The sequence below is a fragment of the Bacteroides sp. MSK.20.82 genome (assembly GCF_019052485.1).
GTDB classification, from domain to species: Bacteria; Bacteroidota; Bacteroidia; order Bacteroidales; family Bacteroidaceae; genus Bacteroides; species Bacteroides thetaiotaomicron.
The window spans coordinates 1-57,671 of record NZ_JAHQUN010000011.1; the positions used below are offsets into that span (position 1 = coordinate 1).

Sequence of the window (57,671 nt, forward strand, 5' to 3'; positions counted from 1 at the left end):
TTCTATTTGCAGGACCATTTGGGCAATAATCGTGTGGTGGCTAAGTCGGACGGGACGGTAATTCAAACAAATCATTATTATCCTTTCGGCATGTCGTTTACAGAGAGTACTCACGGAGATAAACAACCTTATAAATATAATAATAAGGAGTTGGATATGAATAATGGTTTGAACTGGTATGATTATGGGGCAAGGATGTACGATCCGGCTTTGGGAAGATGGCATGTGATAGATCCATCAAGTGAGAAATACCATGGAGTAACTCCTTATGCTTATTGCAATAATAATCCTATCAAAAATATAGATTTGGATGGTCGTGATTGGTATTTGTATGAAGCTACTGGTCAATTATATTATAACAAAGGAATGAATCAGAAGCAGATAACTTTTAACGATAATCTATATACCCGAGTTGGAGCAAACAATATGCTGGGGGATATGAAAGATATAACAGAAAAATCATATGATTATGAAGAGTCAGTAAGCTTAGCTCAAGCCCATGGTTATGCCATTAATCCGATACAGTATATAACATCTGAAGATTCAAGGGAGCAACCTTACACTACCGGTAAAAAGAGCGTATCAATCACAACGGGGAAAATAGAAATTGTGAATGAAAGATATGGTGTTTTTACTTCTGACAAGGATAAAGTCGTGGGAGTTAAAACCGAACCTTTGTTTACAGAGTCGTTAAAAAAGACAGGCAAGCTCGATATTCTGTTAACAGGAGGAAAGAAAACGAATTATGTTGAAAGGAATTATGTTACATATAAAAAAACGAAAACGGAAGATAAAATTTATAATGCTATTGGAACGCTTTTTGGAATAATGAGCACTATTACAACAGGTAAACAAGACTATCGGGCAGTTAATGTTTATAGAAATAGGGATGACTATTCAAAAGCCACTAGAGGAATGGGAAGAGTATTGAATTATATGAAATAAATTATGAAGGTAATAATTTTAGTTTTAGGCTTTCTTTTGGGAGCTTGCTCATCTCAGGTACATCCTGATAAAAGGCAGATACGATATTATCAAGAAATAATAGGCTTGTATCCTCCCGACCTTGTTTTAGGATTTCCGAATAAGATAGATAAACGAGCAGATGTAATAACACATTTTCAATTCCCACGAGGAAAATATCTGAATTACATTCATTTAGGATTGTCTTTGGATGATAATGAAACGCAATCATTAAAAACAGAATTAGTAGCAAAAGCCAAAGCTGTTTATCATTTAACTGATTCTTGTTTAATGACTATACCGTATGATTATAATAATTTTACAGTTGTGTTTTCTGATTCACTACATAATTGTAATGCTGCTCACATACTACCTATCCCCCATTTTAAACGTTGGGGCATAGATTTTTCACCTGATTTTTATAAAGATGCAACTAGTTATGTTCTTGATGCTAAGCAAGGGCGCTTTTTAGAAGATGATAATCTTTCTAGATCCGGTGTAGGTCTTCCTAAAGAGTGGTTACATGGCTATACGAAAGGCGTTACTATTTTTAAAAATTATGTCATATATTGGCTAGAAGTTTGGTAGTTTGTCTATTTTATTATGCCTTGGGATAATTAACTCATGATAGTTGTTTTATCTCAGGGCATATTCTATTTGCAGGACCATTTGGGCAATAATCGTGTGGTGGCTAAGTCGGACGGGACGGTAATTCAAATAAATCATTATTATCCTTTCGGCATGTCGTTTACAGAGAGTACTCACGGAGATAAACAACCTTATAAATATAATAATAAGGAATTGGATATGAATAATGGTTTGAACTGGTATGATTATGATGCCCGACAGATGGAAGTTGTCTCCGGACGCTTTACAAGTATTGATCCGATGGCGGAGAAGTATTATAGCTGGTCGCCTTATAGTTATTGTTTGGGAAATCCGATAAAGTTTGTAGACCCGACAGGTACTTTTACTTCTCCTTACTATACAGAAGATGGTACTTTCCTGGGCGTAGACGAGAAAGGATTTACCGGTGCGATTTACATTACTAACAAAGCTACTTTTGATAAATACTCAAATAAGGGAGTTGCTGACTCAAAGAAGATACAGGGAGATAAGAATACTGTTCCGTTGAAAACAAGCGTTATAGAACTTGCTTCTCAGGCTCATATATATACAGATGTATTGAAGAAAAGTACAGATGCTAAGCTTGATATGTCTGGGCTTTATAAAGGTGAAGTGTCAATTGTGGATGATGTGGTCAGAGTAGGTCTTAATGAATATATGGGAAAAGGTTATAATGACCCATATGGACATAAAGAGAAGCCTAAATATTCTACGACATATGTAAAAGGGAAAATTCGGGTGACAGTAGAATCTGGCTATAATCAACATGATTTATATACAGTGGAGAGTATTCAGAATTATTTAGGTGTTCATGAGTATTATGGGCATGGAATAATGAACTGGAGTAAAACAAGTACTCACTGGAAATGCTATAATGCTCAATTGAATCATCCCACTTTTAAAAAATTACCTAAATATCAACAAGATGAAATTAAAGAAAGGTATAATCTTTATTACAGCAAACGTGGTAAATAAAAGAATATTATGTGTGTTTAGTATTATATTATTTATAATGAGTTCACATGCTCAAGTAAAAGAACTTTCAATGGAACTTGAATTGTTAAATGTATCGAGAAGTAATATCCATCCAAGTCCTCAAGGAGGAATTATAGGGGACACTGTTCCTGTGAGTCTGACTTTTGAGTTTTTGATGTATAACCATACCCATAAACCGGTTTTGTTTGGTTCTAATACCAAACATTATTATCGCCCTGCTTGGGATAGTTCAGACTATGGAGAAATAGGTCGTTTTTTAATGATAAACAAATCCGATACTATTGCATTATTTACCTATTATGGTTCTTTGATTCCTAATAATAGAAAAGATACTATTGCATATTGGGCAACAATTGAAGGTGTGGAAGATTCCGAGGATCATCCTGTATTTAGACCTTTCTTACATCATTGGAGTAGTGTAGGAAAAGACTGGGTCAGACAACTTTATAATTATTTAAAGGAATGCCGTTTTGTGTATGTCCCGATACAAGCGGATTATCAACGTAGACTTGATGAGTTTGAAGATAAGTCAATGATTGATAGTATTGTTTATCCTCGTGATATTATTGAGATAAAAAAGAAAGATCCTTTTGATATAATTATTAGTGATTCGGAAGAGGAGTATTATATTTATCCTCCGATATCCATAAAACAGGAAGAATAAATCCATCTGATACCGTATTTATTATTATGCCCTGAGATAATTAACTCATGATAGTTATTTTATCTCAGGGCATTTAGTGATATAGGCTATTCTGGCAGCAAATATCATATCCTGTAAAGGACCATCTTTTATTTCTTATAAATCAACTTGCTCGGCACCCCGTTTCCGAAGAGTTCATCGCCCAGCGTTGTAATCTTATCACCTGTAGCAAGCACATAGCGCAGATTATCGCATCCCATGAACGCTCCGAACTCGATAGCCGTCACGCTGGCAGGCAGCTCAAGTGTTCCGGCAAGCCGTCCGCAGTTGCTGAATACCCGTTGACCGATGGTCTTGAGGTTATGTGGCAGTTTGATCTTCAGGAGATACTTCTTTTGTGCGAAAGTGAAGTCGGGGATAGTCGTCGCATTTGTTTTAGAAATATCCAGAGATACGAGATTCGGCATATAGTCGCGGATTAGTTTGAAGTCGGCGTTATCCAGTTTCCCTTCGATGGTCAGGAAGTTGATGTCCCTGGGTTGCAGACCAGCTTTCATAATCTCGTCTTCCAGTTTGCCCATTGCGCCTACCTGTATGGTTGTTTCCAGCGGTTCACCTTCTATAAATGCAAAGTGCTCCCATCTGTTCTTAAAACGGTAGGCATCACTGCTGCCCAGCGGGATGAAGATGGCGGTCACACTGTCCGCCAGCGCTTCCGGCAGCAGATTAGGAGCTGTCTTCTTGCGTATCTGACAGATTTTCAGGTTGTCACATCCTTTGAAGGCTGCATCTTCGATATTCTTTATCTTTTCGGAAAGGATCACTTTCTCCAGCGTCTGTTTACCTTTGGTTACTCCGTTCACCACATTCGAGAAAGCGTAGGCAGGGATGAAATTGGCCATATAGATGTAGAACTTTCCGTTAGGATACGTGCCGGCTTTTCCGCTGTACATCTTAATTTCGGCGTTGGAGATATCGAGCACTTTCAGGCTGGGAAACTCGTCGCGGAGATGTCTGAAGTCTTCTGCGTTCAGTTTTCCTGTCAGTGTCAGGTGAGTGATGCTGTTAGCTTCTTCTTCCGTCATCATCGAGATCAGTGTGCCGGGCTTGCTGACATAATACGTTTTGCTTACTTGTGCGGTTGCTCCCAATGTGCTGGCAGCCAATAAAAAACTTATCAGTAGTTGTCTTATTTTCATAATTATACAGATTTGTTCAGACAAATATAGGAAAAATAGGTAAGACACGATGTTTTTTTATGTTTTATATCTAATTTTGTAGCGTGATTAACAAAAAGTAAAAATGGAGACAGAAGAAATCAGAGAAAAGAAAGAACCGAAGAGACTTCCCGTATGGGCGTGCATCCTGTTGTTTGCACTGGGGCTTTTCGTCACCTTTGGATTGTATAGTACGATAGGCTTCGGAGTTTTATCTCTGATTCTTGGTGATGAGGCAAGGCACCCCGGATTGTTGGGGCATATGGTGGCGGAAGCCGGCATGCTGCTGGCTGTGCTGACTTCGGCAGTGATTCTGCTCTATTTTGAGCGTCGCCCTTTCTCTGACCTGGGACTGACACTGAAAGGTCATGCACGGGGATTGTGGTACGGACTGCTGGCAGCCATCCTTCTCTACTTGATCGGCTTCGGACTGTCTTTGGCTTTGGGTGAGGTGGAAGTAACCGGTTTTCAGTTCGATCCTCTGAATCTGCTTGCTACCTTTGTGTTCTGCCTGCTGGTGGCTCTGGCCGAAGAAATCATGATGCGTGGCTATATACTCGGCCGTCTGCTGCATACCCGGATGAATAAATTCCTGTCTCTTTTTGTCTCCGCACTGCTGTTCGCATTGCTGCACCTCTTCAATCCGAACCTTGCCTTCCTGCCTATGCTGAATCTGTTACTTGCAGGTATGTTTATCGGCGCTTCCTATTTATATACGCGCAATCTTTGTTTCCCTATTTCCCTTCATCTTTTCTGGAACTGGATTCAGGGCCCGATACTGGGCTATCAGGTAAGTGGAAATGACTTTGGGACATCCCTGCTGACGCTGCATCTGCCCGAAGAGAACGTACTGAATGGCGGAGCCTTCGGGTTTGAAGGCTCGCTCATTTGTACAGTACTGATGATTATCTTTACGATTTTAATTGTTTGGTGGGGAGAAAAACGTGAGGCGATCAGTCTTGCTGTACCCCGATCATGCTAAGCTGAATCCGTTTCCGGTCGGTATCCACGTTCATCACTCTGACCATGACATGCTGGTGGATGGACACGATTTCTGTAGGATCGGAGATGTATCGTTCGGCCAGTTGGGAGAGGTGTACAAGCCCGTTCTCCTTGATGCCTATATCGACGAAAGCTCCGAAATTGGTAATATTGCCTACGATGCCCGGCAGAATCATGCCTTCGCGCAAGTCTGCGATGGTGCGCACGTTCTTGTCGAATTCAAATACCTTGATCGCTTTACGCGGGTCGCGACCCGGCTTGTCGAGTTCCTGCATGATGTCTTGCAGGGTAGGCAGGCCCACAGTCGGTGTGATGTAGTCCGATATCTTGATTTTTTGGCGGAGTTCCTTATTCGCGATCAGTTCGTCTACGCTACATTTCAAGTCCTTTGCCATTTGCTCTACGATGTGGTAGCTTTCCGGATGCACGGCTGTGTTGTCCAACGGGTTCTTTGCTCCGGGAATGCGGAGGAAGCCGGCACACTGTTCGAAGGCTTTGGCACCCATGCGGGGGACTTTCATCAGCTCCTTGCGTGAACAGAAAGCTCCGTTCTCGGCACGGAAGTTGACAATGTTTTGTGCCAGTTGCGGCCCCAGACCGGATATGTATGTCAGCAGATGACTGCTGGCGGTATTCAGATTCACGCCTACCAGGTTCACGCAGTTTTCCACTGTCTGGTCAAGGGCTTTCTTCAGTTTCGTCTGGTCTACATCGTGCTGGTATTGTCCCACACCGATAGATTTGGGGTCGATCTTTACCAGTTCCGCCAGAGGGTCCATCAGTCGGCGACCGATGGAGACTGCTCCACGTACCGTTACGTCATAATCGGGAAACTCGTCACGGGCGATCTTGGATGCCGAATAAATGGAAGCGCCCTGCTCGCTGACCACGAATACAGGAATCTGCCGGTCGAAGGTCTGATGATTGATAAAGTCTTCCGTTTCGCGGCTGGCTGTTCCGTTGCCGATGGAGATGGCTTCAATTTCATAGGCTTCTATCATCTTGCGGAGTTTGGAGGCCGCTTCACCGGTTTTATTGACCGGAGGATGCGGGTAGATATTCTCATTGTGCAGCAAGTTGCCTTGCGCATCGAGGCAGACGACTTTGCAGCCGGTACGGAATCCGGGGTCGATGGCGAGCACCCGTTTCTGTCCGAGAGGAGGAGAGAGAAGCAGCTGGCGGAGATTCTCCGTAAATACGCGGATGGCTTCGTCGTCGGCTTTTTCTTTGGACTGGGCGGCAAATTCTGTTTCGATGGAAGGTTTGAGCAGACGTTTGTAGGCGTCGGCAGTGGCTTCCTTTACCTGATGGCTGCATTCATTATTGCCATGTACGAACTGGCGGTCGAGGCGTTCCAGACAGGCTTCGTCATCCGGACTGATGGATACTTTCAGCAACCCTTCGGATTCTGCCCGGCGGATGGCGAGCAGGCGATGGGAAGTGCAGCGTTTCAGCGATTCGGAGAAGTCGAAATAATCCCGGTACTTGGCGGCCTCTTCCTCTTTTCCTTTCACTACCTTGGCGGTGATTTCCGCCTGACGGGTGAACTGGTTACGTATGGCGTTGCGGGCACGCTCGTCCTCATTCACTTGCTCCGCGATGATGTCACGGGCACCTTTCAGTGCGTCTTCCGTATCCTTTACGTCGCCTTTGACGAAGGTGGCGGCTTTGGCGGTGAGGTTAGGCTCCCTTTGCAGCATCATGATCATGGCCAGTGGTTCCAGTCCCTTCTGACGGGCCGCTTCGGCACGGGTCTTCCGTTTGGGTTTGTAGGGGAGGTAGATGTCCTCCAGTTCCGTAGGATTCCAGGTGGCGTTGATGCGCTTTTCGAGCTCCGGAGTGAGTTTGCCTTGCTCGTTGATGGTACTGAGGATGGTTTCCTTCCGTCTGGCTATGTCGCACAACTTGTCATGTTGCTCCTTGATGTTCTCTATCTGTACTTCGTTCAGTCCGCCGGTAGCTTCCTTACGGTAACGGCTGATGAAAGGGATGGTGGCACCTTCGCCCAACAAGTGGAGGGTACTGCTGATTTGTCTTTCCGGAATTCCCAGTAATCCGGAAATCATTTGATGAAATAGTTCCATAAACAATTTTTTTGTGAATGAATGAGCGACAAAAATACACATAAATCTGTTATAGCCGACAAGTTTTAGTATATTTGCAAGCTAAAATGAGATAGTAACACTTCAAAACTTACAAGTATGATGAGATATATAGGATGCCTGTTTATCTGTTTACTATGGCTTTTCCGGGCCACAGCGTTATTTGCTGTCTCTAACGATCAGAAACCCATCCTGATTATCTGCTCCTACAATCCCGCCGCTCATCAAACTTCGGTCACTATCTCCGACTATATGGAAGAATATAGCAAATTGGGAGGGAAACGCGATATTATCATTGAAAACATGAACTGCAAAAGTTTCTCCGAAGCCCCGCTTTGGAGCGGTATGATGACGCAGATTCTTTCTAAATATCAAGGGGAGAAGCATCCGGCGCAGATTATTCTGTTGGGACAGGAAGCATGGGCGGCGTATCTGTCGCAACGGGATTCGATACAGGTGAAGGTGCCGGTGATGTGTAGTCTCGTCAGCAGTAACATCGTCATACTGCCCGAGGATACGGTTGCCGGACTGGACACATGGATGCCGGAATCGGTCGATCTCTTTACCGACCACATGAATATACCGGAATTGAAGTCGGGATTTATCAATCAGTACAATATAGAAGATAACGTCCGGATGATCAAGGTGTTTTATCCGAAGACGGAACACATCGCTTTTATTTCGGACAATACTTACGGCGGCGTCACCATGCAGGCACTGGTGCGGAAGGAAATGAAGAAGTTTCCCGAAATCGACCTGATCTTGATGGACGGCCGGCGGCATACTATCTATACGATTGTAGAAGAATTGCGTCATTTACCGGAGAATACGGTGATCATGGTAGGCACGTGGCGTGTGGATATGAACGAAGGTTATTTCATGCGGAATGCTACTTATGCCATGATGGAGGTTACTCCGACCATTCCGACTTTTACTCCCTCATCGGTGAGTCTGGGGTATTGGGCGATCGGCGGAGTGCTGCCCGATTACCGGAAACTGGGAAAGGACATGGCATTGGCATCTGTACAGATTGATCAATATCCGGCGGATGAACAGCAGCACCTTTCCGTGATTGGCAGCAAGGCCGTACTGGACAGCCGGAAGGTGAAGGAGTGGGGACTGGACCCGGATATCCTTCCTTTTGATGTGGAGATTATTAATCAGACTGTATCATTCTATCAGCAATATACTTATCAGATTTGGTCGGCGTGTGCACTGTTTCTCATCCTTGTGCTGGGTTTGTGCATCTCGCTCTTCTACTATTTCCGCACCGAACGTCTGAAGGACGATCTGCTGAAGTCGGAAAAAGACCTGCGGGTGGCTAAGGACCGTGCAGAAGAATCGAACCGTCTGAAAAGTGCTTTCCTCGCCAATATGAGCCATGAGATACGTACGCCTTTAAACTCCATTGTAGGTTTCTCGGATGTGCTCGCTGTGGGTGGCAATACGGAAGAAGAACAGCAGACCTATTATCAGATTATCAAGACAAATTCGGATTTGTTGCTTCGCCTGATCAATGATATTCTTGATCTCTCACGCCTGGAAGCGAACAGGGTCACGTTGACTTGGGAAGAGTGTGACGTGGTGCAGCTATGCAGGCAGGTGGTGGCATCTGTCAGCGTTTCACGGCAGTCCGGCAATCAGTTCCTGTTTGTCAGCGATTATGAGTCGTTTCGGATGACGACAGACATACAGCGTATGCAGCAGGTGATTATCAATCTGATGTCTAATGCGGATAAGTTCACCAGGAAAGGGCAGATAACACTGGAATTTTCGGTGAATGAAGAGACGGAGATGGCTGTATTCTCTGTGACGGATACAGGGTGCGGCATCCCGAAAGAGAAACAGAAACTGGTATTTGAGCGCTTCGAGAAGCTGAACGAATATGCCCAGGGAACAGGTTTGGGATTATCTATCTGTAAATTGATTGTGCATAAATGGAAAGGGGATATATGGATCGACTCCGAATATACGGGAGGTGCACGGTTCATGTTCTCACATCCGCTTAAAATAGAAAAAGAATGAAACGATTTGCATGTGTTTACGTATGGCTTCTTTGCCTCGTGCTCTCAATTGCGGCACAGGAAAAAGTAGTGAAGCTGAAAATTGTACAGACAAGTGATGTACATGGTAATTATTATCCTTATAATTTTATTACCCGTAAGGATTGGCAGGGCAGTCTGGCACGAATATACGCTTTTGTGGAGAAAGAACGCGAACAATATAAGGAGAATCTTATTTTACTCGACAACGGCGATATATTGCAGGGGCAACCGACTGCCTATTACTATAATTATATAGATACAGTATCACCCCACCTATGCGCGGAAATGATGAACTACATGAAATATGATGCCGGAAATATGGGTAATCATGATGTGGAGACAGGCCGAGCCGTGTTCGACCGCTGGATAAATACCTGTGACTTTCTCGTATTAGGAGCTAATATCATCGATATATCGACCGGAGAACCTCATCTTCCTCCTTATAAGGTCATGGAACGTGACGGAGTGAAAATCGTAATCCTTGGAATGATCACCCCTGCTATCCCTGCATGGCTCTCGGAGAACCTGTGGAAGGGACTGCGTTTCGACGACATGGAGGAGACTGCACGCAAATGGATGAAGATCATCCGTGAAAAAGAGAATCCGGACTTGATGATCGGCTTGTTCCATGCGGGGCAGGAGGCTTTCAAAATGTCCGGCAAGTATAATGAAAACGCTTCTCTGAGTGTGGCGAAGAATGTCCCCGGATTTGACATTGTACTGATGGGACACGATCATGCGCGCGAATGTAAGAAAGTGATGAATGTGGCAGGTGATTCAGTACTGGTCATTGATCCGGCAAGCAACGGAATTGTTCTGTCCAACATCGATGTGACCTTGAAACTGAAAGATGGGAAGGTGCGCAGCAAAGATATAAAAGGAGTATTGACCGAAACGAAAGATTATGGAATCAGCGAGGACTTTATGAAGCATTTTGCTCCTCAATATGACACTGTCCGTAACTTTGTCTCTAAAAAGATCGGTACATTCACCGAGAGTATCTCAACCTGTCCTTCTTTCTTCGGACCGTCTGCTTTTATCGACTTGATCCATACCTTGCAGCTTGATATCACCGGTGCGGAGATATCCTTTGCAGCACCGCTTTCATTTGATGCGAAAATAAATAAAGGTGATGTGTTTGTCAGCGATATGTTCAATCTGTATAAGTATGAGAATATGCTATATATGATGACTTTATCCGGAAAAGAAATCAAGGACTATCTGGAAATGTCTTATTTCATGTGGACCAACCGGATGAAGTCTCCGGACGATCATCTGCTCTGGTTTAAGGAGAAACGTCGCGAAGGTGCGGAGGACAGAGCTTCTTTCCAAAATTTCAGCTTCAATTTTGATTCAGCATCGGGAATTATTTATACCGTAGACGTCACCAAGCCGCAAGGGGAGAAGATTACGATTATCAGCATGGCAGACGGCAGTCCTTTCCTCATGGATAAGATTTATAAGGTGGCTTTGAACTCTTACCGGGGGAATGGAGGTGGAGAACTGCTGACGAAAGGATCAGGCATCCCGCAGGAGAAATTGAAAGAGCGTATCATCTTCTCTACGGATAAGGATCTTCGTTTCTATCTGATGAATTATATAGAAAAGAAAGGTACTATGGCCCCGAAGGCATTGAACCAATGGAAATTCGTTCCTGAAAAGTGGACTGTTCCGGCTGCTGAACGTGATTATAAGTTTTTATTCGGAGATAGTCAATAAGTAGGCAAAAGTGTTCTTTTTGACAGATAATCTCTCGCCTTAGGTTGAACATCTCATTATTACTGGTATCTTTGTCGCAACCAAAAGAGAGAGTGTATGGATATGCAAGTTGTTCCTAAGATAGGTATTTCTTCGGTAGTTCATTCTAAACATATAGATCCGGGTAGTATTGATGTGGTCGGCAATGATATAGCGCTCTTCGACATGGAGAGCGTTATTTCCCTTTATAATGGCCCCAGTAAACTGGAAGTGGTGAGCATCGGACTTTGTCTGGAAGGCTCTACTCGTTTTAATATCAGTCTGCGTGAGTTTGAACTGATTCCGGGCAGAATGGTTATTGCGTTGCCCAATCAGATAATCGAACATCGTCAGTTCAGTTCCAATTTCAGAGGGATTTTCTTTGCTGTATCAAAAAGTCTGTTGGAATCATTGCCCAAAGTTGGTAATGTGCTTTCATTCTTTTTCTTTCTGAAAGATTACCCTTGTTTTGATCTCAATCTGCACGAGCAGGAGATGATTAAGGAGTATCATGCTTTCATCAGAAAGAGATTGAAAAATAAAGACGATAGGTACCGTAGGGAGGTAGTAATGGGATTGATGCAGGGCTTCTTCTTTGAGCTTTGCAATATTTTCAACAGTTATGCTCCGGATGCTTCTGCCGTTGTCAAAAGTAAAAGTCGTAAAGAATATATATTTGAGCGCTTCTATGAATCTTTGGTTCAGTCTTATCAGTCGGAACGCAGCGTGAAGTTTTATGCGGATCAGTTGTGTCTGACGCCGAAACATCTGTCCGGAGTTGTCAAGGAAGTCAGCGGGAAGACGGTAGGGGAGTGGATTGACGAATTAGTGATCTTGGAAGCGAAGGCACTCTTGAATTCTTCGAGCATGAACATACAGGAGATAGCCGACCGTTTAAACTTTGCCAACCAGTCGTTCTTCGGTAAGTACTTTAAGCATTATACCGGTATGTCTCCCAAAGAATACCGGAAAAGCAGATAGCTCCCCAAAATTACAAAACTACAGAACACCTGAACGTACTCGGCTCAATGTTTCCGGTGTCATCAGCAGGTATGAAGCGATGTGTGCCAAAGGTGCCCGTTTGATGATTTCCGGATGAGTTTCGAGCAATAGATTATAACGCTCGCGGGCGGATTCGAAACGCCAGGAATCGGCTTTGGTTTGCGATACAATCAGAGAATATTCCAGTATCTTCCGATAGAACATATTGATTTCCCAGTTTTGCTTTGTCAGCTGCATCATTTTGTCATAAGGGAACAGATAGATGACAGCAGGCTCCAGTGTCTCTATGATCAATCGGGTAGGGACTTGTTTCAGCAGGCTTTCGATACACATCAGGATACAGCCTTCGTATGAGAAGTGTTCGGTAACGTCTTTCCCGTTTTTATAATAATATTGCCGGAGCATCCCTTTCCCGACAAAAACTAATTCATGGGCTACTTCTCCTTCATTAAGTGCGATCACTCCTTTAGGATATTCCTCACGTATCAGGATGCTTTCTATCTGTCGGCGTCCCTCTATACTCATTTCGGGAAAGCGGGAATTTACGACGGCATTTACAGTTTCTCTTAGTAGTGTATCCATGTCATTATAGTCTTGTTATGTGCAAAAGTACTAAAAACGGTTGATATAAATCAAGTTGATTCAAAAAAGATGTATCTTTGTCTCCAAAATAAGGATGTAATATGATAATGAATAAGATAATAGGAATAGCAGCTTTACTGCTTTGTCTGACAGGTTGTGTCAGAGATAATGATGCAATATATTACCCTGTAGGCGATGTGGATATTGAAAGAGGAGGTCCGGCGTTGGAAGTCGGAGAGGGGGATGTATTGGTAGCGCGGAGTTTTAATGAAGAAGATTATGTGCTGGATACGATAGCTCAATATCCGAATGACCCGACTTTGGGTAAACTGACATTTATGATTGACTTGAAAAATCAACAGAAAGATCTGAATGTGGCGGATTTCAACGGCGTGGGTAAATCAAAACTGACCATGAGCCTTGGCTATAAGGATGGTAATTATCCATCAGAGAGTCAGGTCCCCATTTATACTTCTCAGGACGTCACGGCTAAATATGCAGTCAAACTTCGTCTGAAAGGAGAATTGCTTGTATCCGGTGATGAATGGATGATCGATTATGTGTATGCGCAGCTGGCCAGCTTGTTTCAGCCTTATCCGCCTGCGAATTTCCCCGAAGTCTTTATGTGTAAGGGAGGTATGAAGCTGGGAACTTTCGATTCATTCCGAAGAACATGTACATTCGATATCACTTATGATCGTTCCGACCTCTCTTTTAGTCAATTATACTTCAATTTATTTATCAACCTGGCCGGTCAGAAGCGGGAAAACAGAGTCCGACTGCGGATTGATAAAGAGTCTTACTTTGAATTGTACGAGCAGAGTGAAGAAATGTAAGTAAGCAGCGTTTTTCTTCATTTGTTGGCGGGTATCCATGTGAAACACAATCGTTTTACATGGATATAACATTCTTTTACAGAAAAAACTTTGAATGCTCAAATAATTATTAAATCTTTTAACATCTTAATACAATATCAATAAGCATATCCTTCTTTTTTTAATTATGCTTATTTTACCTCTTCTACTTTATATTCATCCTTCACTTTCCTGCATTTAAAGACGCAGTAATCCGGATTATTTAAAGCGTTATCAAGGCTTTGTGGCAAAACGATCTCTTTCGTCTGTTTGTTGATTGCTATCAATGCGTAATAAATACCTTCTTCTTTGCATTGTTCAATCAATACCTTTTTCAATTCTTTTACGTTATATTCCATTTCTTGAGATATGAACATAATAAAAAAAGCCTCTTACTTCAATGTAAGAGGCTAACTAAAATAGAGTAGTGGGTACGAGAATCGAACTCGTATTACATGCGTGAGAGGCATGTGTCCTAACCGTTAGACGAACCCACCGGCTTTTGATAGATTTAAAAAGAGCCAAGTCTATAAAACTTAGCTCTTTTTATTTAGAGAATCTTGCGGAAGCTGGGGGATTCGAACCCCCGGTACGGTTACCCGTACGTCAGTTTAGCAAACTGGTGGTTTCAGCCACTCACCCAAACTTCCTTGAACCCGCATTCTCTCTCAAATGCGGTGCAAATATAGGGGGAACTTTTGGACTACGCAAATCTTTTAGCAAGATTTTTTTTACTTGTTTTTTGATGAAAGAGATAACTTGCTATGTTTCAAATGTTAAACGGATTATTTTTTTTGAGAATATTTTTTCTCACTATTCATGGGAGAAAACGATTACCTTATTAATTATTATAGAAGCCTGTGGTGTCATCAGATTTTTCACATCAGTATTTGCCATTTTACGTTTGTCTTCATGGCTTCTTGAGAAGTTTATTAAAAAAAAGAGCATAAAAAAAGGCTATCTATCCCAGACAGCCAATCTTTTTGTTAACCTTAAATCTAATACTATGAAAAACACATTGCAAATATACGGAGTTTTGTGATATCTGCAAATAAATCGGGCTAAATGGCTTGATTTATAACATTGATTAAATAATTGAATGTTTGATTCAATGTTTATTAAGGTTCTGGAGGGCGGAAGCGTGTCTTCTTAGCTATTTAGGAATCTGTAAGGTATCCAGTACGTTGGGGGAATTTACCTCTTCCATTAGGTGAATTCCCCTAAACAAGTAGGAATTTTCAATTTCATAAGGAGAATTCATTCCCTACTTTTGTAATATCGAAAGATAAATGATAGGATTAATAAAGGAACCATTAAAAATAAAGGAATATGAAAACGAACGCATTTAGATACTTAGGACTGGCTTTAATGGCTGTGTTAACGTTGAGTCTGACTTCTTGTGAAGTAGAAATCGATAGTTTTTATGATGATGATAATATCGGTGGTGGTTACTATAATCGTTCTTCTGATTTATGTAGCCGTACATGGGTGAGTTTTTATCGGGATGTGGACGGTAACCGTTGCCGTCAGGAACTCGACTTTTATTTGGATCGGACAGGCGTTGATTTTATTCGGGTAGAATATCCTAATGGACATGTGGAGACATTCGAATATTATTTCCGTTGGAACTGGGAGAATTATGCACAGACTTCCATTCGCATGGATTACGGTCGCAATGATGTATCTTACCTGGATGATGTATACATCGGAGGAAATCGATTGAGCGGTTATCTGGATGGTCGGAATAATTTCGTAGAATATACAGGTAGGTGAGATAATAGCCGGCAGATGGAAAGTGCCGGCAAATGAAAAGAAAATGATGATTACACAAAAGATGACAGGTAGAGAGATTTCGGATAACGACAGGTAGAAAGATACCACATGGAATAGGTTGAAAAGGTAAAAAGCGATAGGTGGAGGTGACAGGTAAAAAGATTGCGGATAACAAACAGATAATTTAAAGGATAACATATAAGATTTCAGGATATTAAGAATTTAGAGAAGAGATAGGGCGCGAAATGAAAGCTTAAAAGTTTTGAATGGGACTAAATAGTTTTTATCTTTGCGCCCTATTAGTATGTTTAATTCATGGAGTGGTTATATAATCTGTTTCTCGAACATTCTGCCTTACAGGCAGTTGTGGTGCTTTCACTGATTTCTGCGATTGGGCTGGGGCTGGGAAGAGTGCATTTCTGGGGAGTATCTCTGGGAGTCACTTTTGTTTTTTTTGCAGGTATCCTTGCCGGACACTTCGGGCTTTCGGTTGATCCACAGATGCTGAATTATGCAGAAAGTTTCGGACTGGTTATTTTCGTATATTCACTGGGGCTTCAGGTAGGGCCCGGTTTCTTCAGTTCTTTCCGGAAAGGAGGGGTGACGCTGAATATGTTGGCGTTGGCCGTAGTTCTGTTGGGTACTTTGCTGACTGTTGTTGCCAGTTATGCGACAGGTGTGTCTCTTCCTGATATGGTGGGTATCCTTTGCGGAGCCACGACTAATACTCCTGCCTTGGGAGCTGCGCAGCAGACACTTAAACAGATGGGCATAGAGAGCAGTACTCCGGCTTTGGGGTGTGCGGTAGCCTATCCGATGGGAGTGATCGGTGTGATTCTTGCCGTACTGCTGATTCGTAAATTCTTGGTTCATAAAGAAGACTTGGAGATTAAAGAAAAGGATGATGCCAACAAAACCTTTATCGCAGCGTTTCAAGTACATAACCCCGCTATTTTTAATAAAAGTATCAAGGATATAGCTCAGATGAGTTATCCGAAATTTGTGATTTCCCGTTTGTGGCGTGACGGTCATGTCAGTATTCCTACCTCCGACAAGGTATTGAAGGAAGGCGACCGCCTGTTGGTGATCACAGCGGAAAAGAATGTCCTGGCTCTGACAGTACTTTTCGGTGAACAGGAAGAAAATACGGACTGGAACAAGGAAGATATAGACTGGAATGCAATTGACAGCGAATTGATCTCGCAGCGTATCGTCGTAACCCGCCCCGAACTGAATGGAAAGAAACTTGGCTCATTGAGACTAAGAAACCATTATGGAATCAATATCAGCCGTGTGTACCGTTCGGGTGTGCAACTACTTGCCACTCCGGAACTGATTCTCCAGCTGGGCGACCGCCTGACAGTAGTAGGTGAAGCAGCAGCCATTCAGAATGTAGAAAAAGTATTGGGAAATGCAGTGAAAAGTCTGAAAGAACCTAATCTTGTTGTCATATTTATAGGCATCGTATTGGGATTGGCATTGGGAGCGATCCCGTTCTCCATACCGGGAATCAGTACTCCCGTGAAGCTGGGGCTGGCAGGCGGACCGATTATCGTGGGTATCCTGCTGGGAACTTTCGGCCCACGGATACACATGATCACTTACACTACCCGCAGCGCCAATCTGATGCTGCGCGCGTTGGGGCTTTCCATGTATCTAGCCTGTCTTGGTCTGGATGCCGGTGCTCATTTCTTCGATACTGTCTTCCGTCCGGAAGGATTGCTTTGGATAGCTTTGGGAGCCGGTCTGACAATTATCCCGACGGTCCTGGTCGGCTTTGTCGCTTTCAAGATTATGAAGATAGACTTCGGCAGTGTATCCGGTATGTTGTGCGGCAGTATGGCGAATCCGATGGCGCTGAATTATGCCAACGATACGATACCGGGTGACAATCCTTCCGTCGCTTATGCTACAGTATATCCGTTGTGTATGTTTCTGCGTGTGATCATTGCGCAGGTGCTGTTGATGTTTTTATTGGGCTGACGATGAACATTAAAGGCTGGAATTTGTAATAAGTAGATGATAAATCGTTATATTTATAGCGATAAACGATAAGTCGATAAATAGCATATTGTAAATAGTAAAATAGTACATATAATGACTGCTCAAAGTAATATAACTCCTGAAAGCATAGTTGGCGATCTCCGCTACTTGCAGTTGCTTTCCCGGAGTTTTCCTACTATTGCCGATGCAAGTACGGAAATTATTAATCTGGAGGCTATCCTGAATCTGCCTAAAGGAACGGAGCATTTCTTGACAGACATACACGGTGAATACGAAGCCTTCCAACATGTGTTAAAGAATGCTTCGGGTGCGGTAAAACGCAAAGTGAACGAGATTTTCGGCAATACCCTGCGCGAAGCGGAGAAGAAAGAACTCTGCACGTTGATCTATTATCCGGAAGAGAAAATTCAGCTGGTAAAAGCCCGCGAGAAGGATCTGGACGACTGGTATCTGATCACTCTGAACCAGTTGGTGAAGGTTTGTCAGAATGTATCTTCCAAATATACCCGTTCCAAAGTTCGAAAATCCTTGCCCGCAGAGTTCTCTTACATCATTCAGGAATTACTGCACGAAACGTCTGTCGAGCCGAATAAGCACGCATATATCAATGTCATCATCAGCACCATAATCTCTACCAAGCGGGCGGATGACTTTATTATAGCCATGTGTAATCTGATTCAGCGTCTGACTATTGATTCTCTTCATATTGTGGGTGATATATACGACCGTGGTCCCGGAGCGCACATCATCATGGATACTTTGTGCAATTACCACAACTTCGACATTCAATGGGGCAACCACGATATCCTGTGGATGGGAGCCGCTTCCGGCAATGACAGTTGCATAGCCAACGTGATCCGTATGTCCATGCGCTACGGCAATCTGGGTACTCTTGAAGACGGTTATGGAATCAATCTGCTTCCTCTGGCAACTTTTGCCATGGATACTTATGCCGATGATCCGTGTACCATCTTTATGCCGAAGATGAATTTTGCCGACACCAATTACAATGAGAAGACTTTGCGTCTGATCACCCAGATGCACAAGGCGATTACGATCATCCAGTTTAAGCTGGAAGCTGAAATAATAGACCGTCGTCCGGAGTTCGGGATGAGTAACCGGAAGCTGTTGGAGAAGATCGATTTTGAGCGTGGAGTCTTTGTGTACGAAGGCAAAGAATATGCCCTGCGTGACACAAACTTCCCGACCGTAGATCCTGCCGATCCTTATCGACTGACCGACGAAGAACGGGAACTTGTGGAAAAGATTCACTATTCGTTTATGAATAGCGAGAAGTTGAAGAAGCACATGCGTTGCCTGTTTACGTATGGCGGAATGTATTTGGTTTCCAATTCCAATCTTCTTTATCATGCTTCGGTACCTTTGAATGAGGATGGCAGTTTCAAGCATGTCAAGATACGTGGCAAGGAGTATTGGGGACGCAAGTTGCTCGATAAGGCCGATCAGCTGATTCGTACTGCATACTTTGATGAAGAAGGAGAGGATGATAAAGAATTTGCGATGGACTATATCTGGTATATGTGGTGTGGTCCGGAAGCTCCTCTGTTTGATAAGGATAAGATGGCGACTTTCGAACGCTATTTTCTGGAAGACAAGGAGATACAAAAGGAAAAGAAGGGATATTACTACACGCTTCGCAATCGTGAAGATATCTGCGATCAGATATTAGATGAGTTTGGGGCATTGGGACCTCATTCTCATATCATCAATGGTCATGTGCCTGTAAAGACAATTCAAGGTGAACAGCCGATGAAGGCAAATGGCAAACTGTTCGTTATTGACGGAGGATTCTCCAAAGCCTATCAGCCGGAGACGGGAATTGCGGGCTATACGCTTGTCTACCATTCTCACGGGATGCAGTTGGTGCAGCATGAGCCGTTCCAGTCTAGGCAGAAAGCTATTGAAGAAGGATTGGATATCAAGTCAACCAACTTTGTACTGGAGTTCAATTCGCAACGGATGATGGTGAAAGACACCGATAAAGGGAAGGAACTTGTGACGCAGATTCAGGATTTGAAGAAGTTGCTTGTGGCTTATCGCATCGGGTTGATTAAAGAGAAAGTATAAATAAGTATTAGGTAATAAGTATTAGGTATTAACCGTAGCTGCCATTTAGAGACGCATCTGTCTGTCATTCAGACGACTGTAAGGAGGAAGAATCTCTTCTTTGTGACTACAAAAGAGGAGATCCTTCGACAAGCTCAGGATGACAGATACTTATGCTCGTCATTATCGAATTGTTTCACTTTGATAAAGTGATGAAAACTTTGAATGACAGATAGATATACCTCTAAATGATAGCTACGGTTAATACCTAATACTTATTACCTATTACTTATTAATCAGCCTTAGAAGAGGACAATGCCCGCTTCTATGATCGCTCCTTTATCGAAATTACCGGATTTGTTGTAATACCGTGTCAGTCCGTAACCGCCGGTGGCAAAGATGCCGAATTTCTTGCTGATCTGATATTCCAGATTCGCCCGTGCCTGCAATCCATAAAGGCGTCGGGGAATCACTTCACCCTTGTTGGAGCACGTTTCTATATGCTGGAATCCGAGGTCACCGCTAATAGACAAACCTTTGTAAACAGGCACTGCCAGTCCGGCACGGTAAGACGTGCTGATAGAAAACTTATCGTTCAGATTCTGATCGAATGCACCTACTCCCAAGATCGTATAAAACAGTTGGTTCTTGAAACGCACTCCTATGTTGGCGGGCGTGACGTTACCGCCATATACCATCATTTGTATTCTTGTATCGGGATTCGCGTTCACGAGGCCGAGTTGTAATCCTTTCATATCTTCCCTGTAGTAATTGACCAGACCGATCTGAAAGCCATGAGCCTTCGTCGCATAGTTGCATAACCCGATCTGTGCGCCATTCAGGTCTTTTGCGGTGATATTGGCGATACCGGCAATCTGCAGACCGTTCATGTTTTCGCCTACCACATTCAAGAGTCCGGAAGTCATCATACCGTTGAAACTCTGTCCCGTGATATTTGACACGCCGGAAAACTGAAATCCCGAAGCCATGTTTCCCGTCACATTCATCAGACCGCTTATCATTACTCCCGAGTTGTTGTCTCCACCGATGCTGGTAAGTCCCGAAATAATGACCCCCTTTGAGCCGTCGCCTGTGATATTCACCAGTCCGGCGGCGGAAAGCCCTACGGTGTTGTTTCCGCTGATATTGCTGACACCCGCTATCTGAACACCCCGCATCGTACCACCGGCAAGATTGGCTAATCCTGTGATCTGTACTCCGTTCATATCTCCATGAATGACGCTTCCCAGCGCGTTGATGCCAACGCCGTTGAGACGGTTCAGCGTAGACAGCAGACCGAGGTTTACATAAGTCGTCTGAGTGCTGTCATACGGCTGTGTGCAGATGTCTTTCCAGAAGGAAAGGTTGATGCCCGCACTCTTGTTCTGTGCCGGCAAACAAACGGCAGCCATCAGAACAGCTGCCGTGAATATTGTCTTTATTATCTTCATCTTTATTATAACTCTTTTTTTCAGTTTAGGTTCACAGAGTATTCCCTTAATCCTTCACTTCCTTTATCCTTTCGCTTCCTGATACAGATAGCGTTTGATGCTCTTTTTCGGGGTCTTTTCAAATTCTTCGGGATATATCTTCATTTTTAGTATTTGGCTGTATGCCGGTAACATGGCGTTCAGTGCTACGCGGTTTTCTTCCATTACCCGTTCGATATCCTCATTCTTCAGGCCGTGGGCGAATGCTTCGTCAAAGTCCGGATAAACCAGTCCGACGAGTTTCTCGTTCTGCTGTACGATGATGCTTTCCGATACGTATGGCAGGTTGTTCAGCTTGTCTTCGATTTCTTCCGGATAGATGTTCTGTCCGCTGGCGCTGAGCAACAGGTTCTTGCTGCGTCCCTTGATGGTGATATTGCCTTCGGCGTCCATCAAGGCGAGGTCGCCTGTGTGCAGCCAGCCGTCTTTGTCGATCACTGCTTCTGTCGCTTCGCTGTTCTTGTAATATCCCAGCATTACGTTAGGGCCTTTGCAGACGATTTCGCCAACGATATTCTCCGGATCGGAAGACAGTACCCGTACGTCCATACGCGGCGCGGCTTTTCCGCACGAGCCTAGTTTGAATCTTGTCCAGTCTTCGTAGCAGATGATCGGACCGCATTCTGTCATGCCGTATCCTACCGTATAAGGGAAGTCTATCATTTTAAGGAATTGTTCTACTTCCTGATTGAAGGCTGCTCCACCTACGATGATTTCTCTGAAATTTCCACCGAACGCTTTGATCATTTCTTCGCGTATGGTTGCTTTTATCTTGTCGTTGATGATGGGTACTTTGAGTAAGATTTTCATGGTCGGCGTTTCCAGTTTCGGTAGTACGCTCTTCTTGATAATCTTTTCGATGATGAGCGGAACGGCAACGATGAGATTCGGTTTTACTTCTTCGAATGCCTGGAAGATAATTTTCGGACTTGGCATACGGGTGAGGAAGTAGATGTGGCAGCCGACGGAGAACTCATAGAGGAACTCGAAGGCCAGTCCGTACATATGTGCCATAGGAAGCATGGAGACAATCTTGTCTCCGGCTTTCAGTTCGAGCACTTCATACGCGAACTTGGTGTTCGACCAGAGGCTACGGTAGGGGAGCATGACTCCTTTTGAGTAGCTCGTTGTGCCGGACGTGTAGTTGATTACTGCCAGTTCTTCGGGTTCATCCTTGTGGTATTCGATGTGTTCTTTGCGGAAGTTCTTCGGGTATTTCTTGCCGAACATTTCGTTCAGATGTTCACGTGCGTGCGTCAGTCGTTCGCTGCGTGATACCAGTAAGGTGAAGTCGTTCATCATCAGGATACCTTCCAGCAGGGGCATTGCCGATTCGTTGAGGTTTTCCCACACCATGTCTCCTACAAATAGTAATTTGGCTTCGGAGTGGTTGACGATGTTGTGCACATTGTCCGCCTTGAACTCGTGAAGGATGGGGACGATGACTGCTCCATACGTCAGTGTGGCGAGGAAAGTGACTCCCCAATGGGAACTGTTTCGGCCGCAAACGGCGATTTTGTCTCCCTTGCGGATTCCGCTTTCTTCAAAGATGATATGGAGTTTTTCGATTTTTCGAGCAACGTCTTTATACTGAAGGGTGGCTCCCTTATAATCTGTCAGGGCGTCTAAGTCCCAATTGTTCTTGATACTATTTTCAATGTAAGCTATAAAACTCTTTTCCATTGTTTTTGCACATTTGGTATTAAATTGTGCAAATATAGTAATTAAATTAAGAATGAAGAATTAAGAATGAAGAATTTTTGGAAATGGGGAGTCTTGGGGTAATAAGGGACTAAGATGTGGAAGTATGGGAAAAGTGTTGGGAAGTATAGGGGAAGGAGTTGTGCCACGCCTTTGGCACAAGTGTTTCCGGCCTGTGGCACGATTGTTCCTTACAGATGACATTACTGTTCTCTCTATAAGAAAGGGAAGTTATCAATGCTTGTTAGGGTCGATAAGAATGCATGGTAATGTCATTAACAATGCTTGTTAAGACAGTCCACAATGCATGTCGCAGTCATTAACATGGATTAATCCGAAAAACCGGTTGTTTTCAGTCTGTTTCTTTCTAATTCAGCCCCAATGCGGATAGTTCTTTTTGAATTTATTTCAAGTACCATTCGTACATTCTCCGTACTCCTTCCTCTATTTCTATTTTGTGATGCCATCCCAAAGAGTGTAGTTTGGACGGATCGGTCAGTTTGCGCATAGTGCCGTCCGGTTTGCTGCTGTCGAAGGTTAGTTTGCCTTGATAGCCTACCGTTTCTACAATTTGTTCGGCGAGTTGGCGGATGGTGATTTCCTTTCCCGTTCCGATGTTGATATGGCAGTTGCGGATATCCTTGTCACCTTCTTTGTAGGTATCTTTGAAGTCCACGTGTTCCATTACGAATACACTGGCGTCGGCCATTTCTTCGCTCCAGAGAAACTCGCGCAGGGGAGTTCCCGTGCCCCACAGAGTCACTTCCGTTTCGCTGATACCGTATTTGCGGAGGATATTCAGAATGTCCGCCTTGGGGCTGTCGCCATTGACGCCTTCTACAGGACGTTGGTTCATATCTTTGCGGACAGCTTCCCAGTCTCCTTCCTTCAGACAGTGCGCAAGATGAATCTTACGGATCATGGCAGGCAGGACATGGCTGCGTTCCAAGTCAAAATTATCATTCGGACCGTATAAGTTGGTCGGCATCACGGCGATGTAATTCGTGCCGTATTGCAGGTTGAAGCTCTCGCACATTTTCAGTCCGGTGATCTTGGCGATGGCGTATGGCTCATTTGTGTATTCCAGTGGTGAAGTCAGCAGGACTTCTTCTTTCATCGGCTGTTCGGTGTCACGCGGATAGATGCAGGTGCTGCCCAGAAACAGCAGTTTCCGGACGTTATGACGGAAACTTTCACCGATGACGTTCTGCTGTATTTGCAGGTTCTTATAAATGAAGTCGGCACGATAAATACTGTTTGCCATGATGCCGCCTACGAATGCAGCAGCCAGAAACACATACTCCGGTTGCTCTTCGTCGAAAAAACGGCGGACAGCTACACCGTCGAGCAAATCCAGTTCTTGATGCGTACGCCCGATCAGATTGGTATATCCCTTATCCTGTAAATTCTTCCAGATAGCAGAACCCACCAAACCGTGATGCCCTGCTACATAGATTTTAGCATTCTTTTCCATGATTAAGTATCATATATGAACACGGATTACTCCGGTTATGCGCATCTTCTGTAAAAAAAGAAGATCGTTTAATCGGCGTAATCCGCGTTCGGTTTGAGGTCTGTTAGTGCTTGGTAGCGATCATTCTTTTTACTTTCTCCATGTCATGGCGCACCATGATGCTTACCAGTTCTTCGAACGATGTCTTCCTTGGGTTCCATCCCAGCAATGTCCGGGCTTTGGTAGGGTCTCCTAACAGTTGTTCCACTTCTGCCGGACGGAAATATTTGGGATCAACCTCTACCAATACTTTTCCGGTAGCCACGTCGATACCCTTTTCGTCCACGCCTTCACCTTCCCAACGAAGTTCGATGCCTGCCTCCTTGAATGCTAGTGCGGCAAATTCGCGTACGGTGTGCATCTCTCCGGTGGCGATTACGAAATCTTCCGGAACGTTATGCTGAAGAATCAGCCACATACATTCCACGTAATCTTTCGCATATCCCCAGTCACGGCGGGCATCCAGATTACCTAAATACAGCTTGTCCTGCTCGCCTTGCGCGATACGTGCGGCAGCGAGAGAAATCTTGCGGGTAACGAATGTTTCGCCACGACGTTCGCTTTCGTGATTGAACAAGATGCCGTTAACGGCAAACATGCCATAGCTTTCGCGGTAGTTCTTGGTGATCCAGAAACCGTACTGCTTTGCCACTCCGTAGGGAGAACGGGGATAGAACGGAGTCGTCTCCTTCTGTGGAACTTCCTGCACCTTGCCGAAAAGCTCGGAGGTGGAAGCCTGATATATCCTTGTTTTCTTTTCCAGTCCCAGGATGCGTACGGCTTCGAGCATACGCAGTGTGCCGATAGCGTCCGCTTCGGCAGTATATTCGGGCACGTCGAACGATACCTTCACATGACTCTGCGCTGCCAGATTGTAGATTTCATCCGGTTGCACCTGCTGTATGATGCGGATCAGTGAGCTGGAGTCCGTCATATCGCCGTAGTGCAGGTTGATGGTACGTTTCTGTTTCATGTCGCGTACCCATTCGTCAAAATACAAATGTTCGATACGTCCGGTATTGAATGAGGAAGAACGACGGAGGATACCGTGTACTTCGTAACCTTTTTGCAAGAGAAATTCGGCAAGATAAGAACCATCCTGTCCGGTGATGCCTGATATAAGGGCTGTTTTCATATTCCTTTATTTTTTATTTGAAGATACGGGGGACAAATTTCGTTATTTTATGCTGTATATGCAAACCAAGTCTGTTTTATTTTCCCGTCCCTTTTCCCATCACTTTGTCTATGATCAGTGCGATGGCTCCGTCGCCCGTCACGTTGCAGGCAGTTCCGAAACTGTCCATGGCGATGTAGAGTGCGATCATCAGCGCCTGTGCCGACTCGTCGAAGCCGAGCATCGATTGCAGGATACCGAGTGCCGCCATGATGGCTCCTCCCGGAACGCCCGGTGCGGCTACCATCGTGATGCCCAGCATAAAGATGAATCCGGCAAATAGCGGGAAGTCGAACGGCATTCCCTGCATCATCATCAGTGCCAGTGCGCAGGCCACGATTTTAAGCGTGCTGCCGGACAGGTGAATGGTGGCGCAGAGCGGAATCACGAATCCTGCAATGTCGGCGGATACTCCGTTCTTCTTCGTCTGCTCCAGCGTCACCGGAATGGTGGCGGCGGACGATTGCGTGCCCAATGCGGTGAAATAGGCCGGCATCATCCTGCCCAGCAACCGGAACGGATTCTTACGGACAAAGAGTGCTGCAATGGAATACTGAAAGACGAGCAGGAAGATATGTAACAGAAAGATAACTCCGATGATTTTGATAAAGACCATCAGAATGGCATATACTTGTCCGGAATGAGTCATATTCAGGAAAATGCCGAAGATGTAAAGCGGCAGTAAAGGCAGGATGACCGCACTGATCATGCGTACGATGATTTCCTGAAAATCCCGTGCTACACTCTTCAGAGCATCGCTGTGCAGTGCCGCCAGTCCCAATCCCAGTGTGAAGGCAAGGATCAATGCCGTCATGACATTCATCAGCGGAGGGATGGATACGGAGAAGTAGGGGAGAATGCCGTGCGCTTCGCTGACTTCTTCGAGCGGCGCGCCCACTTCGATGAGCGAGGGGAACACGGTGACACCGGTGAAGTAGGACAGGAAGCCGGAGAAGAGCGTCGCACCGTAAGCGATGAGGGCGGTGACAAGCAGCATCTTTCCCGCACCTTTGCCGATGTCGGCAATGGCTACGGTGACCAGTCCGACGATAATGAGCGGGATGGAGAAGTTAAGAAATTCACTGAAAATTCCGTTGAACGTAACGAATATTCGTACCAGCGGAGCCGGAAAAATAGTGCCAATGGCAATCCCCAAGATGATAGCAATAATGATGCGTGGCAGCAGGTCGATCTTGATTTTCTTCATTCTGATAGTTATTTGTTGACCACAAAAATAGTATTTTAATCCAAAACTAGCGAACAAATGTGCTTTTCAAGTGTTTCTTACATAAACAATATTTTAAAATATATAAGATATGGCAAATCAGAATAAAACAGATATCGGGTTGATCGGTCTGGCAGTGATGGGTGAGAACCTTGCTTTGAATATGGAAAGCAAGGGCTGGCACGTCTCTGTTTATAATCGTACCGTCCCCGGAGTGGAAGAAGGAGTAGTAGACCGCTTTATGAATGGTCGTGCTAAAGGTAAAAACATTGAAGGTTTTACAGATATAAAGGCTTTTGTGGAATCAATCGCCACCCCTCGCAAGATTATGATGATGGTACGTGCCGGCAGTCCGGTAGACGAACTGATGGATCAGCTTTTCCCTTTGCTTTCTCCCGGAGATATTTTGATTGACGGTGGTAATTCTAATTACGAAGATACCAATCGCCGTGTAAAATTAGCTGAATCGAAAGGATTCTTGTTTGTAGGAAGCGGAGTGTCGGGCGGTGAGGAAGGTGCGTTGAACGGTGCTTCCATCATGCCCGGAGGATCGGAGAAAGCGTGGCCGGAAGTGAAGCCTGTCTTGCAGAGCATCGCGGCGAAAGCGCCGGACGGAACTCCCTGTTGCCAGTGGGTAGGCCCTGCCGGGTCGGGACATTTTGTGAAGATGATTCACAACGGTATCGAATACGGTGATATGCAGTTGATTGCCGAGGCTTACTGGGTGATGAAGAATCTCATTGATCTGACGAACGAGGAGATGGCGGACGTTTTTGCCCGTTGGAATGAAGGGAAGTTGCGCAGTTATCTGATTGAGATTACTTCTAATATTTTGCGTCACAAGGATAAATCCGGTGGGTATCTGATCGATAAGATTCTCGATGCTGCCGGACAGAAGGGGACGGGAAAGTGGTCTGTCATCAATGCGATGGAGTTGGGGATGCCGTTGGGCTTGATTGCCACGGCGGTGTTCGAACGCAGTCTCTCGGCTCAGAAGGAGTTGCGTCATCTGGCTTCCAAGCAGTTCTTGTGCAAGCATACATTACCTGTATATAATAAGGCGGAATTGGTGAAGGAGATATTTTCTGCGCTTTACGCTTCCAAGCTGGTGTCGTATGCGCAGGGCTTTGCTGTGTTGCAGCGGGCTTCTGATGCTTTCGGATGGAATTTGGATTTGGCCTCCATTGCCCGTATGTGGCGTGGGGGATGTATCATCCGCAGTATTTTCCTTAATGATATAGCTGCTGCTTTTGAGGCGGCGGATAAGCCGAAGCATTTGTTGCTGGCTCCTTACTTCCGTGAGGAAATCAAGTCTTTGCTCCCCGGATGGAAGAATCTGGTGGCGGAGGCGATGAAGGAGGAATTGCCTGTTCCGGCTTTCTCTTCGGCTTTGAATTATTTTTATTCGCTGACTTCTGACAATTTACCTGCCAATCTGGTGCAGGCGCAACGTGATTATTTCGGTGCGCATACGTTTGAGAGGAAGGATGAGCTGCGCGGACAGTTCTTTCATGAGAATTGGACGGGACACGGAGGGGAGACGAAGTCGGGGACTTATAATGTCTGAGTACTTTTCTTTTGCCTTGATGCAAAAGAAAGGTACCAAAAGAAAAAATCAAGGCTGCACCTACGGAGCTACTCCGGCTGCATCTCCGGCTAAAGGGCAGGAACTCGCTCCGCTCAAACAGCCTGCCCTTCTTCACGCCGGAGATACAGCCTCCGCTTGACGCTCCTTCGGTGAGGCCGGGAGACCGTTCGGATGGTAAGTTGTAGGTGGGGGTAGTAGTGGGTGTGTGGGTGATTATGCGTTAGGGCGGTTGGTTGAGATTGGTCGGTTTGTCGGTTGGTTGAGGCTGGTCGGTTTAGGTGCGGTGATGGATGGATAAAAGGTAAAAAGTTAAAAATACGACGATGGATAAATTTGCAATGATTATTTTTGGTGCTTCGGGCGACTTGACTAAACGCAAGTTGATGCCTGCATTGTACTCTCTGTATCGGGATAAACGGCTGACGGGGAGTTTTACTGTTCTGGGAATTGGGCGTACTGTCTATTCTGATGAAGATTACCGTTCATATATACTTGGGGAGTTGCAGCAGTTTGTAAAGGCTGAAGAGCAGAATTTGGAGCTGATGTCTTCTTTTGTGTCTCATTTGTATTATTTGCCGATGGATCCTGCGAAAGTGGAGGGATATTCGCAGTTGCGGGAGCGTTTGGTAGAGCTTACGAAGGAGGTCGATCCGGATAATTTGTTGTTCTATCTGGCTACTCCGCCTTCGTTGTATGGTGTGGTGCCTTTGCATTTGAAGGCGGCCGGGCTGAATACTCCTCATTCTCGTATTATTGTTGAGAAGCCGTTCGGGTATGATTTGGAGTCGGCGCTTGAGTTGAATAAGATTTACTCTTCTGTGTTTGATGAGCATCAGATTTATCGTATCGATCATTTTCTGGGCAAGGAGACGGCGCAGAATGTGCTTGCTTTCCGTTTCGCCAATGGTATTTTTGAGCCGTTATGGAATCGTAATTATATAGATTATGTGGAGATTACTGCTGTAGAGAATCTGGGCATTGAGCAGCGCGGAGGTTTTTACGAGACGGCGGGGGCTTTGCGGGATATGGTGCAGAATCACCTGATTCAGCTCGTAGCTCTTACGGCTATGGAGCCGCCGGCGGTATTCAATGCGGATAATTTCCGGAATGAGGTAGTGAAGGTTTATGAGTCACTGACTCCGCTTACGGAGACGGACTTGAACGAACATATCGTTCGCGGGCAATATACGGTTTCGGGCAATAAGAAGGGGTATCGTGAGGAAAAGGGAGTGGCTCCCGACTCGCGTACGGAGACTTATATTGCGATGAAGCTGGGCATCAGTAACTGGCGCTGGAGCGGGGTACCGTTCTACATCCGCACTGGTAAGCAGATGCCGACGAAGGTGACGGAGATTGTCGTTCACTTCCGCGAGACGCCCCATCAGATGTTCCGCTGTTCTGGCGGTAATTGTCCGAGGGCTAATAAGTTGATTCTTCGTTTGCAACCAAACGAGGGTATTGTGCTGAAGATCGGAATGAAGGTTCCGGGTGCAGGTTTCGAAGTCCGTCAGGTGACGATGGATTTCAGTTACGCACAGTTGGGCGGCGTGCCGAGCGGTGACGCTTATGCCCGTCTGATTGACGACTGCATTCAGGGAGATCCGACCTTATTTACTCGAAGTGATGCTGTAGAGGCTTCCTGGAACTTCTTTGATCCGGTCTTACGTTATTGGAAAGATAATCCGGACGCACCTTTGTACGGCTATCCGGCAGGTACGTGGGGACCTCTCGAAAGTGAAGCTATGATGCACGAGCATGGGGCAGACTGGACCAATCCGTGTAAGAATTTAACAAATACAGACCAATATTGCGAACTATGAAACTATCTGTTTTCCCGTCGTCTATGGAGACAGCCCGTTCGTTGATATTCCACCTGGTGGATATCATGAATGCTGAACCGGACAAAACGTTCAACATAGCAGTGAGTGGTGGCAGCACTCCCGCCTTGATGTTTGATTTATGGGCAAATGAATACGCTGATATTACTCCTTGGAAGCGTATGAAACTTTATTGGGTAGACGAACGTTGCGTTCCTCCCGAAGATTCTGATAGTAATTATGGAATGATGCGTTCCCTGCTTTTGGGGATAGTGCCCATTCCTTACGAAAATGTATACCGCATTCGTGGTGAAGAGAAACCGGCAAAAGAAGCAGCCCGCTATTCCGAACTTGTCAGCCGGCAGGTGCCCAAGAAGAATGGCTGGCCCGAATTTGACATTGTGCTGTTGGGAGCGGGAGATGACGGACATACTTCCTCTATCTTCCCCGGACAGGAGGCTTTGCTCTCTTCCGACCAGATTTATGTGACCAGCACTCATCCCCGCAACGGACAGAAACGCATTGCAATGACCGGATTCCCGATTCTGACTGCCCGCCTTGTTATTTTTCTGATTACCGGAAAAGCGAAGGCGGAAGTGGTGGAAGAAATCTGCCACTCGGGAGATACGGGACCGGCGGCTTATATAGCGCATCATGCGGAGAATGTCGAACTCTTTATGGATGCCGGAGCCGCGATGTATGTGCGGAATGACTGAAAAGAGAGAGACAATATAAAGACAAAGTATATTATATATAAGAAGAGAGAGTAACATTGGAGAAGAGAGAAGCTCACGGGGTCGAAGCCGGGAGCTTCTTGCCTATGTAGCCATTCGGTTTTGATTCGGTTTTATCACCGGATATATCTTATGGGCGAAACTAAAAAACTAAAATTAAAAGAATATGAATCCATTTCAAAATTCGTTCGGCGGTCATATCCCACAGGATGTGGCCGGAAAACAGGGAGAGAATGTAATATTTATAGTCTATAACCTGACAGATTCCCCCGATACGGTTGATAAAGTAAAGGATGTATGTGCCAATTTCTCGGCAATGATCCGTAGTATGCGCAATCGTTTTCCTGATACGCAATTCAGTTGCACGATGGGATTTGGGGCTGATGCGTGGACGCGGCTTTTCCCCGATAAGGGTAAACCGAAAGAGTTGAGTACTTTCTCCGAGATAAAAGGGGAGAAGTATACAGCTGTTTCCACTCCCGGTGATTTGTTGTTCCATATTCGGGCGAAGCAGATGGGGCTGTGTTTCGAGTTTGCTTCTATCCTTGATGAGAAGCTTAAAGGGGCTGTGGTGTCTGTTGATGAGACGCATGGATTTCGCTATATGGATGGTAAGGCGATTATCGGCTTTGTGGACGGTACGGAGAATCCTGCTGTCGATGAGAATCCCTATCATTTTGCGGTGATAGGCGAGGAGGATGCGGATTTTGCAGGAGGCAGTTATGTGTTTGTGCAGAAGTACATTCATGATATGGTTGCGTGGAATGCGCTTCCGGTGGAACAGCAGGAAAAGGTGATCGGACGTCATAAGTTCAATGATGTGGAGCTGTCGGACGAAGAGAAGCCGGAGAATGCGCATAATGCTGTGACCAATATCGGTGATGATCTGAAGATTGTACGTGCCAATATGCCGTTTGCCAATACTTCGAAGGGGGAGTATGGTACGTATTTTATTGGGTATGCTAGTACATTCAGCACGACTCGCCGGATGTTGGAGAATATGTTTATCGGCAGTCCGGTGGGCAATACCGACCGCTTGCTCGATTTCAGTACGGCAATAACGGGGACGCTTTTCTTTGCGCCGTCGTATGATTTGCTAGGCGAGTGGGGTGAGTAAATCACCGGACGGTGCGAACTAGATAAAACGTGGTGGGAAGTTCGGAAAAGATGGTTATGTTTTCCGGATTTCCCACCACGTTTTACTCTTTGAACTCTGTTTCTTTTTGTACTTTCTTCCGAATTTCATGAAATAAAGGGGAAAAAGTGAGAGGAGTGAGAGAGGATTTCTAACATTCGTATTTTTTTTAGTTGAAAATTAGAGAGTAGAAACAGTGAAATAAAAATATAAAAGTTGCAATTCCTCCCTCACACCTCTCACTTTTTTAGGATAAACTTCTTTTTCCTATGCCCTTTGTACTATTGTCGGATCATTGGGAGATTTCTTTAAGAAATCGTTTCTGATAACGTATGCATCCATCTTCTCTGTATCGAAGGGTTTCAGTAAAGAAGCTATTTCGGCCTTGCTCAATGAGGGATTGAGCCATTTCTCTTCTTCCTCTTGGGTGAGTATGGCGGGCATCCGGTGCTTGGTGTTATCGATGTAATCGGTCAGCGAATTGGTGTCAGTGGTGATGATGGAGAAAGTTTCGTGTTCCTCTCCCGTATCCTTGTCCAGCCAACGGTCGTAGATGCCGGCCATCGAGAAGATAGGTTCATCTTTCACATATATATAATAAGGTATTTTGTTTGCTCCTTCATGCCTCCATTCAAAATAGCCGGTACTGGGCACTATGCACCGTTTCTTCATGATCGGTTCGCGGAAAGACGGTTTCTCGAAAATGGTATCCGCACGGGCATTGAGTGTCATCTTTCTTATTTCTGTCGCATCCTCTTCGCTTCTTACCCAGAAAGGGATGAGTCCCCAGTTGAAAACCTGTACTTCGTCCGAAGAAGTAATGATAGGATATCTGGGGAAAGTGAACGCATTCACATGATACTGTTCGTCAAGAATGCTTTGGTAAATCTCGACTACATCCGATTGGCGTCCGTAACGGGCGGCAACTTTGATGGCTTTGGCTGACATGGAGTTGTGGAAACACATATTATCTGCAATTAATGTTTATAATTTGGTTGATATCAGTAGTATAACGTCCGGAGAGCTGTTCTTGTTTGAGCATCCCCCTATAAACAAACGGAGTCAAGTCTTTGCTCGCAAAAAGAAATGTATTAAGATTTAATAGAATATAAAAGAGCTTTAGGTATAATCAAACTTTATGTTATTTTTCTTTGATTTAGTGCTATCGTCCAGCTTGTTCTATAAATAGATAAATAAAAAGTGCTTCCTAGATCGTCCGCCGACGAGGAAGCACTCAACACAAAAACTAAACTAGACTTAACTAAACTATTCTATTCTTGGAATTTCACAATCCCTTTCTGTTCGTTGCAAAGTTACATATAAAACCGATTTCTGACAAACTATAATCGACAAAATTCACTTTTTTGCCGATAAATTAGACAATCATCAGCTTCTTTCATCCAAAAATGCCTGAAAAACCTGCTTGTAACTATCACTAATGGGGATATACGTTTTGTCAAAGACGATACGTCCACGGTCGATCACCCGTATTTTGTCCTTTTGGACGATGAATGAACGGTGTACACGTATGAACCGGCTGGAAGGCAAAAGCTCTTCCATGGCTTTCATGCTCATGAGTGACAAGATGGGTTTGGCATCATCTTCCGTATATATTTTGATGTAATCTTTCAGTCCTTCGATGTACATGATCTTTTTCAGTTCTACCTGTACCAGCTTATAGTCGCTTTTTACAAAGATGCTGTCTATCTCTTCCGGCTTCTGCACCAGCTCGAACCATTGCAGGGCTTTATTGGCTGCTTGCAGGAAATCGACATACGAGATCGGTTTCAGCAGATAATCGAGTGCATTGACACGATAACCGTCGATAGCGTATTGACCGAATGCGGTGGTAAAAACGATACGCGTACGGGAATCTACCATTTGTGAGAACTCCAGTCCGTTAAGTTCCGGCATCTGAATGTCAAGGAAAAGAAGATCGACTTCTTCGCCCGGCAACTCCTTCATTGCCTGAACTGCACTGGAATATTTTCCTGTAAGTTGCAGAAACGGAGTCTTATTCACATAACTTTCCAGTAGGCCCAGAGCCAATGGCTCATCATCTACAATGGCACAACGTAATATCATAATTCTCTATATTTTATTTAATTACCTAAACCGAATATACTCTCAATTATTACCTATTACTTAATACTTATTACTTATTAATACTCTCCCTCACACGGATGCTCAGCCTTGATCTATACTCCTTGCCGTCTTCCGAAATACCTTTCTGCCAGGTATACTGGCCTGGATAAAGAATCTCCAGTCGTCGGTTCACCTGTTCCAGTCCTATCCCCGAACCACTCTTGTCCATTATGTTCTTCGGGTGGTTGCTGTTGCTTATCTCGCAGATCACTTCCGTCTCATTTTCCGCAAGATGGATATGGATAAAACTCCGTTCCGTAGGCGATATACCGTGCTTGAAGGCATTCTCGATCAGCGAGATAAAGATAAGCGGTGCGATAAGAGTCCGACTGTCCGGCAGTATATCAATCTGCGTAGTCATCTGTACATTGGAAGACAGGCGGATGCGCATCAGTTCGATATAGTTGCGGATAAAGTCAGTCTCTTTGCCTAGCGGGACGTAGGTCTGCTGATTATCATACAACACATAGCGTAGGAGCTTGCTTAGTTCCTGCACAGCTTGTTGCGCCTTGTCTGTATCAAAAGCAATTAAGGCATAGATATTGTTCAGCGTATTGAGCAGAAAATGCGGGTTCAGTTGATTGCGCAGATTCTTCAGTTCCGCTTCCGAACGGTTCCGTTCCGCTTCCTTACGGGCAGCTTCCGCTTGTGTCCATCGGGCACTCATACGTATGGCGGCACTCAGTCCGATGGTGAAGACGAGACTCAGCATATCTCTGACAAAGAACAGCCATCCCGGAGGACCACCCGACCGGTGAGGCTTGGGAACAAAGGAAGGATCGAATGTCAGACTCCGCCAAAGGTGCAGCATCAGACCGATGACACACAACAGGAGAATATTGTAAGTAATATATCTCTTGGTCTGGCTCTGAAAAAGATATCGGGGAACCAGCAGGAAGTAGTTGACGTAGAACGCGATCATGAAAGACAACGGTACGGCAGAATGGCGTAAGTATGCCATCCAGTTGATGTTTCCGTTTTCGCGCTCTACAAAGAAGAACGGAAAACCGAACATAATCCCCCAGCCGATAATGTGTATCAGTGCTTCCAGGGGACGACGTGCGGATGTTAGGCTTTGTTTCATAAAGACAAAGATAGTTTTTTATTCGTATCTGATTGCCTCTATCGGGTCTAAATCTGCTGCTTTCTTTGCAGGATACCATCCGAAGAAGACTCCGGTGACGGTGCAGACAGCGAAAGAAAGGAAGACACTCCAAGGTTGGATGAAGATAGGCCAGTGTGCCACGCTCTTCACGATCCAGCTGGCTCCGCAGCCTATGATGACTCCGATAAGACCTCCCGTAATACTGATCATGATAGCCTCGATGAGGAACTGGCTCAGAATATCAACGCCACGTGCGCCGACGGACATACGCAGACCGATTTCACGGGTACGTTCGGTGACGGATACGTACATGATATTCATGATACCGATACCGCCCACTACCAGAGATATTCCGGCAATACAGGCGAGCAGGGTGGTCATCAGATCGGTGGTAGAGTTTAGCATCGTACTCAACTCCTGTTGGGTACGGATGGTGAAATCGTCTTCGTCCGAAGCTTTCAACTTATGGTTGCGCCGCAGGATTTCCGTGATTTCATCGGTAGCATACTCGGTCATGTCTTCCGATAGGGCAGAAGCAAAGACACCCTGAAGATAGGTGACGGCAAGCAATCGTTTCATGACGGTGGTGTAAGGAGCCAGTACGATATTGTCCTGATCCTGTCCCATAGAGTTGTACCCTTTGGCTTTGAGCACACCGACCACCCGGAACGGTATCTTGTTGAAGCGGATGATTTTCCCTATCGGATCGCTTCCGTCCGGAAAGAGGTTGTCTACAATCGTTTTACCGATCACGCAGACCTTAGCCGAACTTTGTATATCGGCTTCCGTAAACATATCTCCACTTTCTACACTCAGCTGACGGATGTCAAGATACTCCAGCCCGACACCGCTGACGGATGACGGGTAGTTGTTGTTACCCGCGATAAGCTGTCCCGACGAAGACACATTAGGACTGATGGCAGACAGGAAATTGGTCTCATCGCGCAAGGCCTCATAGTCGGTCAGCTTCAACGTCTGCATAGCCGATGGGTCTTGCCGGACACCACCCCGTCTGTCGGCTCCCGGATGGATCATGATCATGTTCGATCCCATCTCCGATATCTGTTGCTGGATGCTTCGCTTCGATCCCTGACCGATAGCGAGCATCGTGATGACGGAAGCGACACCGATGATGATACCAAGCATGGTGAGGAAAGCACGCAGCTTGTTGTTCGCCAATGCCCGGAGAGCTATCTTAAATAAGTTAGTTCCATTCATAAACTACTGTTACTTATTACTTAATACTTAATACTTGATATCTGATACTTAATACCTGATACCTAATACTTATTACCTATTACTTATCTTCAATCCTCGTCGCTTTTTGGCAATGCGGCCAGTGCTTCGGCGGCGGACAGGACATGCGTGTTGACTGTATCTTCAATGACATGACCGTCGCGCAGGCGGATATTCCGGCTGCTGTATTGCGCGATTTCGGGATTGTGCGTTACGAATATAATGGTACGTCCTTCCGCATGAAGTTTCTGGAACAGGACAAGTATATCAAAAGACGTACGTGTGTCGAGGTTTCCGGTTGCTTCGTCGGCAAGGATGACCGCAGGGTTGTTTACCAGTGCACGGGCGATGGCTACGCGCTGCATCTGTCCTCCGGACATCTGGTTGGACTTATGCTCCAACCGGTCGCCCAGACCTACCGCCTGCAACGCTTCGATGGCACGTCGGCGACGTTCGGAAGCGCTCACTGATGAGTTGTACATCAGCGGTAACTCTACGTTTTCCACAGCCGTCGTCTTGGGCAGCAAGTTGTAGCTTTGGAAGACGAAGCCGATTTTCCGGTTTCTCAGTACGGCACGCTGAGGCTTGCTCATGGTGCGCACGGAGATATCATCGAGCAGATACTCCCCGCTGGTAGGAGTGTCCAGACAGCCCAACGTGTTGAGCAGTGTGGACTTTCCCGAACCGGAAGTACCCATAATGGTCACAAACTCGCCTTCGTTGATGGTGAATGAAACGCCCCGTAACGCATGGACGGTTTCTTCTCCCACCTGAAAGTCTCGTTTGATATTTTGAAGTTCAATTACTTTTTTCATACTTGGCTACTTGTTGCTTTTCTTTTTGTTGTTTCCCGGAGGTCCTGGCATGAACGGGCTTCTTTCTCCGTTTCCCTGACCCGGTTCTCCATCCATACTCTCGCCCGGCATAGCACCGATAGTGGCTTCCGTGATGACCTTGGTTCCTTCGGTAACCCCACTGATGATCTCTGTGGAAATGCCGTTGCTGATTCCGATTTTTACCGGATGAGCCGTGAAGGTGGTTCCTTCGCGCGTCCATACCTTATGTTCGCCTTCGCAATCTTTCACGATGTCATTCTTACCGATCAACGGTGCTTCGGGGGTAAAACGCAAAGCTCTGTTGGGGACAGACAATACATCTTTCTTATCAAGGATAAAGATAGTCACATTGGCTGTCAGACGCGGTTTCAGCTTCAAGTCCGGATTCGGAGCAGAGATCACCACTTCATAAGTGACTACCGTGCTGGTACTTGAACTGGCGCTGCTGCTACTGCTTGCATCTCCCAGACGAATCTGTGTCACGACTCCGTCGAACACATCATTTGGATAAGCATCGACAGTAAAGCTGGCGCGCTGGCCTTCTTCGATACCGCCTATATCAGCTTCATCCACGTCTGCCACTACCTGCATCTGTGTCAGGTCGGCCGCAATGGTGAAGAGGGTAGGAGTTTCGAACCCGGAAGCTACGGTCTGTCCGGCTTCTACATCGCGGCTGATGACAACTCCGTCTATCGGAGAAGTAATCGTAGCGTATGACAGGTTACGTTCTGCCTTTGCCAGAGATGCCTTGCTGCTGTCGAAAGCGCTCTTGGCCTTCTGATAATTATAGAGAGCCTGCTCGTAGTCGGTATCGCTGATCAATGACTTGTCGTGCAATCCTTTGCTACGTTCGTAGTTCTTCTTCTGATATTCAAATTCGGCTTTGGCACCATCATAAGTTGCCTGCTGGGATGCCAGTTCACTCTGTAAAGTGACACGGTCCATTTCGGCAATCAGCTGTCCTTTGGTTACTACCGAGTTGTAATCTGCATAAATCTTGTCGATGATACCGGATACCTGCGTACCGACTTCTACTTCTATCACCGGTTCGATTGTTCCGGTGGCAGTCACCGAATTGGAGATATCGCCTTTACTGACAGTCGCACTGGCATACGTCACCTTGTGCTTTGCCGGAGAACCTGTAAAGAACCAGATTCCTCCGCCCACTACTACGGCAACTGCCACAGCGATCAGGATAATCTTTTTCGTTTTCATTCTATATTCTGTTTTTACTTATTTATATTCCGCTTTTAGTAAGGAAGAAGGCTTATAATGCCAGTTTGTCTCCCTGATAGAACTTCAGCAACTGAGTGTTCAGTATCGCCATGTATTTGGCTTGAAGCTGCTCTTGCTGTGCTTGCAGCAAGTTGTTCTTTTCCGTCAGCAGCTCTACTGTATTCTTCATGCCCAGATTGAACTGTTCGCTGATCAGGTCGTAGCTGATCTGTGTACTTCTCAGCTTCTCGTTCGCTGCCGCATAACGTTGCTGTGCACTGTTCGCATCCAGCCAAAGTCCTTCGATGGTCTTATACAGCGTTTTCTGTTCGTCGAGCAGCGACAGCAGACTCGTTTCGCGCTGTAACTTCGCTTTCTGCACGGCACTCTTGGTCTGACGGTTATTGAAGATAGGAACGCTGACGGAAACACCGATGGAGTTGTTCCATCCGTTCTTTACCTGTTCTCCGAAGGTGAAGTCACTGCCGCTGGTGTGGTTCGTTCCGATACCTGCGCTCAGACTGATGGTGGGGAGATATCCCGCTTTGGCGATATCGATACCCAGTTCCGAAGCCTCTACGCTCAGTTTGCTCGCCTCGATTTCCGGACGGAGGGTGAGCGCGCTCATATACACATCTTTCTTGGTGGGCAATGGTAAAAGTACGTTTTCGTCGGACAGGGCGGGGAGATAGACGTTCATTTCATTTTCCCCATCCAATTCGAGCAGTTGTTTCAGTTGTAATTTGTAGTCCTGCAGAGTGGCTTGCGCTGTTACTAATTGATAACGGTCGGTGCTGACCTGAGCTTCCAGTTGTGCCAGATCACTTTTGGCAATGCTTCCGGCATTCAGAAGTTCCTGTCCGCGGTCGCGCTGCGCAATGGAAACTTGCAGCGTGTTTTCATTGACCTTGACGGACTCCGCTGCATAAAGAATCTGAATGTAAATCTGAGCAATAGATTCCTGAATACTATTCTCGGACGTTTCTACATCCAGATTGGCTGCCTGATTGTTCAGCTTCTCCTGTTTGATGGTGTTCAGTCGCTTGCTACCATTATAAATGGTCCACGAAGCATTCAGACCGTAATTGCCATTGTAACTGGTCTTGCTGGTTGTCTCGATCACCTCGCTTCCGCTGATCGTTTTGCTTGATTCCTGATACGGACGGTTCACCATGTTCTGGCTCGTAGAGAACGACAGACTGGGGAACAGGGTAGCTTTGGCTGTCTTCACATCGATCTGTGTACTTTCCGCATTCACCCGGTTTTTGCGAATCGTAATGTTCTGTTGCAACGCATAGTCGATGCACGACTGTAAATCCCATTGGGCGGGGAGATTCATCTCGCTCTGGGCGGCTGTCTGCACAGAAGATTCCTGGGCGGATATACCGGGCAGCAGACCCGCTCCAAGAAATACTATCACTGTCAATCTTCTTACATTTATCATATTTTTATATGTCTATTGATTTACTGGAACGAAGGTACGTACATATTATATTAGCTGCAAAAGCGATAGACAGATGGCGCTTTTTCGCCGTTAAATGTTTTTTTTCTGTCGATAGGCAGGTTTTTTGAGAAAAACCATACAAATCATGCAACATTTTGCCATACTTGTTTGTTTTAATTATAAAAATTGTATATTTGTACTCATTACAAATTCTAAGGTCAGCTTATGAAGAATACACTGCTTGCAATATGGAACTTTTATTTGGAGGGTTTCCGTAGTATGACGTTAGGTCGTACTTTGTGGCTTATTATCTTAGTGAAATTATTCATTATGTTCTTCATCCTCAAAATTTTCTTCTTTCCCGACTTTCTCGGCGATCATCCTACAGATGCCGACAAGGGTACGTATGTGGGAAATGAGCTGATACAGCGTGCACTTCCGGAGAAAACCACTGATTTTTAACTCTTAAACTACATAAGATTATGATTGAAAGTATTGACACCTCGCTGATCGATTGGTCGAGAGCCCAATTTGCGATGACAGCCATGTACCACTGGATTTTCGTTCCGCTCACCCTCGGACTGGCTGTGGTGATGGGAATAATGGAGACGTTGTATTATAAAACAGGCAATGAATTTTGGAAGCGGACAGCCAAGTTCTGGATGAAACTTTTCGGTATCAACTTCGCCATTGGTGTAGCGACAGGATTGATCCTGGAGTTTGAGTTTGGTACGAACTGGAGTAATTATTCTTGGTTTGTAGGTGATATTTTCGGTGCACCGCTTGCTATTGAAGGTATTCTGGCGTTCTTTATGGAAGCCACGTTTATCGCTGTCATGTTCTTCGGATGGGATAAGGTGAGCAAACGCTTCCACCTTGCTTCTACCTGGCTGACTGGTCTGGGGGCTACGATCTCCGCTTGGTGGATTCTCGTAGCAAACGCATGGATGCAGCATCCGGTAGGTATGGAGTTCAATCCCGATACAGTGCGTAATGAGATGGTTGATTTCTGGGCGGTGGCAACTTCGCCTGTAGCGGTCAACAAGTTCTTTCATACGGTATTGTCCGGATGGGTACTTGGTGGCGTGTTCGTTGTAGGAATCAGTTGTTGGTTTCTGCTGAAGAAACGTAATCGCGAGTTTGCGCTTGCAAGCATAAAGATCGGTGCTATCTTCGGGCTTGTCTCTTCACTGCTGGCTGTATGGACGGGCGATGGTTCCGGCTATCAGATTGCACAGACCCAACCGATGAAACTGGCGGCTGTAGAGGGACTTTATGAAGGAGGAACCAATGTAGGTCTGGTGGGAATAGGAATGCTGAACCCCGAAAAGAAGACTTACAATGATGGGAAAGACCCTTTCCTGTTCCGGATTGAGATACCCAGTATGCTTTCGTTCCTTGCCGAGCGGGATGTGGACGGGTATGTCCCCGGAATTACCAATATTATCGAAGGCGGCTATCAGCTGAAAGACGGTACGACTGCTTTGTCGGCAGCCGAAAAGATAGAGCGGGGTAAGACCGCTATCGGAGCGCTGGCTGCTTATCGTGCAGCGAAGAGCGCCGGGCACGAGGAAGATGCCGCTGTTGCCTATCAGGTTTTGCAGGAGAATATGCCATACTTCGGATACGGATATATTAAAGATGTGAATCAGCTGGTTCCGAATGTTCCTCTGAACTTCTACGCTTTCCGTATAATGGTTATCCTGGGCGGATATTTTATCCTTTTCTTCATCGTTGTGCTCTTCTTTATATATAAGAAAGATTTGAGTAAGATGCGCTGGATGCATTGGATCGCTCTGCTGACCATTCCTTTGGCTTACATTGCCGGACAGGCAGGATGGGTGGTTGCCGAATGCGGTCGTCAGCCTTGGGCTATCCGCGATATGCTTCCTACATCGGCGGCTATCTCTAAATTGGATGTAGGCTCCGTTCAGGCTACTTTCTTTATCTTCCTGATCTTGTTTACCGTAATGCTGATTGCGGAGATAGGGATTATGGTGAAGGCGATTAAGAAAGGACCGGAAGAAGAGATAAGTAATAGGTAATAGGTATTAAGTAATAAGTATTAATCGTAGCTGCAGGCTGATTTGTCATCATGGTTGACGTTGTTACTTATTATCTATTACTTATTACTTGATACTATACATTGCTTATTACTTGAGCTAATACTTAATACTTAAAACTTAATACTTACATATTATGTATATATTTCTACAACAATATTGGTGGCTGGTCGTTTCCTTGCTGGGGGCCATACTTGTATTTTTATTATTTGTGCAGGGAGGAAATTCTTTATTGTTCTGTTTGGGTAAGACGGAGGAACATCGTAAGATGATGGTGAACTCTACCGGACGTAAGTGGGAGTTTACGTTTACTACGCTGGTAACGTTCGGAGGTGCTTTCTTTGCTTCGTTCCCGTTGTTTTACAGTACCAGTTTCGGTGGGGCTTACTGGCTTTGGATGATTATTCTTTTCAGTTTTGTGTTGCAGGCTGTGAGTTACGAGTTCCAGAGCAAGGCAGGGAATTTGCTGGGTAAAAAGACCTATCAGACTTTCTTGGTAATTAATGGGGTAGTAGGACCTCTGTTGCTGGGTGGAGCAGTCGCTACTTTCTTCACCGGTTCTGATTTCTATATCAATAAGGCGAATATGACGGATACGATTATGCCGGTTATCAGTCATTGGGGAAATGGATGGCACGGACTGGACGCGTTGACTAATATCTGGAATGTTATTCTCGGACTGGCTGTATTCTTTTTGGCGCGTGTGTTGGGTTCGCTCTATTTCATTAATAGTATAGCGGATAAGGAACTGACCGATAAATGTCGTCGTGCAGTATTGAATAATACTATTTTCTTCCTTGTATTCTTTTTGGCATTTGTAATCCGTACATTGGTTTCTGACGGTTTTGCTGTCAATCCGGATACATTGGAGGTTTATATGCAGCCTTATAAGTACTTTATCAACTTTATAGAAATGCCGGTAGTTCTGATCATCTTCCTGATAGGTGTAGTATTGGTACTTTTTGGAATCGGTAAGACAGTTCTGAAAAAGACTTTCGACAAAGGAATCTGGTTTGCAGGGATAGGTACAGTGCTGACAGTCTTGGCTTTGTTACTCGTAGCCGGATATAATAACACTGCTTATTATCCTTCATATACGGACTTGCAAAGTTCGCTGACATTGGCTAACAGCTGTTCGAGTGAATTTACGCTGAAGACTATGGCTTATGTCTCTATTCTTGTTCCGTTTGTGATAGCTTATATATTCTATGCATGGCGTAGTATCGACCGCCATAAGATTACGGAGAAGGAGATGGATGAAGGAGGACATTCTTATTAAGGTAATTTTGATAGACATTAAAAGAAGAGGATGTGTCAAACTCCCCTTTTAACGAAATCATCCTCGCCACAGATAGTTGTAGCGAGGATGATCTTTAATCTATGAGGGCTTCGACATATTCTCTTAGGCTTAGCTACTTTCTTGGTAATCCTATTTATTCACTACATTTTCCGGTGTTCCGGAGATATAAGCCTGTAGATTGCTAATGGCAATATTCATCAGACGCTCACGAGCTTCTGTGCTTGCCCACGCGATATGCGGAGTAATGTAGCAGTTCTTTGCAGTCAGCAACGGATTGTCGGCATGAGGAGGTTCCGAAGAAAGTACATCTACTCCGGCAGCATAAATCTTGCCACTGTTCAGTGCATCTGCAAGATCTTGTTCGTTAACCAATGGGCCACGACCTGTATTAATTAAAATAGCATTCGGCTTCATCAGAGCAAGACGGCGTGCGTTCACCAATTCGTGAGTTTCCGGAGTGAGCGGGCAGTGCAGACTGATAATATCACATTCGCTGAACAACTGATCCAAATCCATCTTCTTGATTTCCGGTGGCAACTGGAAGTGAGACTTTGAAGTTAAAGCATATACCTGCATACCGAAACCGATGGCAACGCGAGCAGTAGTATATCCTGTATTTCCCAATCCGACAAGACCGATTTTCTTATCCCGTAGCTCTATCAACGGAGTATCCCAAAAACAGAAATCCTTGTTATTGGTCCAACGACCTTTGTGGACTTCTTCCGAATGATGCTGTACCTGCTGACAGATATTAAGAATGTGCGCAAATACCATTTGTGCAACGGAAGCTGTACTATATGCAGGGATATTAGTTACAATAATACCACGTTCTTTGGCTGCTGCCGTATCCACTACATTGTATCCCGTAGCAAGCACACCGATATACTTCAGTTCGGGCAGGGCAGCCATGTGATCGGCGTTGATGATTACTTTATTCGTCAGAATCACTTCAGCTCCGGCTGCGCGTTCCAATACTTCTTCGGGGGCAGTACGGTCATAAATGGTACATTCTCCGAGAGCTTTCAAACCTTCCCATGATAAATCACCGGGATTGGCGGCAAAGCCGTCTAAAACTACTATTTTCATTATATTTAAGTATTAAGTTATAAGTATTAAGTATTATGGGATGTTCCCATTGTTCTTTAGTTTTACAATTGTTGCTGTCAGTAATTTAAGTATTTCCAGGCAGTCAGTATTAATAGATTCATATTGTTCATCGCTTATATATTCTGTTTGCTGAAGTAAATATAGCCAATATTCTGTTTCAGAACATTCCTTTTGAGAAATAGAGTATTTGTGTATAAAGTCAAGATGTGATTCTGCATAAATAGCTTCTCTAATATTAGCACCGATAGAAGTTCCACTACGTAATATCTGTTTTGATAGAATTGTTTCTTTCTTGCAATCTCTTAAATACTTATATAGATTAATTATTCGAATTGCAAATTTGGTAGACTTCTCTTTTAATAAATTTTCTTTCACGGCTACGGCTAATACCTAATACTTAATACCTAATACTTATTTGAACCTTTCTCCCCATAACTGCTGCATCCGTTCTGCATGCTTCTGTTCGGCGGCATTGTTCTGAGGTTGCCATATTCGTTTTTCTTTCAGCTCGTCCGGCAAGAATTGTTGCTTCACGAAGTTGCCTTCGTAGCTGTGGGCGTACTTGTATTCCTGTCCATATCCCAGTTGTTTCATCAGCTTGGTGGGAGCATTGCGCAAGTGCAGAGGCACAGGCAAGTTTCCAGTGGAACGTACCAGTTCTAATGCGTCGTTAATGGCACTGTATGCCGAATTGCTTTTGGGACTCGTTGCCAGATAGATTGTTGTTTCCGCCAAAGGGATACGTCCTTCGGGCCAACCGATTTTCATCAGAGTTTCAAAGCAGGCATTCGCCAGCAACAATGCATTCGGATTGGCCAGACCTATATCTTCGGTAGCAGAGATAACGAGTCTCCGCGCGATGAAAGCAGGGTCTTCACCACCTTCTACCATGCGGGCGAGCCAGTAAATAGCCCCGTCCGGATCACTGCCACGGATAGACTTGATAAAAGCGGAAATGATGTCATAATGCATTTCCCCGTCCTTGTCGTAAGCCAACGGATTCTGTTGCAGACGTTCGGTCACCATGTCATCGGTAATGACAACCGTTTCCTCTGTGTCCGATTCCACTACAAGTTCAAGTATATTGAGCAGTTTACGGGCGTCTCCGCCGGAGAAGCGCAGCATGGCTGTCGTTTCTTTGAGTTCGATTTTCCGTTCTTTCAGTATGGTGTCGGTGGTGATGGCACGTTGCAGAAGTTCGAGCAAATCTTCCTTTTCCAAAGATTTGAGCACATAAAGCTGGCAACGGGAGAGGAGAGGGCGGATCACTTCGAATGATGGATTCTCGGTCGTTGCGCCTATCAGCGTCACCGTACCGTTTTCCACAGCTCCCAACAAAGAATCCTGTTGCGACTTGCTGAAACGATGGATTTCATCGATAAATAAGATCGGACTGGATTGCGAGAAAAAGCGGTTGCTCTTGGCACGCTCTATCACTTCGCGCACATCTTTGACACCTGAAGTCACGGCACTCAGCGTATAAAACGGAGTTTCCAGTTTATTGGCGATAATCTGTGCCAATGTGGTTTTTCCCACTCCGGGAGGTCCCCAGAGGATAAACGAAGAAATACGTCCCGCATCAATCATCTTACGCAGGATAGCCCCCGGTCCAACTAAATGTTTCTGACCGATATAATCATCCAATGTCTTTGGTCGTAACCGTTCTGCTAAAGGTTGCATAGTTTTAGAATACCATTAATACCATGAAACGAATACCGTTCTTGTTGATACCCGGATTGTCACGGTAGGTGAAACGATGTACATATTCAACGTGCAGCAACTTGAAAATGTTGTAGATACCTATACTTCCTTCGATATACGGCACCTTCGGGTCCATCACGAAACTGGTGAATTTACCGTCGCGTGTCGGGAAACGGAAGAGGTCGGGGTTGCTGCTCTTGAATGGATTGTTCTTGTCGGTCAATGTCCCCCACAATGCGCGGATACGGAACATTTCTCTCCATTTCAGATTCTTGATCAGCGGGATGCGGTTGAACAACTTTCCGTTCATGTCATAAGAAAGTGACATGGACGCATACCGGTCGTTCAGGAATTCCATATTGTTGATCAGGGAAAATGTCTCACGTTGAGTGATATATGACAAGTTGGCTTCCGGCAGAATCAATAGCGGGAAAGGTACGACATTCCATTCTGCCCCTGCTTTTACGCTACAGTCTATCTTTCCCCACGAAGCGGGAAGCCAGAAACGTTTCCAGATGCTTGCTTCCGTGCGGTTGAAGTTGTATTCTCCGCCCAGCACGCCTTTGAAGCCCATGGCATGAGTCAGCGTGAAGATAGGAGCGTCCAGCGACACCGGAACACGGCGCTGCTTGGAGTTGACGAAAGATTCTCCCGGAGCATAACGCAGTGTCACACTCGCTTCGGAAGTCGTGATGTCATGCACACGGGTTTGTGCAGCGTCATTCCGCAGATATTCCAGTTTTCCGGTAGGCTCGTCATTTCGATGGCGGAGCATGGCTTTCACTCCGAATCCCGTCAGCGTTTCGAGTTCGTAGTTGATGGTAGCATCACGCATATATGACATCTGGTCTACCGTTGTCGTTTTCATCGAAAGGAAGATGTTGTCTTTGTCCGTAAACAGGAACTTGTCCATCGGCGACATTACATCATAACTGTACGTTGCAGATATAAAATGTTTGGGAAACTCCCATACTACATAATCTCGTTTGTTGAAAGAATAAGTCAGCGTTCCGCTATATTTCCACTTTTCGTCTTTCAGACCATAAGCTCCGTATCCGCTCAGGAACCAATGCTTGTCAAAATGGGCAGTAGTCATACCACTCAGGCGGAAACGGGTTCCGTCGATGTAGTTGCTTGAAATCATGGTGTTGATAGGACCGATATCCACTTTGCTCTTATGGCCTTTGCTGCCTGTTTCCACAAAGTTCTCGATCAATGCTTTCGCACCGAAGATGATATATTTGAATCCCGGAATCTGTTCCAGACGGTTGACGAATACATCCATATTGCTTTCCTTTCTGGTCAACGGCACCTGGCGTACACTCGCCCAGTATTCGTCACTCTTCGAAAGCATGTCGGCCTCCTTGATCACAGGACCTTTCAAACGGAACAACCGCTGTTCTATCGGATCAAATTTATAATTGCTGTATTTAGTCGTTCGTTCTACCTGTAACCCTCCTGAGGTTTTGTTGGAACTCCATGAAAGGTCTACCGTCATGTCGTCATCCGCCAATACCCAGTTCCCGTTGGGAAGCTGCTCGTACTGCTGCACGATGTCCATGCGGTTGACAAAGTTGACGCCACTCTTTTTAGGCAGGTTCATCGTACACTTCTGAACGGCATAGGTCGAATCTTTCAGCACATAAAGATGGCCTGTAAATCCGAAATCCTGTGAGTTCTGCGGTACGAACGTCAGATGTACGCATTCGCGCTTGTCCACCATCAGCGTGTCCATCAGGTAGTATTTATAGAACGAGATGGCATTGTTGCCGATAGGGCTTACGAATCGCTGTTGGAGCAGCCGGATGTCATCATCATAAATGTTGATGTCGGCAAAAACATCCTTCAGAACAGTCCCCAGCATGTCTCCTGTGGAGAAAAACTCTTCGATACCATTGGAGTTCTTTCCTTTGATAATGGTCTTTTTGCTTTCGGGATCTTTCCGGAAAATGGTTTGTGAGGCCGTTTCCTGTACGGAGATAGGGAGAATCAGTTTGTTGGTCGTCTCCGACACTTCCACCTGATCTTTGAGGAATGAGTATTTCTTGTAGATACCCTTTTCCAGTTTCTCCGGAGTCAGGTCGTTGATAGACATTTTCATTTTCTCGTACTTGTCGTACTGGTAGTAATCGTTCACTTCGAGCACTTGTGCTTTTTTGTGTTCGATCACTTTCTTCATGAATTCGACTGCCGGATTATTCTTGCGGGAGTATTTTTCTTTCTGTGGTTTTACGACTACTTCGGTGAGCATTACATCGTCCGGAGAGAGTTTGACATTGACGGTCTGATTTCCGGAGCCTACTTTAACGGTTTTGGTGACATATCCGATGGAAGAGAAAACGAGCGTTCCTCCGTTTCTCCGCGCGTCGAGCTTATATTCTCCGTCAATATTGGTGACAGTACCCATATCTCTCTTGTCTTGATAATAGACAGAGATATACATTAGTGGTTCATGAGTGACTGAATCAGTTACAACCCCCTTTATTTGCTGCGCAAAAGCATTTGAAACTGCAAATACGACTAAGAGCAGTATCAGTATTTTGTTATATCGTTGTATCATAACGTTCGTAGTAGGGCTGCAAAGTTAACAAATAAGTCTGAGTAAAATAGAGTATATAACTTTTTTTACCCATCGTTTTTTGTTATTTACAAGCTTATATCATTCAACAATGGAAGGAGGCAGATTGTTTTTGTCTTTTTATACTTCCCTTTTCAACGTATGCCACATCTTGCGAACCGGCATGCTCCGATTCTTTTCCGTAGTTCCAAAATCTGTTTCAACGGTTGAAACAAAAAGTTTCATGCCTTGAAACTCTAGTTCCCACTGCTTGAAACTCTGGTTTCTACGCCTTGAAACTTTGGTTTCCTCGGCGTGAAACTTTCTGAAACACTTGTCGAACCTGATGGTGGTCGACTACTTCTGTCTGGCTATTAAGCCGGCTCGTTGATCATCGAGTCCGGCTCAACCACTCCGGTTATTTACTTGTTAATATTTGTACGATTCGTTCGGCTGTTCGTCCGTCCCAGCGTTCGGGGAGTTCGCCTTTCTTCCATTCACCTTTCATCAGCGTATCCATAGCCTGAGCGAGTGCTGCCGGATCTTCGCCGACCAGTTCATTCGTTCCCACGCGCCACGTTTCCGGATGTTCGGCATACGTGTTGAGCGTGATACAGGGGATGCCGAGGAACGTAGCTTCTTCGGCTACATTGCCGGAGTCCGTGATGATTCCTTTGGCTTTATTGATCAGATATCCGAAGAAAAGATAATTCTGCGGAGGCATGATATGAAGGTTCGGGGCTTCTATGCCGAGGTCTTTGATTGCATTGCGCACGTAAGTGTGCATGGGCGCTACGATAGGCATACCGGCAGCTTTTTCGATCATCGTTTGCATCAACTTCCGCAGGTTCTCTTTGTTGTTGAGCAGTACACGTCGGTTGAGGGTGAGCAGGAGATAATTACCCTCCTGAAGTCCCAGTACGGAGAACCATACCGGTTTGAGCAGCCGGTTCCGGTTGAAGCGGACGGTATCTACCAAAATGTTGCCGACGTAATATACATTTTCACTTTCCGTGCCTGTCTGATTCAGATTTCGGTTGGCCACCATGCCGGCAGTAAACAGATAATCGGATACTCCGTCGGTAATCATCCGGTTTACTTCCTTCGGCATCTTCATGTCGAAGGAACGTGTGCCGGCTACCAGATGGGCTACCTTGATTCCTTGTTTCTTGGCTACGATGGCGCAACTCATGGTTGCTGTCAGATCATCCACTACCAGGACGACGTGTGCCGGATTCTCCGTCAGCTCCTGTTCGAAGGCGATCATGATTCCGGCTGCCAGACTGGTGGGGTTACTGCTTTCCACTCCAAGGTAGACATCGGGAGCTTTCATGTCGAGATCCGAAAACAGGGAAGCATCCAGACTTGTATCGTCCCGTCTGCCTGTGTACACCAAACGGTAGGAGATGCTTTTACCCAGCCCTCTTGCGGCTTCGATGGCGCGTGTGATAGGGGCTATTTTCATGAAATTGGGGCGTGCCCCGGCAACAATTGTTATTTTCATATTGTTTCTATCTAATTCGTGTAGCAAAAGTACATTTTCTTACGGAATTTATTCGTTACTTTGCATACAAAATAACAAATATATGCCGACATTCGTTCAAATTCTTGATTTTATAGGCACATTTGCCTTTGCTATTAGTGGTATCCGGCTGGCTTCAGCAAAGCGTTTCGACTGGTTCGGAGCCTATGTCGTAGGTCTTGCTACCGCTATCGGTGGCGGTACCATCCGTGATGTACTGCTGGATGTGACGCCCGGATGGATGACGAACCCTATCTATTTGATCTGTACGGGACTTGCCTTGATCTGGGTGATTTGCTTCGGTCGCTGGCTAATCCGTCTGAATAATACCTTTTTTATATTCGATACCATCGGACTGGCTTTGTTTACGGTGGTCGGTGTGGGGAAAAGTATCGCTTTGGGCTATCCTTTTTGGGTAGCCATCATCATGGGTAGTATCACAGGTGCCGCAGGAGGTGTGATTCGTGATGTCTTTATCAATGAGATCCCCTTGATTTTCCGAAAAGAAATCTATGCGATGGCGTGTGTAGTAGGCGGCATCGCTTACTGGCTGTGCGATGCCGCAGGGATGGAATCTTATGTCTGTCAGCTCGTTGGCGGATCGGCGGTATTTGTTACACGCATCCTTGCCGTGAAATACCACATTTGCCTTCCTATATTAAAAGGTAGTGAAGAGACTGACGGCGATTCTTGAAGATTTTATTTCTTGTCCAGATCCACTTCTCCCCGGTAGCTGATTGCCTGACGGTTCTGCATCGTGACATCGATGCTGGTGGTGCCGTCGGGGAACACTTTCGCCCTGAACTCAAAGAAGTCTTCCGGACTTCGTGCGGAGAATTTGATAACGGCGTTTCCCTTCTTATCCATATCCATCGTGTATTCTTTGAGGGGAGCGTTGAATATCAGCCCGCTTCCTCCGCCGTAAGGAACGCTGTAAGCACGTCCGTAATAGGGGAGGTAAGAGAATACCGAATCATTTCTGATTTGCAGTGAGTATTGCGAAGTCAGAGGTATAGAACGTCCGCGCATGGGCATAGCAGTGTTGACGTCTATCTTGTAGTCTTCTGATACGATCAGCTGTTTGACAGCTTCTTTTTTCTGTTCCTTCTTCTCCTTCTTGGTCTGTGCCGAAAGAGTCGGGATTCCTGCTAGCATAACCAGCAGTAGCATAAGGATTTGTTTTCTTGTTTTCATATCAGTTACAGTTTAGTGTATATATGTATAACACTCAAATATACTAAAAATAAGGAGTCCCCCTGCTTTCTTTAATGAAAATTAAACAGAAATCCCTAGAACTGTTCCAGAATGGAGATTCGTTTCTCGATAGGGGGATGCGTGGCAAAGAGTCCGCTAAGCCCGCTGAGGGCACTTTTCGACTGGTCGCCCGGATTCTGAATGAATAATTGCGCCACATCCCCACGTTTTACCGCTTCTATATCCGGATCATCGGAAATTTTGCGCAGGGCACTTGCCAATGCCAACGGATTCTTTGTCATCTCCGCCGAACCGGCATCCGCCATATATTCACGCTTCCGTGAAATGGCGAAGCGCATCAGACTGGCAAAGAAGTAACCGACAGCCGCTATTACTAAAGCAATCAGTATGATAAGGATAGCTCCTCCACCGTTTTTTCCGTTGCTACGTATGCGCGTGTGCGTAATAGTATAGAAAGTGATTTGCGTCAGCATCGAGAAGATTCCGACAAATACAATCGAGACGATCAGCAGGCGCACATCCCTGTTGCGGATGTGAGTCAGTTCGTGGGCGATGACTGCTTCCAGTTCTTCGTCGTTCAACTTCTGAATAATCCCTTTCGAGAGAGAGTGACCGTATAGGTGCGGTCGTTGATACCGCTGGCAAAAGCGTTCAATGAATCGTCGTTGATGATATTGATTTTCGGAGCCTTCATTCCGTTTGCCATGCAGAGGTTCTCGACCAGATTGTAGACACGTTTGTTTTCTCTGCGATCGAGAGGTTTGGCACCTGTGGCGGCTTTGATGATACTCGTATTCGCCCAGAAAGCTATCAGGAACCAAATCAATACGACACCCATCGTATAGGGGAGGGCATTGATGAAAAGAGGATTAGCCAATTCCAGGACACTTACTTCCATGCTCTCACCGTGCCCAAAGGCGACCAACAGATAACAGGCCAGATAAAGCAATGCTGCTACCAGGCAGGGAAATAGAAATAACAGAAGAACAGAGCGCCGGTTGTTCCGGCTCTGCTGTGTTTGGATTCCGACGTACTGCATACGTGCTCGTTTTTAGAAACTGATCTTCGGTGCTTGTTCCAGATTCGCACGTTCGTTGGTACCCAGGTCGAACATGATTTCTCTGCGGAAACCTGCCATACCTGCTATGATATTGGACGGGAATGTCTGAACCGCATTATTATATTCCTTCGTGGCCGAGTTAAAGTAACGGCGTACAGCAGCCAATTTATTCTCTACATCGGATACTTCTTCTTGCAGTTGCAGGAAATTCTGGTTTGCTTTCAGGTCCGGATAAGCCTCCAACGTGATTTTCAATCCCGATAAAGCGGAAGATAATTGATTCTCTGCTGCTATCTTTTCGTCGATTGTCTTGGCGCTGACTGCACCGTTACGTGCCTGAATCACCCGTTCGAGGGTATCTTTTTCGTGTGCGGCATATCCTTTCACGGTATCCACCAGTTGTGGAATAAGGTCGTGGCGCTGTTTCAGCTGCACATCGATGTCTGCAAAAGCATTTTCACGGTTATTTCTCAGTCTCACCAATGAGTTGTACATGGAAGCAAAAATGATTCCCAACAGTACGATTATTCCTACGATAATAAGTATAGTCATGTCCTTTACTTTAAGTTAATAATACTACCCAAAAGTAAGTTATTTTGTATTGCCAAGCAAGAAGAAGAGAATAAAAAACGTCCTAAACCACCTAAAAACTATCAAAAAGCACCTAAAATCTATCATTTGACAGTTTCACCCCCTAAGAAATGACGAATTTCCCCCTGTTCGACTCATAAAATACCTTTAAACTTGCAAACGTCAAGAAAGAAACGAAATATTAACCGTAAAACCCTTAAAGTATGAAAAGTTTAAGTTTCAGAAAAGATTTAATTGGAGTTCAGGAAGAGTTGCTTCGTTTTGCTTATAAATTAACTGCCAATCGTGAAGAAGCAAATGATTTATTGCAAGAAACATCATTAAAGGCCTTGGATAACGAGGAAAAATATGTTCCCGATACAAATTTTAAAGGATGGATGTACACAATCATGCGTAACATCTTTATTAATAACTACCGTAAAATAGTACGTGACCAGACATTCGTAGATCAGACCGACAATCTGTATCATTTGAATCTCCCCCAAGACTCAGGATTTGAAAGTACGGAAGGCGCTTATGACTTAAAAGAGATGCACCGCATCGTCAACGCGCTGCCGAAGGAATATAAAGTACCATTTTCAATGCACGTATCCGGTTTTAAATACCGTGAGATCGCTGAGAAGCTGGACCTACCCCTCGGAACGGTGAAGAGCCGCATATTCTTCACACGCCAACGTTTGCAACAAGAGTTGAAAGATTTTGTATAAATAGGGATAGCACATTAGTCAAACAATTAATTCTGGTAAGGAGCAACGGGTAAAAACTCGCTTGCTCCTTTGATTTTGTGACAATATGATATTAAACATGTCTTTATACCCCAACTTATTCTCTCTGTATTTGTTATTATGTCAGAGAACTCAGTATATTTGTATCAACTAGTTAACCTAAGTAATATAAATCTCATCTATTTACGGCAATGAAAAAGGAAATCAAATTCAGTCTCGTTTATCGGGATATGTGGCAGTCGTCCGGCAAGTATCAACCGCGTGCCGATCAGTTAGTAAGAATTGCTCCGTTAATTATCGAAATGGGTTGTTTCTCCCGTGTAGAAACCAACGGAGGCGCGTTCGAACAAGTCAACCTACTGTATGGCGAGAACCCGAACAAAGCCGTCCGGGCTTTCACGAAACCTTTCCACGAAGCCGGCATACAAACTCATATGCTCGACCGTGGTCTGAATGGTCTTCGAATGTATCCCGTTCCGGCAGATGTGCGCCGGTTAATGTATAAAGTAAAACATGCGCAGGGAGTGGACATCACCCGTATCTTTTGCGGCTTGAATGAAGTCAGAAATATTATTCCTTCCATTCATTATGCCCTTGAAGCGGGGATGATTCCGCAGGCAACGTTATGTATTACGTTCTCGCCCGTACATACCGTAGAATATTATACCGCTATCGCCGAGCGTCTGATAGAGGCCGGAGCACCGGAAATCTGTCTGAAAGATATGGCAGGTGTCGGTCGCCCCGAAATGCTGGGACGTCTGACGAAAGCAATCAAGGAACGGCATCCCGAAATCATCATCCAGTATCACGGACATAGCGGACCGGGACTTTCGATGGCTTCTATCCTCGAAGTTTGTGAGAATGGCGCGGATATTATTGATGTTGCAATGGAGCCGATTTCGTGGGGGAAAGTTCATCCGGACGTTATCTCTGTGCAGGCTATGCTGAAAGACGCGGGATTTCAGGTACCGGAGATTAATATGAAAGCCTACATGAAAGCCCGTGCCATGACACAGGAGTTCATTGACGATTTTCTGGGTTATTTTATGGACCCTACCAACAAGCATATGTCTTCTTTGCTCTTGAAATGCGGACTTCCCGGAGGTATGATGGGTTCTATGATGGCCGATCTGAAAGGAGTGCATTCCGGCATCAATCTGATATTGAGAGGTAAGAACGAACCGGAACTGAGCATCGACGATTTGCTCGTGATGCTGTTTGACGAAGTGGAATATGTGTGGCCGAAACTCGGCTATCCTCCATTAGTGACTCCGTTCAGCCAATATGTGAAGAATGTGGCATTGATGAATGTGATGTCTCTGATCAAGGGAGAGGAGCGTTGGACGATGATCGACAACCATACCTGGGATATGATTCTAGGTAAGAGTGGTCGTTTGCCCGGTGCACTTGCTCCGGAGATTATCGCATTGGCAAAAGAAAAAGGATACGAATTTACGGACGAAGACCCGCAGAAGAACTATCCGGATCAACTGGACGAGTATCGTAAGGAAATGACAGAAAAAAGCTGGGATTTCGGACAGGATGATGAAGAACTTTTCGAACTGGCAATGCACGACCGCCAATATCGGGATTATAAATCGGGTATTGCCAAGAAACGTTTCGAAGATGATTTGCAGCGTGCCAAAGATGCCGCATTGGCAAAACAGGGATTCTCCGAAGAAGAAGTGAAACGGATGAAACGTGCCAAAGCCGAACCGGTGACGGCAATGGAGAAAGGGCAGATCATTTGGGAGATCGATGTGGAATCGCCTTCTATGCCGCCCGAAGTGGGACATAAATATGGTCCGGACGATGTGTTTTGTTATATTGCTACTCCTTGGCATACATATGATAAGGTGTTGGCGAATTTTAGCGGTCGTGTGATCGAGGTATGTGCCAAGCAGGGAGCATTGGTAGATAAAGGCGAACCATTGGCGTATATCGAGAGGTGTGAGGAACCGGCATAGTCTGTATCTCAAATAATAACAGAAAAAAGTAATCCCTTTATCCTTGTCTTGTTTCTTGATGAAATAGACTGTGATAAAGGGATTGCTTTATTTCTTTTTCTTCTTCCTGGTGTCTTTCTTATCGACCGCCTTTTTCTCTACAGGCGGAAACTTAGGAACCAGATTCATTAATCGCAATATCTGTTTTTGTCGTTTCAATAGGTAAGCCGAAGGCTTCGCTGAGTTAAACCGTATTGGGTTAGGGAGCGTAGCGGCAATCAGTGCGCACTGTCCTGAGCTCAACTTGGCAGCTGTTGTGTTGAATTTATACTTTGCGGCAGCCTGTGCGCCATAAATCCCTTTTCCCATTTCGATGGAGTTGAGATATACCTCCATAATCCGTTCTTTCGACCAGAACAACTCTATCAGAAAGGTGAAATAAACTTCGAAACCTTTGCGTATCCAAGACGATTGCGGCCATAGGAACACATTCTTGGCTGTCTGCTGACTGATGGTACTTGCTCCGCGCTTCCGTTTCCGTTTTTCGTTTTCCTTCATCGCTTTCTCTATTTCGATGAAGTCGAATCCGTTGTGTTCGGCAAAGCGGTTGTCTTCGGAGGCGATGACCGCCATCGGCAGGTGAGGAGATATTTTATCAAAAGAAACCCACGTGTGTTTCCACGTGGGTTTATCTCCTGACGCAAGCTGCTGTACACTTCGGATGACCATCAGCGGAGTGACATACACCGGCATAAAGCGGTAGACGATCACAGCCAGAATGGTAGATGCAAAGAAGAAAATCAGCAGGTTGCGCGCATAACGCAATATTTTTTTAATTGGAAGCGGCCTGTGCATCTTTAATCATCTGTTCACTTGCGTACATGTAAACTTCTACACGACGATTCTGTTCTCTTCCGGCAGCTGTGTCGTTGCTGGCGATAGGATCGCTTTCGCCCATTCCCTGCACACCTTTAATCTGGTTGGAAGAAACGCCGCAGTTTAACAGGTAGCTGGCTACACTCTGTGCACGTTCCTGTGACAAGTTCAGATTTTTCTGACGGCTTTGTTCGGCAGTACTGTTTCTCCAGCCCTGATTGTCGGTATATCCGTAGATGGATACGTCCATGTCCCTGTTCTGGTTGAGTACGTTGTTGGCGAACTTGCTCAATGCAGACTTGGCAGCAGCACTCAGAGTTGCATTACCGGTAGTGAAAAGAATACCTGAATCGAATGTAACTTTTACTGCCTGCAATCCGTTGTTGTCAGTTATCTGCTCTACTTGTGCGCCTTCAATTTGTTTTGCTTCTGCTGCCGCTTTATCCATCTTCTTTCCGATAAGGGCACCTGTTCCTGCACCTACTGCAGTACCGATAGCCGCACCGATGGCAGCACCCTTGCCTTTACCGATAACACCGCCGAGGATAGCACCCAATGCAGCACCCGAACCACCGCCGATTGCGGCACCTTTGCCCGTATTGTTCATGCTTGCGCAGCCACTGAATATCATGGTTATACTCATGAAGAGAACCATCCATTTCATCTTGTTCATAATGCAATGTTTTTTAAATAGGTTTATAAAATAATACTTTAATAAATTAACAACGCAAAGATACATATTATTTGCCAAGGTCATACTTTTTAAGTTAAAATAACTCCGGACGATCTTTGTATATGTAAAATAACAAACGACACTACTACCTTGTTGACACGGAAGGCAGATTTAAGCATTTTTTCCTGATCATGGTGAACCATCCCAAGAGAATCAGTCCTTTGGCAATCGTTGTGACGCATACTGCCCACCAGATACCTTCTACTCCCATGCCCATCCGTACAAACAGGATGGCAAGCGGAATGCGCATATAGTTGCATACAATGCTGACAATGGCGGGAGGCACGGTACGCCCGATGCCGT

The 57,671-nt window shown here is 45.3% G+C and carries 50 protein-coding genes, 2 tRNA genes and 1 pseudogene (1 of these 53 running past the window's edge); 24 read left to right on the forward strand and 29 right to left on the reverse strand.

The genetic code is table 11. The features are described 5' to 3' along the window. The 4 genes from KTR07_RS12000 to KTR07_RS12015 all read left to right on the forward strand — a co-directional run. Nucleotides 1-945: RHS repeat-associated core domain-containing protein (locus KTR07_RS12000; protein ID WP_129655081.1), on the forward strand; the 945-nt coding region annotated here is incomplete at its 5' end. 3 nt (nt 946-948) lie between these two features. Next, a complete protein-coding gene (locus tag KTR07_RS12005; protein WP_048696631.1) occupies nt 949-1,551 on the forward strand; it encodes a hypothetical protein in 603 nt (200 codons plus the stop codon). Nucleotides 1,552-1,587: 36 nt separating this feature from the next. Next, complete coding sequence (locus KTR07_RS12010) at nt 1,588-2,565, forward strand: RHS repeat domain-containing protein (RefSeq protein WP_117981614.1); 978 nt, start codon at nt 1,588-1,590, stop codon at nt 2,563-2,565. Next, on the forward strand, nt 2,516-3,250 hold the full coding sequence (locus KTR07_RS12015; protein ID WP_048695446.1) for a hypothetical protein: 735 nt from the start codon (nt 2,516-2,518) through the stop codon (nt 3,248-3,250). Before KTR07_RS12010 ends, KTR07_RS12015 begins: the two co-directional genes overlap by 50 nt. Before the next feature lie 128 nt (nt 3,251-3,378). On the opposite strand, the gene KTR07_RS12020 is transcribed toward KTR07_RS12015, so the two are convergent. Beyond that, a complete protein-coding gene (locus KTR07_RS12020) occupies nt 3,379-4,428 on the reverse strand; it encodes a leucine-rich repeat domain-containing protein (RefSeq protein WP_048695450.1) in 1,050 nt (349 codons plus the stop codon). A gap of 103 nt (nt 4,429-4,531) precedes the next feature. On the opposite strand from KTR07_RS12020, the gene KTR07_RS12025 reads away from it, so the two are divergent. Beyond that, entirely contained in the window at nt 4,532-5,428 is an 897-nt protein-coding gene (locus KTR07_RS12025) for a CPBP family intramembrane glutamic endopeptidase (protein WP_008765998.1), read from the forward strand. On the opposite strand, the gene KTR07_RS12030 is transcribed toward KTR07_RS12025, so the two are convergent. Beyond that, entirely contained in the window at nt 5,400-7,532 is a 2,133-nt protein-coding gene (locus KTR07_RS12030; RefSeq protein ID WP_048695459.1) for a Tex family protein, read from the reverse strand. The genes KTR07_RS12025 and KTR07_RS12030 overlap by 29 nt on opposite strands. Before the next feature lie 117 nt (nt 7,533-7,649). Here KTR07_RS12030 and KTR07_RS12035 point away from each other — a divergent pair, with 117 nt between their 5' ends. The 3 genes from KTR07_RS12035 to KTR07_RS12045 all read left to right on the forward strand — a co-directional run bounded on the left by KTR07_RS12035 (nt 7,650) and on the right by KTR07_RS12045 (nt 12,313). Then, nucleotides 7,650-9,575 carry a HAMP domain-containing sensor histidine kinase gene (locus KTR07_RS12035; protein WP_048695453.1) on the forward strand — a complete coding sequence of 642 codons (1,926 nt, stop codon included), beginning with the start codon at nt 7,650-7,652 and terminating at the stop codon, nt 9,573-9,575. After that, the gene (locus KTR07_RS12040) at nt 9,572-11,314 is read left to right on the forward strand and encodes a bifunctional metallophosphatase/5'-nucleotidase (RefSeq protein WP_048695455.1); all 1,743 of its coding nucleotides are present in this window, start codon (nt 9,572-9,574) and stop codon (nt 11,312-11,314) included. The genes KTR07_RS12035 and KTR07_RS12040 overlap by 4 nt, the downstream gene beginning before the upstream one ends. 96 nt (nt 11,315-11,410) lie before the next feature. Beyond that, on the forward strand, nt 11,411-12,313 hold the full coding sequence (locus KTR07_RS12045) for an AraC family transcriptional regulator (protein ID WP_217315415.1): 903 nt from the start codon (nt 11,411-11,413) through the stop codon (nt 12,311-12,313). A gap of 18 nt (nt 12,314-12,331) precedes the next feature. Here the strand turns inward: KTR07_RS12045 and KTR07_RS12050 are convergent, their stop codons facing one another. Further along, the gene (locus tag KTR07_RS12050; protein WP_016267785.1) at nt 12,332-12,916 is read right to left on the reverse strand and encodes a Crp/Fnr family transcriptional regulator; all 585 of its coding nucleotides are present in this window, start codon (nt 12,914-12,916) and stop codon (nt 12,332-12,334) included. A 101-nt stretch (nt 12,917-13,017) separates the two neighbouring features. Between KTR07_RS12050 and KTR07_RS12055 the strand changes: the two genes are divergently transcribed. Then, on the forward strand, nt 13,018-13,752 hold the full coding sequence (locus KTR07_RS12055; RefSeq protein WP_008763407.1) for a DUF3845 domain-containing protein: 735 nt from the start codon (nt 13,018-13,020) through the stop codon (nt 13,750-13,752). 170 nt (nt 13,753-13,922) lie between these two features. Here the strand turns inward: KTR07_RS12055 and KTR07_RS12060 are convergent, their stop codons facing one another. The 3 genes from KTR07_RS12060 to KTR07_RS12070 form a co-directional block, all read right to left on the reverse strand. After that, entirely contained in the window at nt 13,923-14,129 is a 207-nt protein-coding gene (locus KTR07_RS12060; protein ID WP_008763408.1) for a hypothetical protein, read from the reverse strand. A gap of 66 nt (nt 14,130-14,195) precedes the next feature. Beyond that, nucleotides 14,196-14,267 (reverse strand) — tRNA-Glu (locus KTR07_RS12065). Nucleotides 14,268-14,333: 66 nt separating this feature from the next. Beyond that, nucleotides 14,334-14,420, reverse strand: a tRNA-Ser gene (locus tag KTR07_RS12070). A 95-nt stretch (nt 14,421-14,515) separates the two neighbouring features. Here KTR07_RS12070 and KTR07_RS12075 point away from each other — a divergent pair. From KTR07_RS12075 to KTR07_RS12090, 4 genes are all read left to right on the forward strand, one after another. Then, on the forward strand, nt 14,516-14,812 hold the full coding sequence (locus tag KTR07_RS12075; protein ID WP_199350799.1) for a hypothetical protein: 297 nt from the start codon (nt 14,516-14,518) through the stop codon (nt 14,810-14,812). Nucleotides 14,813-15,099: 287 nt separating this feature from the next. After that, on the forward strand, nt 15,100-15,543 hold the full coding sequence (locus tag KTR07_RS12080; protein ID WP_008763410.1) for a hypothetical protein: 444 nt from the start codon (nt 15,100-15,102) through the stop codon (nt 15,541-15,543). A 315-nt stretch (nt 15,544-15,858) separates the two neighbouring features. Further along, entirely contained in the window at nt 15,859-17,526 is a 1,668-nt protein-coding gene (locus KTR07_RS12085) for a putative transporter (protein WP_008763411.1), read from the forward strand. A gap of 114 nt (nt 17,527-17,640) precedes the next feature. Further along, nucleotides 17,641-19,635: a fructose-1,6-bisphosphatase gene (locus KTR07_RS12090; RefSeq protein WP_008763412.1), complete on the forward strand. Its 1,995-nt coding sequence runs from the start codon at nt 17,641-17,643 to the stop codon at nt 19,633-19,635. A 281-nt stretch (nt 19,636-19,916) separates the two neighbouring features. Here KTR07_RS12090 and KTR07_RS12095 read toward each other — a convergent pair whose 3' ends face one another. The 5 genes from KTR07_RS12095 to KTR07_RS12115 all read right to left on the reverse strand — a co-directional run bounded on the left by KTR07_RS12095 (nt 19,917) and on the right by KTR07_RS12115 (nt 26,699). Then, nucleotides 19,917-21,065, reverse strand: a complete 1,149-nt coding sequence (locus KTR07_RS12095) for an LA_2272 family surface repeat-containing protein (protein ID WP_048696897.1) — start codon at nt 21,063-21,065, stop codon at nt 19,917-19,919. Nucleotides 21,066-21,128: 63 nt separating this feature from the next. Further along, complete coding sequence (locus KTR07_RS12100; protein WP_062695152.1) at nt 21,129-22,787, reverse strand: AMP-binding protein; 1,659 nt, start codon at nt 22,785-22,787, stop codon at nt 21,129-21,131. A 421-nt stretch (nt 22,788-23,208) separates the two neighbouring features. Beyond that, the gene (locus KTR07_RS12105; RefSeq protein WP_048696903.1) at nt 23,209-24,279 is read right to left on the reverse strand and encodes a GDP-L-fucose synthase; all 1,071 of its coding nucleotides are present in this window, start codon (nt 24,277-24,279) and stop codon (nt 23,209-23,211) included. A 103-nt stretch (nt 24,280-24,382) separates the two neighbouring features. Beyond that, the gene (gene gmd / locus KTR07_RS12110) at nt 24,383-25,453 is read right to left on the reverse strand and encodes a GDP-mannose 4,6-dehydratase (RefSeq protein ID WP_048696905.1); all 1,071 of its coding nucleotides are present in this window, start codon (nt 25,451-25,453) and stop codon (nt 24,383-24,385) included. Between the two features lie 76 nt (nt 25,454-25,529). Continuing rightward, the gene (locus KTR07_RS12115) at nt 25,530-26,699 is read right to left on the reverse strand and encodes a dicarboxylate/amino acid:cation symporter (protein ID WP_048696908.1); all 1,170 of its coding nucleotides are present in this window, start codon (nt 26,697-26,699) and stop codon (nt 25,530-25,532) included. A gap of 109 nt (nt 26,700-26,808) precedes the next feature. Between KTR07_RS12115 and gnd the strand changes: the two genes are divergently transcribed. From gnd to KTR07_RS12140, 5 genes are all read left to right on the forward strand, one after another. Then, nucleotides 26,809-28,284 (forward strand): decarboxylating NADP(+)-dependent phosphogluconate dehydrogenase, encoded by a 1,476-nt coding sequence (gnd, locus tag KTR07_RS12120; RefSeq protein WP_008763418.1) that lies wholly within the window; start codon nt 26,809-26,811, stop codon nt 28,282-28,284. Next, the gene (locus tag KTR07_RS12125) at nt 28,277-28,444 is read left to right on the forward strand and encodes a hypothetical protein (RefSeq protein ID WP_162531727.1); all 168 of its coding nucleotides are present in this window, start codon (nt 28,277-28,279) and stop codon (nt 28,442-28,444) included. The genes gnd and KTR07_RS12125 overlap by 8 nt, the downstream gene beginning before the upstream one ends. Nucleotides 28,445-28,628: 184 nt before the next feature. Further along, nucleotides 28,629-30,125 carry a glucose-6-phosphate dehydrogenase gene (gene zwf, locus KTR07_RS12130; RefSeq protein ID WP_118214401.1) on the forward strand — a complete coding sequence of 499 codons (1,497 nt, stop codon included), beginning with the start codon at nt 28,629-28,631 and terminating at the stop codon, nt 30,123-30,125. Then, entirely contained in the window at nt 30,122-30,838 is a 717-nt protein-coding gene (gene pgl / locus KTR07_RS12135) for a 6-phosphogluconolactonase (protein WP_008763421.1), read from the forward strand. Before zwf ends, pgl begins: the two co-directional genes overlap by 4 nt. A 184-nt stretch (nt 30,839-31,022) precedes the next feature. After that, nucleotides 31,023-31,973: a Dyp-type peroxidase gene (locus tag KTR07_RS12140; RefSeq protein WP_117981549.1), complete on the forward strand. Its 951-nt coding sequence runs from the start codon at nt 31,023-31,025 to the stop codon at nt 31,971-31,973. 285 nt (nt 31,974-32,258) lie between these two features. On the opposite strand, the gene KTR07_RS12145 is transcribed toward KTR07_RS12140, so the two are convergent. The 7 genes from KTR07_RS12145 to KTR07_RS12175 all read right to left on the reverse strand — a co-directional run bounded on the left by KTR07_RS12145 (nt 32,259) and on the right by KTR07_RS12175 (nt 39,972). After that, nucleotides 32,259-32,957 (reverse strand): SOS response-associated peptidase, encoded by a 699-nt coding sequence (locus KTR07_RS12145; RefSeq protein ID WP_008765986.1) that lies wholly within the window; start codon nt 32,955-32,957, stop codon nt 32,259-32,261. A 420-nt stretch (nt 32,958-33,377) separates the two neighbouring features. Beyond that, nucleotides 33,378-34,076, reverse strand: coding sequence for a LytTR family DNA-binding domain-containing protein (locus tag KTR07_RS12150; protein ID WP_008763423.1), 699 nt, complete (start codon nt 34,074-34,076; stop codon nt 33,378-33,380). Between the two features lie 70 nt (nt 34,077-34,146). Then, nucleotides 34,147-35,220 carry a sensor histidine kinase gene (locus tag KTR07_RS12155; RefSeq protein WP_008763424.1) on the reverse strand — a complete coding sequence of 358 codons (1,074 nt, stop codon included), beginning with the start codon at nt 35,218-35,220 and terminating at the stop codon, nt 34,147-34,149. A gap of 18 nt (nt 35,221-35,238) precedes the next feature. Then, nucleotides 35,239-36,459, reverse strand: a complete 1,221-nt coding sequence (locus KTR07_RS12160) for an ABC transporter permease (protein WP_008765923.1) — start codon at nt 36,457-36,459, stop codon at nt 35,239-35,241. Nucleotides 36,460-36,548: 89 nt separating this feature from the next. After that, nucleotides 36,549-37,292 carry an ABC transporter ATP-binding protein gene (locus KTR07_RS12165; RefSeq protein WP_008763426.1) on the reverse strand — a complete coding sequence of 248 codons (744 nt, stop codon included), beginning with the start codon at nt 37,290-37,292 and terminating at the stop codon, nt 36,549-36,551. Nucleotides 37,293-37,298: 6 nt separating this feature from the next. After that, a complete protein-coding gene (locus tag KTR07_RS12170; protein WP_117981552.1) occupies nt 37,299-38,528 on the reverse strand; it encodes an efflux RND transporter periplasmic adaptor subunit in 1,230 nt (409 codons plus the stop codon). Nucleotides 38,529-38,580: 52 nt separating this feature from the next. After that, nucleotides 38,581-39,972 (reverse strand): TolC family protein, encoded by a 1,392-nt coding sequence (locus tag KTR07_RS12175; RefSeq protein ID WP_055228864.1) that lies wholly within the window; start codon nt 39,970-39,972, stop codon nt 38,581-38,583. Between the two features lie 225 nt (nt 39,973-40,197). On the opposite strand from KTR07_RS12175, the gene KTR07_RS12180 reads away from it, so the two are divergent. From KTR07_RS12180 to KTR07_RS12190, 3 genes are all read left to right on the forward strand, one after another. Further along, the gene (locus tag KTR07_RS12180) at nt 40,198-40,434 is read left to right on the forward strand and encodes a DUF4492 domain-containing protein (RefSeq protein WP_008763429.1); all 237 of its coding nucleotides are present in this window, start codon (nt 40,198-40,200) and stop codon (nt 40,432-40,434) included. A gap of 20 nt (nt 40,435-40,454) precedes the next feature. After that, a complete protein-coding gene (locus KTR07_RS12185) occupies nt 40,455-42,017 on the forward strand; it encodes a cytochrome ubiquinol oxidase subunit I (protein ID WP_008763430.1) in 1,563 nt (520 codons plus the stop codon). A 154-nt stretch (nt 42,018-42,171) separates the two neighbouring features. Continuing rightward, entirely contained in the window at nt 42,172-43,314 is a 1,143-nt protein-coding gene (locus KTR07_RS12190; protein WP_008763431.1) for a cytochrome d ubiquinol oxidase subunit II, read from the forward strand. A gap of 150 nt (nt 43,315-43,464) precedes the next feature. Here KTR07_RS12190 and KTR07_RS12195 read toward each other — a convergent pair whose 3' ends face one another. The 5 genes from KTR07_RS12195 to wecB all read right to left on the reverse strand — a co-directional run bounded on the left by KTR07_RS12195 (nt 43,465) and on the right by wecB (nt 50,204). Further along, nucleotides 43,465-44,421, reverse strand: coding sequence for a D-2-hydroxyacid dehydrogenase (locus KTR07_RS12195; protein ID WP_117981553.1), 957 nt, complete (start codon nt 44,419-44,421; stop codon nt 43,465-43,467). Nucleotides 44,422-44,454: 33 nt separating this feature from the next. After that, the gene (locus KTR07_RS12200; RefSeq protein WP_011107654.1) at nt 44,455-44,817 is read right to left on the reverse strand and encodes a four helix bundle protein; all 363 of its coding nucleotides are present in this window, start codon (nt 44,815-44,817) and stop codon (nt 44,455-44,457) included. A 36-nt stretch (nt 44,818-44,853) separates the two neighbouring features. After that, the gene (locus KTR07_RS12205) at nt 44,854-46,122 is read right to left on the reverse strand and encodes a replication-associated recombination protein A (protein WP_117981554.1); all 1,269 of its coding nucleotides are present in this window, start codon (nt 46,120-46,122) and stop codon (nt 44,854-44,856) included. Nucleotides 46,123-46,126: 4 nt separating this feature from the next. Further along, complete coding sequence (locus tag KTR07_RS12210) at nt 46,127-48,703, reverse strand: DUF5686 and carboxypeptidase-like regulatory domain-containing protein (protein WP_011107653.1); 2,577 nt, start codon at nt 48,701-48,703, stop codon at nt 46,127-46,129. Between the two features lie 415 nt (nt 48,704-49,118). Continuing rightward, nucleotides 49,119-50,204, reverse strand: coding sequence for a non-hydrolyzing UDP-N-acetylglucosamine 2-epimerase (wecB, locus tag KTR07_RS12215; RefSeq protein ID WP_016267769.1), 1,086 nt, complete (start codon nt 50,202-50,204; stop codon nt 49,119-49,121). Between the two features lie 82 nt (nt 50,205-50,286). On the opposite strand from wecB, the gene KTR07_RS12220 reads away from it, so the two are divergent. Then, the gene (locus tag KTR07_RS12220; protein WP_008765911.1) at nt 50,287-50,916 is read left to right on the forward strand and encodes a trimeric intracellular cation channel family protein; all 630 of its coding nucleotides are present in this window, start codon (nt 50,287-50,289) and stop codon (nt 50,914-50,916) included. A 5-nt stretch (nt 50,917-50,921) separates the two neighbouring features. On the opposite strand, the gene KTR07_RS12225 is transcribed toward KTR07_RS12220, so the two are convergent. The 3 genes and pseudogenes from KTR07_RS12225 to KTR07_RS12235 all read right to left on the reverse strand — a co-directional run bounded on the left by KTR07_RS12225 (nt 50,922) and on the right by KTR07_RS12235 (nt 53,049). Beyond that, nucleotides 50,922-51,416, reverse strand: coding sequence for a DUF4251 domain-containing protein (locus KTR07_RS12225; protein WP_117981555.1), 495 nt, complete (start codon nt 51,414-51,416; stop codon nt 50,922-50,924). 95 nt (nt 51,417-51,511) lie between these two features. Next, a pseudogene (locus KTR07_RS12230) lies at nt 51,512-52,476 on the reverse strand (M48 family metallopeptidase). A 12-nt stretch (nt 52,477-52,488) separates the two neighbouring features. After that, nucleotides 52,489-53,049 (reverse strand): LemA family protein, encoded by a 561-nt coding sequence (locus KTR07_RS12235; protein WP_008763440.1) that lies wholly within the window; start codon nt 53,047-53,049, stop codon nt 52,489-52,491. 242 nt (nt 53,050-53,291) lie between these two features. Between KTR07_RS12235 and KTR07_RS12240 the strand changes: the two genes are divergently transcribed. Continuing rightward, complete coding sequence (locus KTR07_RS12240) at nt 53,292-53,795, forward strand: RNA polymerase sigma factor (protein ID WP_008763441.1); 504 nt, start codon at nt 53,292-53,294, stop codon at nt 53,793-53,795. Between the two features lie 209 nt (nt 53,796-54,004). Continuing rightward, nucleotides 54,005-55,780: an oxaloacetate decarboxylase gene (locus tag KTR07_RS12245; protein WP_072067049.1), complete on the forward strand. Its 1,776-nt coding sequence runs from the start codon at nt 54,005-54,007 to the stop codon at nt 55,778-55,780. Between the two features lie 87 nt (nt 55,781-55,867). Here KTR07_RS12245 and mtgA read toward each other — a convergent pair whose 3' ends face one another. The 3 genes from mtgA to KTR07_RS12260 all read right to left on the reverse strand — a co-directional run. Beyond that, nucleotides 55,868-56,614 carry a monofunctional biosynthetic peptidoglycan transglycosylase gene (gene mtgA / locus KTR07_RS12250; protein WP_008763443.1) on the reverse strand — a complete coding sequence of 249 codons (747 nt, stop codon included), beginning with the start codon at nt 56,612-56,614 and terminating at the stop codon, nt 55,868-55,870. Beyond that, nucleotides 56,592-57,308, reverse strand: coding sequence for an OmpA family protein (locus KTR07_RS12255; protein ID WP_008765906.1), 717 nt, complete (start codon nt 57,306-57,308; stop codon nt 56,592-56,594). The genes mtgA and KTR07_RS12255 overlap by 23 nt, the downstream gene beginning before the upstream one ends. 145 nt (nt 57,309-57,453) lie before the next feature. Further along, nucleotides 57,454-57,671, reverse strand: partial view of an MATE family efflux transporter gene (locus KTR07_RS12260; protein WP_008763445.1) — the end only. Its footprint extends 1,138 nt past the window's final position; 218 of the gene's 1,356 nt are visible here — the last part of the coding sequence; its start codon lies beyond the right edge, outside the window; it ends in the stop codon at nt 57,454-57,456.

Excerpts from the sequence above, each read along its gene's own strand:
- KTR07_RS12005 (WP_048696631.1), top strand. The coding sequence starts at position 949 with ATGAAGGTAATAATTTTAGTTTTAGGCTTTCTTTTGGGAGCTTGCTCA.
- KTR07_RS12010 (WP_117981614.1), top strand. The coding sequence starts at position 1,588 with ATGATAGTTGTTTTATCTCAGGGCATATTCTATTTGCAGGACCATTTG.
- KTR07_RS12015 (WP_048695446.1), top strand. The coding sequence starts at position 2,516 with ATGAAATTAAAGAAAGGTATAATCTTTATTACAGCAAACGTGGTAAAT.
- KTR07_RS12020 (WP_048695450.1), bottom strand. The coding sequence starts at position 4,428 with ATGAAAATAAGACAACTACTGATAAGTTTTTTATTGGCTGCCAGCACA.
- KTR07_RS12025 (WP_008765998.1), top strand. The coding sequence starts at position 4,532 with ATGGAGACAGAAGAAATCAGAGAAAAGAAAGAACCGAAGAGACTTCCC.
- KTR07_RS12030 (WP_048695459.1), bottom strand. The coding sequence starts at position 7,532 with ATGGAACTATTTCATCAAATGATTTCCGGATTACTGGGAATTCCGGAA.
- KTR07_RS12035 (WP_048695453.1), top strand. The coding sequence starts at position 7,650 with ATGATGAGATATATAGGATGCCTGTTTATCTGTTTACTATGGCTTTTC.
- KTR07_RS12040 (WP_048695455.1), top strand. The coding sequence starts at position 9,572 with ATGAAACGATTTGCATGTGTTTACGTATGGCTTCTTTGCCTCGTGCTC.
- KTR07_RS12045 (WP_217315415.1), top strand. The coding sequence starts at position 11,411 with ATGGATATGCAAGTTGTTCCTAAGATAGGTATTTCTTCGGTAGTTCAT.
- KTR07_RS12050 (WP_016267785.1), bottom strand. The coding sequence starts at position 12,916 with ATGGATACACTACTAAGAGAAACTGTAAATGCCGTCGTAAATTCCCGC.
- KTR07_RS12055 (WP_008763407.1), top strand. The coding sequence starts at position 13,018 with ATGATAATGAATAAGATAATAGGAATAGCAGCTTTACTGCTTTGTCTG.
- KTR07_RS12060 (WP_008763408.1), bottom strand. The coding sequence starts at position 14,129 with ATGGAATATAACGTAAAAGAATTGAAAAAGGTATTGATTGAACAATGC.
- KTR07_RS12075 (WP_199350799.1), top strand. The coding sequence starts at position 14,516 with ATGAAAGAGATAACTTGCTATGTTTCAAATGTTAAACGGATTATTTTT.
- KTR07_RS12080 (WP_008763410.1), top strand. The coding sequence starts at position 15,100 with ATGAAAACGAACGCATTTAGATACTTAGGACTGGCTTTAATGGCTGTG.
- KTR07_RS12085 (WP_008763411.1), top strand. The coding sequence starts at position 15,859 with ATGGAGTGGTTATATAATCTGTTTCTCGAACATTCTGCCTTACAGGCA.
- KTR07_RS12090 (WP_008763412.1), top strand. The coding sequence starts at position 17,641 with ATGACTGCTCAAAGTAATATAACTCCTGAAAGCATAGTTGGCGATCTC.
- KTR07_RS12095 (WP_048696897.1), bottom strand. The coding sequence starts at position 21,065 with ATGAAGATAATAAAGACAATATTCACGGCAGCTGTTCTGATGGCTGCC.
- KTR07_RS12100 (WP_062695152.1), bottom strand. The coding sequence starts at position 22,787 with ATGGAAAAGAGTTTTATAGCTTACATTGAAAATAGTATCAAGAACAAT.
- KTR07_RS12105 (WP_048696903.1), bottom strand. The coding sequence starts at position 24,279 with ATGGAAAAGAATGCTAAAATCTATGTAGCAGGGCATCACGGTTTGGTG.
- gmd (WP_048696905.1), bottom strand. The coding sequence starts at position 25,453 with ATGAAAACAGCCCTTATATCAGGCATCACCGGACAGGATGGTTCTTAT.
- KTR07_RS12115 (WP_048696908.1), bottom strand. The coding sequence starts at position 26,699 with ATGAAGAAAATCAAGATCGACCTGCTGCCACGCATCATTATTGCTATC.
- gnd (WP_008763418.1), top strand. The coding sequence starts at position 26,809 with ATGGCAAATCAGAATAAAACAGATATCGGGTTGATCGGTCTGGCAGTG.
- KTR07_RS12125 (WP_162531727.1), top strand. The coding sequence starts at position 28,277 with ATGTCTGAGTACTTTTCTTTTGCCTTGATGCAAAAGAAAGGTACCAAA.
- zwf (WP_118214401.1), top strand. The coding sequence starts at position 28,629 with ATGGATAAATTTGCAATGATTATTTTTGGTGCTTCGGGCGACTTGACT.
- pgl (WP_008763421.1), top strand. The coding sequence starts at position 30,122 with ATGAAACTATCTGTTTTCCCGTCGTCTATGGAGACAGCCCGTTCGTTG.
- KTR07_RS12140 (WP_117981549.1), top strand. The coding sequence starts at position 31,023 with ATGAATCCATTTCAAAATTCGTTCGGCGGTCATATCCCACAGGATGTG.
- KTR07_RS12145 (WP_008765986.1), bottom strand. The coding sequence starts at position 32,957 with ATGTGTTTCCACAACTCCATGTCAGCCAAAGCCATCAAAGTTGCCGCC.
- KTR07_RS12150 (WP_008763423.1), bottom strand. The coding sequence starts at position 34,076 with ATGATATTACGTTGTGCCATTGTAGATGATGAGCCATTGGCTCTGGGC.
- KTR07_RS12155 (WP_008763424.1), bottom strand. The coding sequence starts at position 35,220 with ATGAAACAAAGCCTAACATCCGCACGTCGTCCCCTGGAAGCACTGATA.
- KTR07_RS12160 (WP_008765923.1), bottom strand. The coding sequence starts at position 36,459 with ATGAATGGAACTAACTTATTTAAGATAGCTCTCCGGGCATTGGCGAAC.
- KTR07_RS12165 (WP_008763426.1), bottom strand. The coding sequence starts at position 37,292 with ATGAAAAAAGTAATTGAACTTCAAAATATCAAACGAGACTTTCAGGTG.
- KTR07_RS12170 (WP_117981552.1), bottom strand. The coding sequence starts at position 38,528 with ATGAAAACGAAAAAGATTATCCTGATCGCTGTGGCAGTTGCCGTAGTA.
- KTR07_RS12175 (WP_055228864.1), bottom strand. The coding sequence starts at position 39,972 with ATGATAAATGTAAGAAGATTGACAGTGATAGTATTTCTTGGAGCGGGT.
- KTR07_RS12180 (WP_008763429.1), top strand. The coding sequence starts at position 40,198 with ATGAAGAATACACTGCTTGCAATATGGAACTTTTATTTGGAGGGTTTC.
- KTR07_RS12185 (WP_008763430.1), top strand. The coding sequence starts at position 40,455 with ATGATTGAAAGTATTGACACCTCGCTGATCGATTGGTCGAGAGCCCAA.
- KTR07_RS12190 (WP_008763431.1), top strand. The coding sequence starts at position 42,172 with ATGTATATATTTCTACAACAATATTGGTGGCTGGTCGTTTCCTTGCTG.
- KTR07_RS12195 (WP_117981553.1), bottom strand. The coding sequence starts at position 44,421 with ATGAAAATAGTAGTTTTAGACGGCTTTGCCGCCAATCCCGGTGATTTA.
- KTR07_RS12205 (WP_117981554.1), bottom strand. The coding sequence starts at position 46,122 with ATGCAACCTTTAGCAGAACGGTTACGACCAAAGACATTGGATGATTAT.
- KTR07_RS12210 (WP_011107653.1), bottom strand. The coding sequence starts at position 48,703 with ATGATACAACGATATAACAAAATACTGATACTGCTCTTAGTCGTATTT.
- wecB (WP_016267769.1), bottom strand. The coding sequence starts at position 50,204 with ATGAAAATAACAATTGTTGCCGGGGCACGCCCCAATTTCATGAAAATA.
- KTR07_RS12220 (WP_008765911.1), top strand. The coding sequence starts at position 50,287 with ATGCCGACATTCGTTCAAATTCTTGATTTTATAGGCACATTTGCCTTT.
- KTR07_RS12225 (WP_117981555.1), bottom strand. The coding sequence starts at position 51,416 with ATGAAAACAAGAAAACAAATCCTTATGCTACTGCTGGTTATGCTAGCA.
- KTR07_RS12235 (WP_008763440.1), bottom strand. The coding sequence starts at position 53,049 with ATGACTATACTTATTATCGTAGGAATAATCGTACTGTTGGGAATCATT.
- KTR07_RS12240 (WP_008763441.1), top strand. The coding sequence starts at position 53,292 with ATGAAAAGTTTAAGTTTCAGAAAAGATTTAATTGGAGTTCAGGAAGAG.
- KTR07_RS12245 (WP_072067049.1), top strand. The coding sequence starts at position 54,005 with ATGAAAAAGGAAATCAAATTCAGTCTCGTTTATCGGGATATGTGGCAG.
- mtgA (WP_008763443.1), bottom strand. The coding sequence starts at position 56,614 with ATGCACAGGCCGCTTCCAATTAAAAAAATATTGCGTTATGCGCGCAAC.
- KTR07_RS12255 (WP_008765906.1), bottom strand. The coding sequence starts at position 57,308 with ATGAACAAGATGAAATGGATGGTTCTCTTCATGAGTATAACCATGATA.